The organism is Vibrio sp. 10N.222.52.B12, from assembly GCF_002875385.1.
GTDB lineage: Bacteria > Pseudomonadota > Gammaproteobacteria > Enterobacterales > Vibrionaceae > Vibrio > Vibrio jasicida.
Genome location: NZ_MDAW01000104.1, coordinates 1 through 56,312, shown reverse-complemented (window position 1 = coordinate 56,312; position 56,312 = coordinate 1). Strand labels below are relative to the sequence as shown.

At 45.8% G+C, this 56,312-nt stretch carries 45 protein-coding genes and 2 pseudogenes; 19 read left to right on the top strand and 28 right to left on the bottom strand.

Annotated elements, in window-relative coordinates:
• Positions 1 to 16 precede the first annotated feature (16 nt).
• Both BCT11_RS07835 and add read left to right on the top strand, forming a co-directional pair.
• Positions 17 to 943 (top strand): annotated as a pseudogene (locus BCT11_RS07835) (EAL domain-containing protein); the annotation flags it as partial.
• Positions 944 to 1,094: 151 nt separating this feature from the next.
• On the top strand, positions 1,095 to 2,099 hold the full coding sequence (gene add, locus BCT11_RS07830; RefSeq protein WP_102387837.1) for an adenosine deaminase: 1,005 nt from the start codon (positions 1,095 to 1,097) through the stop codon (positions 2,097 to 2,099).
• Positions 2,100 to 2,168: 69 nt separating this feature from the next.
• Here add and hemN read toward each other — a convergent pair whose 3' ends face one another.
• The 5 genes from hemN to BCT11_RS07800 all read right to left on the bottom strand — a co-directional run bounded on the left by hemN (position 2,169) and on the right by BCT11_RS07800 (position 6,796).
• On the bottom strand, positions 2,169 to 3,560 hold the full coding sequence (gene hemN, locus BCT11_RS07825) for an oxygen-independent coproporphyrinogen III oxidase (RefSeq protein WP_102387836.1): 1,392 nt from the start codon (positions 3,558 to 3,560) through the stop codon (positions 2,169 to 2,171).
• 185 nt (positions 3,561 to 3,745) lie between these two features.
• Positions 3,746 to 4,234, bottom strand: coding sequence for a DUF2489 domain-containing protein (locus tag BCT11_RS07820; RefSeq protein ID WP_038870019.1), 489 nt, complete (start codon positions 4,232 to 4,234; stop codon positions 3,746 to 3,748).
• Between the two features lie 7 nt (positions 4,235 to 4,241).
• A complete protein-coding gene (gene yihI, locus BCT11_RS07815) occupies positions 4,242 to 4,784 on the bottom strand; it encodes a Der GTPase-activating protein YihI (protein ID WP_038870017.1) in 543 nt (180 codons plus the stop codon).
• On the bottom strand, positions 4,784 to 5,422 hold the full coding sequence (locus BCT11_RS07810) for a class I SAM-dependent methyltransferase (protein ID WP_038870124.1): 639 nt from the start codon (positions 5,420 to 5,422) through the stop codon (positions 4,784 to 4,786). Before BCT11_RS07810 ends, yihI begins: the two co-directional genes overlap by 1 nt.
• Before the next feature lie 756 nt (positions 5,423 to 6,178).
• On the bottom strand, positions 6,179 to 6,796 hold the full coding sequence (locus tag BCT11_RS07800) for a c-type cytochrome (protein ID WP_038877007.1): 618 nt from the start codon (positions 6,794 to 6,796) through the stop codon (positions 6,179 to 6,181).
• Between the two features lie 159 nt (positions 6,797 to 6,955).
• Here BCT11_RS07800 and yihA point away from each other — a divergent pair, with 159 nt between their 5' ends.
• A complete protein-coding gene (yihA, locus tag BCT11_RS07795) occupies positions 6,956 to 7,618 on the top strand; it encodes a ribosome biogenesis GTP-binding protein YihA/YsxC (protein WP_038870014.1) in 663 nt (220 codons plus the stop codon).
• A gap of 757 nt (positions 7,619 to 8,375) precedes the next feature.
• Here yihA and polA read toward each other — a convergent pair.
• The 3 genes from polA to hemB all read right to left on the bottom strand — a co-directional run bounded on the left by polA (position 8,376) and on the right by hemB (position 13,396).
• Positions 8,376 to 11,168 carry a DNA polymerase I gene (gene polA / locus BCT11_RS07785; protein ID WP_102387835.1) on the bottom strand — a complete coding sequence of 931 codons (2,793 nt, stop codon included), beginning with the start codon at positions 11,166 to 11,168 and terminating at the stop codon, positions 8,376 to 8,378.
• A gap of 606 nt (positions 11,169 to 11,774) precedes the next feature.
• Positions 11,775 to 12,209: a GNAT family N-acetyltransferase gene (locus tag BCT11_RS07775; protein ID WP_038877011.1), complete on the bottom strand. Its 435-nt coding sequence runs from the start codon at positions 12,207 to 12,209 to the stop codon at positions 11,775 to 11,777.
• A 125-nt stretch (positions 12,210 to 12,334) separates the two neighbouring features.
• Positions 12,335 to 13,396 carry a porphobilinogen synthase gene (hemB, locus tag BCT11_RS07770; RefSeq protein ID WP_039975926.1) on the bottom strand — a complete coding sequence of 354 codons (1,062 nt, stop codon included), beginning with the start codon at positions 13,394 to 13,396 and terminating at the stop codon, positions 12,335 to 12,337.
• A gap of 186 nt (positions 13,397 to 13,582) precedes the next feature.
• On the opposite strand from hemB, the gene BCT11_RS07765 reads away from it, so the two are divergent.
• A complete protein-coding gene (locus BCT11_RS07765) occupies positions 13,583 to 14,347 on the top strand; it encodes a TatD family hydrolase (RefSeq protein WP_102387834.1) in 765 nt (254 codons plus the stop codon).
• A gap of 1,085 nt (positions 14,348 to 15,432) precedes the next feature.
• Here the strand turns inward: BCT11_RS07765 and tatC are convergent.
• The 7 genes from tatC to rmuC form a co-directional block, all read right to left on the bottom strand.
• A complete protein-coding gene (gene tatC, locus BCT11_RS07760; protein WP_038870004.1) occupies positions 15,433 to 16,185 on the bottom strand; it encodes a twin-arginine translocase subunit TatC in 753 nt (250 codons plus the stop codon).
• 68 nt (positions 16,186 to 16,253) lie between these two features.
• Entirely contained in the window at positions 16,254 to 16,652 is a 399-nt protein-coding gene (gene tatB / locus BCT11_RS07755) for a Sec-independent protein translocase protein TatB (RefSeq protein ID WP_038870003.1), read from the bottom strand.
• Positions 16,653 to 16,655: 3 nt separating this feature from the next.
• The gene (gene tatA / locus BCT11_RS07750; protein WP_038870001.1) at positions 16,656 to 16,904 is read right to left on the bottom strand and encodes a Sec-independent protein translocase subunit TatA; all 249 of its coding nucleotides are present in this window, start codon (positions 16,902 to 16,904) and stop codon (positions 16,656 to 16,658) included.
• A 48-nt stretch (positions 16,905 to 16,952) separates the two neighbouring features.
• Positions 16,953 to 18,587: a ubiquinone biosynthesis regulatory protein kinase UbiB gene (gene ubiB, locus BCT11_RS07745; protein WP_039975930.1), complete on the bottom strand. Its 1,635-nt coding sequence runs from the start codon at positions 18,585 to 18,587 to the stop codon at positions 16,953 to 16,955.
• Entirely contained in the window at positions 18,584 to 19,219 is a 636-nt protein-coding gene (locus tag BCT11_RS07740; RefSeq protein ID WP_102387833.1) for an SCP2 domain-containing protein, read from the bottom strand. The genes ubiB and BCT11_RS07740 overlap by 4 nt, the downstream gene beginning before the upstream one ends.
• A gap of 11 nt (positions 19,220 to 19,230) precedes the next feature.
• Positions 19,231 to 20,010, bottom strand: coding sequence for a bifunctional demethylmenaquinone methyltransferase/2-methoxy-6-polyprenyl-1,4-benzoquinol methylase UbiE (gene ubiE, locus BCT11_RS07735; protein ID WP_102387832.1), 780 nt, complete (start codon positions 20,008 to 20,010; stop codon positions 19,231 to 19,233).
• Between the two features lie 78 nt (positions 20,011 to 20,088).
• Complete coding sequence (gene rmuC / locus BCT11_RS07730; protein WP_042604063.1) at positions 20,089 to 21,621, bottom strand: DNA recombination protein RmuC; 1,533 nt, start codon at positions 21,619 to 21,621, stop codon at positions 20,089 to 20,091.
• Positions 21,622 to 21,790: 169 nt separating this feature from the next.
• Here rmuC and BCT11_RS07725 point away from each other — a divergent pair, with 169 nt between their 5' ends.
• The gene (locus BCT11_RS07725) at positions 21,791 to 22,699 is read left to right on the top strand and encodes a DMT family transporter (protein WP_102387831.1); all 909 of its coding nucleotides are present in this window, start codon (positions 21,791 to 21,793) and stop codon (positions 22,697 to 22,699) included.
• A gap of 195 nt (positions 22,700 to 22,894) precedes the next feature.
• Positions 22,895 to 25,342: a GGDEF and EAL domain-containing protein gene (locus tag BCT11_RS07720; RefSeq protein WP_038869985.1), complete on the top strand. Its 2,448-nt coding sequence runs from the start codon at positions 22,895 to 22,897 to the stop codon at positions 25,340 to 25,342.
• A gap of 48 nt (positions 25,343 to 25,390) precedes the next feature.
• Here the strand turns inward: BCT11_RS07720 and BCT11_RS07715 are convergent, their stop codons facing one another.
• The 3 genes from BCT11_RS07715 to ftnA form a co-directional block, all read right to left on the bottom strand.
• Positions 25,391 to 26,584, bottom strand: a complete 1,194-nt coding sequence (locus tag BCT11_RS07715; protein WP_063344459.1) for an NAD(P)/FAD-dependent oxidoreductase — start codon at positions 26,582 to 26,584, stop codon at positions 25,391 to 25,393.
• Between the two features lie 377 nt (positions 26,585 to 26,961).
• Complete coding sequence (gene uspB, locus BCT11_RS07710; RefSeq protein WP_038869975.1) at positions 26,962 to 27,285, bottom strand: universal stress protein UspB; 324 nt, start codon at positions 27,283 to 27,285, stop codon at positions 26,962 to 26,964.
• 90 nt (positions 27,286 to 27,375) lie between these two features.
• On the bottom strand, positions 27,376 to 27,903 hold the full coding sequence (ftnA, locus tag BCT11_RS07705) for a non-heme ferritin (protein ID WP_038869973.1): 528 nt from the start codon (positions 27,901 to 27,903) through the stop codon (positions 27,376 to 27,378).
• Positions 27,904 to 28,122: 219 nt separating this feature from the next.
• Between ftnA and uspA the strand changes: the two genes are divergently transcribed.
• Both uspA and BCT11_RS07695 read left to right on the top strand, forming a co-directional pair.
• Positions 28,123 to 28,548: a universal stress protein UspA gene (uspA, locus tag BCT11_RS07700; protein ID WP_038869971.1), complete on the top strand. Its 426-nt coding sequence runs from the start codon at positions 28,123 to 28,125 to the stop codon at positions 28,546 to 28,548.
• A gap of 73 nt (positions 28,549 to 28,621) precedes the next feature.
• Entirely contained in the window at positions 28,622 to 29,500 is an 879-nt protein-coding gene (locus BCT11_RS07695; protein ID WP_038869969.1) for a carboxylate/amino acid/amine transporter, read from the top strand.
• A gap of 87 nt (positions 29,501 to 29,587) precedes the next feature.
• On the opposite strand, the gene BCT11_RS07690 is transcribed toward BCT11_RS07695, so the two are convergent.
• The 3 genes from BCT11_RS07690 to BCT11_RS07680 form a co-directional block, all read right to left on the bottom strand.
• A complete protein-coding gene (locus BCT11_RS07690) occupies positions 29,588 to 30,181 on the bottom strand; it encodes a hypothetical protein (RefSeq protein WP_102387830.1) in 594 nt (197 codons plus the stop codon).
• A gap of 205 nt (positions 30,182 to 30,386) precedes the next feature.
• Positions 30,387 to 31,166, bottom strand: coding sequence for a class I SAM-dependent methyltransferase (locus BCT11_RS07685; RefSeq protein WP_038877041.1), 780 nt, complete (start codon positions 31,164 to 31,166; stop codon positions 30,387 to 30,389).
• 105 nt (positions 31,167 to 31,271) lie between these two features.
• Positions 31,272 to 34,397: an EAL domain-containing protein gene (locus BCT11_RS07680; protein ID WP_198593928.1), complete on the bottom strand. Its 3,126-nt coding sequence runs from the start codon at positions 34,395 to 34,397 to the stop codon at positions 31,272 to 31,274.
• Between the two features lie 115 nt (positions 34,398 to 34,512).
• Here BCT11_RS07680 and asnC point away from each other — a divergent pair, with 115 nt between their 5' ends.
• A complete protein-coding gene (gene asnC, locus BCT11_RS07675) occupies positions 34,513 to 34,977 on the top strand; it encodes a transcriptional regulator AsnC (protein ID WP_038869962.1) in 465 nt (154 codons plus the stop codon).
• A gap of 83 nt (positions 34,978 to 35,060) precedes the next feature.
• Here asnC and prlC read toward each other — a convergent pair whose 3' ends face one another.
• Positions 35,061 to 37,103, bottom strand: a complete 2,043-nt coding sequence (gene prlC, locus BCT11_RS07670) for an oligopeptidase A (RefSeq protein ID WP_042604068.1) — start codon at positions 37,101 to 37,103, stop codon at positions 35,061 to 35,063.
• Between the two features lie 403 nt (positions 37,104 to 37,506).
• Here prlC and BCT11_RS07660 point away from each other — a divergent pair, with 403 nt between their 5' ends.
• From BCT11_RS07660 to gorA, 3 genes and pseudogenes are all read left to right on the top strand, one after another.
• Complete coding sequence (locus BCT11_RS07660; RefSeq protein WP_102387828.1) at positions 37,507 to 38,346, top strand: 23S rRNA (adenine(2030)-N(6))-methyltransferase RlmJ; 840 nt, start codon at positions 37,507 to 37,509, stop codon at positions 38,344 to 38,346.
• A 147-nt stretch (positions 38,347 to 38,493) separates the two neighbouring features.
• A pseudogene (locus BCT11_RS07655) lies at positions 38,494 to 39,179 on the top strand (glutathione S-transferase family protein).
• 241 nt (positions 39,180 to 39,420) lie between these two features.
• On the top strand, positions 39,421 to 40,776 hold the full coding sequence (gorA, locus tag BCT11_RS07650) for a glutathione-disulfide reductase (RefSeq protein WP_038877049.1): 1,356 nt from the start codon (positions 39,421 to 39,423) through the stop codon (positions 40,774 to 40,776).
• A gap of 122 nt (positions 40,777 to 40,898) precedes the next feature.
• Here the strand turns inward: gorA and BCT11_RS07645 are convergent, their stop codons facing one another.
• Both BCT11_RS07645 and BCT11_RS07640 read right to left on the bottom strand, forming a co-directional pair.
• Positions 40,899 to 41,510, bottom strand: coding sequence for a bifunctional 4-hydroxy-2-oxoglutarate aldolase/2-dehydro-3-deoxy-phosphogluconate aldolase (locus BCT11_RS07645; protein WP_102387827.1), 612 nt, complete (start codon positions 41,508 to 41,510; stop codon positions 40,899 to 40,901).
• A 9-nt stretch (positions 41,511 to 41,519) separates the two neighbouring features.
• On the bottom strand, positions 41,520 to 42,896 hold the full coding sequence (locus BCT11_RS07640; protein ID WP_039975958.1) for a GntP family permease: 1,377 nt from the start codon (positions 42,894 to 42,896) through the stop codon (positions 41,520 to 41,522).
• A 152-nt stretch (positions 42,897 to 43,048) separates the two neighbouring features.
• Here BCT11_RS07640 and BCT11_RS07635 point away from each other — a divergent pair, with 152 nt between their 5' ends.
• Together BCT11_RS07635 and edd are read left to right on the top strand one after the other, a co-directional pair.
• Positions 43,049 to 43,570, top strand: a complete 522-nt coding sequence (locus tag BCT11_RS07635) for a gluconokinase (protein WP_038869953.1) — start codon at positions 43,049 to 43,051, stop codon at positions 43,568 to 43,570.
• Positions 43,567 to 45,363 carry a phosphogluconate dehydratase gene (gene edd, locus BCT11_RS07630; RefSeq protein WP_102387825.1) on the top strand — a complete coding sequence of 599 codons (1,797 nt, stop codon included), beginning with the start codon at positions 43,567 to 43,569 and terminating at the stop codon, positions 45,361 to 45,363. Before BCT11_RS07635 ends, edd begins: the two co-directional genes overlap by 4 nt.
• A gap of 77 nt (positions 45,364 to 45,440) precedes the next feature.
• Here the strand turns inward: edd and BCT11_RS07625 are convergent, their stop codons facing one another.
• The 4 genes from BCT11_RS07625 to BCT11_RS07610 all read right to left on the bottom strand — a co-directional run bounded on the left by BCT11_RS07625 (position 45,441) and on the right by BCT11_RS07610 (position 48,325).
• Positions 45,441 to 45,770 carry an SMR family transporter gene (locus BCT11_RS07625; RefSeq protein WP_005429986.1) on the bottom strand — a complete coding sequence of 110 codons (330 nt, stop codon included), beginning with the start codon at positions 45,768 to 45,770 and terminating at the stop codon, positions 45,441 to 45,443.
• A gap of 2 nt (positions 45,771 to 45,772) precedes the next feature.
• Positions 45,773 to 46,150 carry an SMR family transporter gene (locus BCT11_RS07620; RefSeq protein WP_102387809.1) on the bottom strand — a complete coding sequence of 126 codons (378 nt, stop codon included), beginning with the start codon at positions 46,148 to 46,150 and terminating at the stop codon, positions 45,773 to 45,775.
• 203 nt (positions 46,151 to 46,353) lie between these two features.
• Positions 46,354 to 47,280: a LysR family transcriptional regulator gene (locus BCT11_RS07615; protein WP_038869947.1), complete on the bottom strand. Its 927-nt coding sequence runs from the start codon at positions 47,278 to 47,280 to the stop codon at positions 46,354 to 46,356.
• 37 nt (positions 47,281 to 47,317) lie between these two features.
• Positions 47,318 to 48,325: a LacI family DNA-binding transcriptional regulator gene (locus BCT11_RS07610; protein ID WP_038869946.1), complete on the bottom strand. Its 1,008-nt coding sequence runs from the start codon at positions 48,323 to 48,325 to the stop codon at positions 47,318 to 47,320.
• 231 nt (positions 48,326 to 48,556) lie between these two features.
• Here BCT11_RS07610 and BCT11_RS07605 point away from each other — a divergent pair, with 231 nt between their 5' ends.
• From BCT11_RS07605 to BCT11_RS07585, 5 genes are all read left to right on the top strand, one after another.
• Positions 48,557 to 49,915 (top strand): serine/threonine-protein kinase, encoded by a 1,359-nt coding sequence (locus BCT11_RS07605; protein WP_042604074.1) that lies wholly within the window; start codon positions 48,557 to 48,559, stop codon positions 49,913 to 49,915.
• Between the two features lie 25 nt (positions 49,916 to 49,940).
• On the top strand, positions 49,941 to 51,416 hold the full coding sequence (locus tag BCT11_RS07600) for a hypothetical protein (RefSeq protein ID WP_038869943.1): 1,476 nt from the start codon (positions 49,941 to 49,943) through the stop codon (positions 51,414 to 51,416).
• A gap of 2 nt (positions 51,417 to 51,418) precedes the next feature.
• Positions 51,419 to 51,991, top strand: coding sequence for a sigma-70 family RNA polymerase sigma factor (locus BCT11_RS07595; protein WP_038877068.1), 573 nt, complete (start codon positions 51,419 to 51,421; stop codon positions 51,989 to 51,991).
• 4 nt (positions 51,992 to 51,995) lie between these two features.
• On the top strand, positions 51,996 to 53,558 hold the full coding sequence (locus BCT11_RS07590) for a hypothetical protein (RefSeq protein ID WP_102387808.1): 1,563 nt from the start codon (positions 51,996 to 51,998) through the stop codon (positions 53,556 to 53,558).
• A 229-nt stretch (positions 53,559 to 53,787) separates the two neighbouring features.
• On the top strand, positions 53,788 to 56,109 hold the full coding sequence (locus BCT11_RS07585) for an acid phosphatase (protein ID WP_102387807.1): 2,322 nt from the start codon (positions 53,788 to 53,790) through the stop codon (positions 56,107 to 56,109).
• The last annotated feature ends 203 nt before the right edge of the window (positions 56,110 to 56,312 follow it).

Genomic DNA, 56,312 nt, shown 5'->3' with positions numbered 1-56,312 from the left:
TTAAACCGATCTCAGGTTAATCAAGGTTTCGATAGGGGTAGTCAGAACAAAATCAGAGCAATCGATGTCACTGTGGCTACGCAACGCAAGCATCGCCTTAAGCTATGCGAAGCAAGATTCGCTAGCTAGCGTTTGTCACTACAGTCCAGAAATGGCCAGCGCCTCAAAGTTCCGCACTCAAATGCAGGCCAAGATTCAGACGGGCATCGATAATCGTGAATTCGTGCCCTACTATCAACCTATCGTCGATCTGGCAAGCGGCAACATTTGTGGCGCAGAAGCTTTAGCTCGTTGGCACAGTGAATCAGGAATGGTTTCTCCATTAGATTTCATCCCAATCGCAGAAGAAAGCAGCATGATCAAAGCAATAGGGCAACAAATACTCTTCCAAGCATGCCGTGACACACGTAAAGCCATCGACAAAAAACAGTGGCCTGAGAACTTCCAATTGCATGTGAATGTCTCAGTAAACCAACTCTCTTGTCCTGACTTTGTCGACACCGTCAGCAGCGTCCTGAAAACGACTCAATTGCCAGCCAATAATGTCACATTAGAAATTACTGAGTCTCGTATCATTGATAGTGCACCAACAACATTGGATAACCTGATCAAACTGCGTCAAATGGGATTAGGGATTGCCATTGATGATTTTGGTACTGGTTACTCATCTTTAGCGTACCTTCATGCGCTACCATTTACATGCTTGAAGATAGATCGCACCTTTATCAACCGACTCAGTGAAGAAGACCTCGACAGCTCTGTTGTTGCCGCGATAGTGAACATCACCAAAGGCATGAAAACCAATGTCGTCGCAGAAGGCGTAGAGACAGCCACGCAGGCAAAGCTGCTTAGCGCATTAGGTTGTAACCAAGTACAAGGTTTTTACTATAGCCGCCCATTACCGCTGGAAGACTGGCCAACACATTTAGTTAACATGAAGTAGAAAAGAGCTGAAATCGTTGATTTCCTAGTCATCATCTACTGACAATCTACCTAACTGTTATTTATACTTAACTGCAAATCTTCCCCATGTATTGTCATCGATAATGTTTGGGCTGAGTTCCTGTTCACAACATACAACCCGGATCGACATAATGATAACTAAGAATCTTCCCCTGACTGATTTGCACCGTCACCTTGACGGTAACATTCGCACTAAGACTATTCTTGAGCTTGGTCAGCAATTTGGTATTGCGCTACCAGCTTATGATATTGAGTCTCTTACTCCACACGTTCAAATTGTTGAAGCTGAGCCATCTCTTGTTGCTTTCCTTTCTAAGCTTGACTGGGGTGTGGCAGTACTGGGCGATCTAGACGCATGTCGTCGTGTCGCTTATGAAAACGTAGAAGACGCTCTAAACGCACAAATCGACTACACTGAACTTCGCTTCTCACCATACTACATGGCGATGAAACACAAACTGCCAGTGGCAGGCGTTGTGGAAGCCGTGGTTGATGGTGTGCAAGCGGGTATGCGTGATTTCGGTGTCAAGGCGAACCTGATTGGCATTATGAGCCGTACATTTGGTACTGATGCTTGTCAGCAAGAGCTGGATGGTATCCTGAGCCAAAAAGATCGCATCGTAGCCGTTGACCTAGCAGGTGATGAGCTTGGCCAACCAGGTGACCGTTTTGTCTCTCACTTCAAGCAAGTCCGTGATGCAGGCCTAAGTGTTACTGTTCACGCGGGTGAAGCGGCGGGCGCAGAAAGCATGTGGCAAGCAATTCAAGAGTTAGGTGCAACTCGTATCGGTCATGGTGTAAAAGCGATTCACGATCCTAAGCTAATGGATTACCTAGCAGAAAACCGCATTGGTATTGAATCTTGCCTGACGTCAAACTTCCAAACGAGTACGGTTGAATCGCTAGCTAACCACCCGCTTAAGCAATTCCTAGAGCACGGTGTGCTGGCGTGTCTGAACACGGACGACCCAGCAGTTGAAGGTATTGAACTGCCATACGAATACGAAGTGGCAGCACCAGCAGCAGGTCTGACTAAAGAGCAAATTCGCCAAGCGCAAATCAACGGTCTAGACATCGCTTTCCTATCAGATGCAGAAAAAACTGAACTGAAAGAGAAAGTGAAAGATCGCGTTTAATTGCCGCGAAAGACATAAAAAATGCCCGCATTTGCTGGCATTTTTTTATATCCGAAATCTATTGAGAGCTTAGATAACGCGAGAGAATTGCTGCTGACGCGCTTTCGCTCGTAGGTACTTGTCGAAGCACATACAGATATTACGAATCAATAAGCGACCACGAAGTGTCACCTGAATTTCACGCTCATCCACTTCTACCAACTTGTCATCAACGAAAGTTTGTAGAAGCTGTAGATCTTCTTTGAAGTACTGTTCGAACTTCACTGCAAACTCAGACTCAATCGCTTTCTTATCCAGTTTAAAGTTACAGATAAGCTGCTTAATCACCTCACGGCGTAGCAAATCATCTGAGTCTAAAGAAACCCCTTTCCAGAGTGCATGACGCAAGTCATTCACTTGAGCATAGTACTTCTTCAACTCTTTTTGGTTTTGCGCGTACGCATCACCAATCATGGAAATCGCAGAAACACCAAAGCCGACCAAATCACACTCACCTTGCGTGGTGTAGCCTTGGAAGTTGCGGTGCAAAATACCTTCACGCTGGGCGACGGCAAGTTCATCACCTGGCATCGCAAAGTGGTCCATACCGATAAATTGGTAACCAGCTCCCGTAAGTGTCGCGATCGTGTCTTGCAGAATCGCCATCTTCTCTTCAGCTTTCGGCAAATCCTCGTCTTTAATCTTACGCTGCGCAGCAAATAGCTGAGGCATATGCGCGTAGTTAAACACAGATAAACGACCCGGCTGCATTTCTAACACTTGTTCAAGTGTTTTAGCAAAGGACACCTTCGTTTGCTTCGGTAAGCCGTAAATTAGATCGAGGTTCGTTGAACGAAAGCCAAGCTCTTTGGCGCGTGCGACCATGGCAAAGATAAATTCTTCATCTTGCTCGCGATTCACGAGCTGCTGAACTTCTTTATTGAAGTCCTGAACACCAATGCTCAGACGATTGAAACCTTCACTGCGCAGATGATCCAGCATGGTTAGTTCGATTTCACGCGGGTCCACCTCAATACTGATTTCAGCGTCCGCATTAAAGATAAATTCTTGGCGCAATAAATCCATCACACGAGTGATTTGTTTTTCAGACAAGAAAGTTGGTGTACCACCACCAAAGTGCAGTTGAGTGACTGTACGCTCACCAAGCAACGATGCGCGTTGACGAATTTCATGCTCCAGTACGTCTAGGTATTCGTCTGCTTTGTGCGAATGACGAGTAATGACCTTGTTACAGCCGCAGTAGTAGCAAAGCTTGTGGCAAAACGGAATATGAACGTACAAAGATAACGGACGATCTGGGTATTGAGTGCATGCCATATCGTAGTCTGAAATGGTAAATGCTTCATGAAACTCCAGTGCCGTTGGGTACGACGTATAGCGAGGACCGGAATAGTTGTACTTATCCAATACCGCTTGATCCCAGACAATTTGCTGCTTCGATTCAGTATGTTGATTCGACATGGTGGTACTTTCCGTTAAATGCGAGGGCAACGAAAATCGTTACCCAATATTCAGAGGTCGTTATTTTGCCATATGACAAAGGCAACAACGGTAACCGCAGGTGGCTTTTTAAGTATAAAACCAAAGAAGTGCTAGCGTGATCACGATACCCCCAATAGCAATAAGGAAGCCATTGGGGATACAAACTAGATCATCTGAATATTGATTTGGTTATTCAGTGGCTGGACGTTTTTTTGCAACACTTTGAGTTCTTCTACGATCGTATCCGTCAAGCGCTGTTCTGCTTTATGGCGATCCAAGTTTTGTTGCATACGCTCTTTCTTCGCAAGTTGCTGTCGGTCTTCACCACGCGCCATATCTTTCACAATATGGTAAAGCTCAGAAATCGCTGGGTACGTTTTATCAAAATCCACACGGTCTTCACCCTGAACATAGTCCATGATGTTGTATACACGAATGCTGATTTCAGATAAATCACACTGGCCTTGAATGCCAGCCTGACACAAAGTATGCACGTTCTCAAAAATGTTGGCGTTACGTTTATCGATCGCCAATTTTTTATGCTTCAGCTGCAATTCCTTTTGCTTTTTCAATTGAAGCAGAAGGTAACCTGCATATGAAGCCAGCGCGATAATGATCACAGCACCCGCAATCGCTAATAAGGTTACGTTCATGAATTACTTATCCTTTGTAGTCGTCGAAGTTGATGTCATCGAAATCCGCTAGTAGGTCATCGTCGTTGCGAGTGCCTTTAGCAGCAGGAGCGGTGAAGTCTTCCTCTTCTTCCGGCTCAAGGAGACCAAGTTGGTCCATCAGTTTTTCGATGCGATCTAGCTTCTCATCTACGAACTTCTGTAGACCCGTGCCTAGGTTCTCACCCGCTTCAATGCGATCCAACAACACGTTCAATTGCGCATCGTTTTCTAGCATCTCTAGCTCTTGCTCAGCCGATAGGCGACGCTCTTGTTTTGTCATCTTCTTCGCTGGCTCAACGATCAGAGGAATTTTCTTCTTACTACCTAAACGTGGATCACGATTTTGGGCAGCCGATTGCTTCTTCTGTTCATTCACTTCTGAGTTACGGTTACCTGTCTTCAAGCCTTTACGCTTTTTAGCGCGCTTGCGTAGACGGCCTTCAACGTCAGATTCTGTGCGGTTACGAGTGACAACAAACTCAGGTGCGCCTGCTGCACCTGGCTTTCTAGATTTTTTACTACGGCTCATTACTGGGCTTTCCTCAGTAAAATTACATCATTACCAATAAATTCGAGTTCGAGCTTATCCCGCTCAGCTAGGAACTGGAACGTTTCACGGCTAAAGAACACCACGTGAGTAGGATCGTTCTTATAATGCCATGATTGAAAGGCTTCTACATCGATGACCATTTTCGTCATCAGGCCTATCCAGCCACCTGGCTTAACTAAATTCAACCATTGCTTCCACACCACATCGGGGTGGTAGAGGTGTTCGATCACCTCTGTTGCTGTCATGAAGTCATACTGCTTTTCTAACACCGATGTATTAGGGTGATAGTAAAGATCATACAACGCCATGTTGTGCCCCGCTTCTTCTAACATTAATGAAAGCGTAGGGCCTGGACCACAACCAAAGTCGATTCCGTTCGATTGTGGTAAAATTCGCTCTGCGATTGGGTCAGCAATTCGCGACAAAAAATGTCGATATCCCATATCTTCAGGATTGTTCTCATGCAGATCATAGTGAGCTTTTTCAGTTTTCGCATCCAAACGTTGGTCTGGATTGACGAATACCAAACTGCACTGTTCACACTGAAGATACTCGCGTCGCTTATCTTCAAAAAAGTGGTGAGTGCGCTGATTCTGGCATAAAGGACAGGTGTGCATGCTGACTTCCTCAAACAGGGATGCGAAACATACCAGAAAGTGGACACAGATTGGAGTGTTGCTGGATACTTTTTCAGCAGTTTTTGTTAAAAAACTTTGATTGGCAAAAATGAATATAAAAAAAGCGACAGTGAGACTGTCGCTTTCTGAATGCCACCAATAAGTGGCGAAACTGTGTTGCACACATCTGGTGCACCAAGAATCCTTTTGTTTTTCAAGCTTTCCCTGCCAAAAAGTGTTGTTCTTCATCTTCCTGATGAGTTTTGGCTATCCTTTCACTTCCTGTTTACTGAGCTACTTCCTGAAGCCTGATCCGTTTCGCTGTCTTAACCGTTAGACTAGATGACCATCCATATCTGATAGGCTCCTTGCCTATCTAAGTCCCTTTTCCGACTACCAAACGTCCTTCGCTTGCGTCCTTGGAGACCTTATATCCATGGTCTAAATTCCTGAGGTTCACTCCTTGTGAACACCGTCTACTTTACGGGTTTCGTAAAAACCAACAAGTCACCAAAAGCAATTAATGACACTAATTTTTTGCCATAAATAAATAACCCATTTTATCAATAACTTAAAAGTTATAGAGAGAAATCGCATCGATCACGTATGGCAAATGTCTCACAAGGCTTCAAGCTATCTATCACTTTTATGTTTAACATTGAATAAGATCGAGATCACACAAAGCCACAAACAAAAATGCCCCAACCAATAGTTGGGGCATTCCTGTATAACTTTGCTCGAACGCGGTGTAGGGGCTTAGTGCAGACCGCCAACGTATTTCGACAGAACTTCGATGTCTTCGTCTGTCATTTTCTTTGCGATGTCACGCATCATGGCATTCATATCATTACCACGAGCACCATCACGGAACTTCTCTAACTGAGCTTTGATGTAGTCAGCTTGCTGACCAGAAATTTTAGGGAAACCTGAAAGCTCAGTGCCGTTACCACGAGGACCGTGACACGCGATACATGCGGTTAGACCACGCTCTGCATCACCAGCGGTGTAAAGTACCTTACCTTGCTCGACCACATTTTCAGGGGTTGAGCTCTCTGCAATAGGTAAAGAGGCATAGTAAGCAGATAGATCCGCGATGTCTTCATCACTTAGTGGCATAGCCATACCACTCATTACAGGATCGTAACGACCTTGTTTACCACCACTAGTCATACCTAGTTTTAGATCTTTTAATTGCTTCTCAAGATACTTAGCGTGTTGGCCTGCAAGATTCGGGTACATTGCTAGTGCACTGTTACCATCTGCTCCGTGACAGGCGACACAGGTTTGTGATTTTGCTTTACCAGCTTCAATATTACCTTGGGCCCATACTGAGCAACTGGCTAAAAGACTCAAAATTAGCGCTAATTTCTTCATGACATTCCATTATAATTATCAAGCTTCCAGTACCACGGAATGTGAACATACCGCGTACACTCATGGTACAATAGGCGACCTTATGCCGAGCACGGTTATTTTACACAATTTCACAAAAAAGTAATCAATCGACTACACAAAGTCGAGATGGAGTTAACAGTGAGCGTAAAAATTCATTACCAAAACACGCATTTCATCACCAGCGCACCCGATATTCGTCACTTACCGGAGGACGAAGGTGTCGAAATTGCGTTTGCAGGACGCTCAAACGCTGGTAAATCGAGTGCACTGAATCGCCTGACTAACCAAAAAAGTCTAGCGAAGACATCAAAGACCCCAGGTCGTACTCAATTGATCAACCTTTTCAAAGTACAAGAAGGTTGTCATATCGTCGATTTGCCAGGATACGGCTTCGCTCAAGTACCGGTTGAGATGAAGAACAAATGGCAAAAGTCATTAGGTGAATACCTACAGAAACGTGAGTGTCTAAAAGGTCTCGTGGTTCTAATGGACATTCGTCACCCAATGAAAGATCTCGACCAGCAAATGATTTTCTGGGCAATCGACAGCCGCATCCCTGTGCAAGTACTGCTGACTAAAGCTGACAAGCTAAAAAGCGGCGCTCGTAAACAGGTACTACTGAAAATTCGCAAACAAGCAGAGACGTTTGGTGGCGATGTATCGGTTGATGTGTTCTCTTCATTGAAAGGTCTGGGAGTTGATCAGCTTCGTGCCAAACTGGACGTTTGGTTTGCACCGGCAATCGCACACCTTCTTGAAGAAGACGAACAAGATGACGCTCAAGAGAGCAACGAAGAATAATTAACAAAATTTGTTAAATTTTTTCGACACAGCCCTGCCTTTTGGTGGGGCTTTTGCTTATCTGGGAGTAAGAAAGATGAATTTCAGGCAATAAAAATCCCCACCTTCCTGGCAGGGATAACGGGAGAGAAAAATTGGTAATTATTGTTATGTGGCGAAGCATTACTGAACTGAGATTCGATTTCAATAGGTTAAAAAGCAATCTTATCTTCTACCTCAAACCAAACACCCTCACCCACACGACACAATAGCCCTATTATTCATATAGTTAAGTTAAGCAGAACATCAAAAAGACGTAACTTAGTTTCTTTCGAGAAAAAATAATAGTGTGACTGGCGTAAATTTACAGCATGAATAACGCAATAAATTGGAATGAAAAAGCTAGATTTGACAGTAACTTAGAGAGGTCTAAAGAAGTGCATTTTTGTGGACTATTTTAACTTATTGATCAAAAAGAAAAATTTTCTTTCGCCCAATAAAAAACGCCCCAGTCAAAAACTGACTGGGGCGGCTGAATCAGCCTAATCCAATAACGTGAAACAAAAGGTCTGAAAGATAGAACATCTTACCTCTGTACCCTACGAGAGATAATGTACAACAATTGGTCAGATTTGCAAAGAATTTTTGTAATTTTTTTTCATGAAAGTTTTATTAAGCAACAATAATTCTCACAATTGAATTGCTTTTTTATTAGCACAAAAAAGCCAGCGTTTGTGCGCTGGCTCATGTTTAATTAGTAAAATTGATTTAAAAGTGACTAGTGTGCTTGGTCCCAGTTATCACCGTGACCTGCTTCTGCCACTAGAGGCACTTTCAGTTCTGCTGCAGATTCCATCAAATTCTGTACTTTATTTTCAATTTCGGACAAAGAAGACTCTTCAACTTCAAAAACCAATTCATCGTGCACTTGCATGAGAAGTTTCACTCGACCATTACCTTCTTGCTGAATCCACTCATCCACTAATAACATCGCTTTCTTGATGATATCCGCAGCGGTACCCTGCATCGGCGCGTTAATCGCGGCACGCTCAGCAGCTTTACGACGCATACCGTTACGAGATTGAATTTCAGGAAGATGCAGACGGCGACCAAAAATCGTCTCTACGTAACCTTGTGCAGAAGCAGTACTACGCGTGTCTTCCATGTACTGCATTACACCAGGGTAACGTTCGAAGTACTTGTCCATGTAAGCCTGCGCTTCACCACGCGGAATACCGAGCTGTTTTGCTAAGCCAAATGCGCTCATTCCGTAAATCAAACCAAAGTTAACCGCTTTTGCACGACGACGCTGTTCACTTGAGACTTGGTCGATAGAAACACCCATGATTTCTGCCGCCGTTGCTGCATGGATATCTTTACCATCACGGAACGCATCAAGCAGCGCTTGGTCACCTGACAGGTGCGCCATAATACGCAATTCAATTTGAGAGTAGTCGACTGCCAAGATCTTATATCCCGTCGGTGCAATAAATGCCTGACGAATACGACGACCTTCTTCGTTACGAATTGGAATGTTCTGCAAATTAGGATCGGTTGAAGATAGACGTCCCGTTGCAGTAACCGCTTGGTGGTAAGAAGTATGCACACGGCCCGTTGATGGGTTAATCATCTTCGGTAATTTGTCGGTGTACGTTGATTTTAACTTCGCCAGACCACGGTATTCCAAAATCAGTTTTGGTAGTGGGTAATCCAGAGCCAGTTCTTGCAGCACCTCTTCATTAGTAGAAGGCGTCCCTGATGGTGTCTTCTTGATGACTGGCAGACCCATTTTCTCAAACAGAAGTGCTTGCAACTGCTTCGGTGAGTTCATGTTGAACTCTTGCTCTGCAATCTCATAGGCTTTCTGCTCAAGCTCATCCAGACGTGCGGCGATCTCTACCGACTGCGCACTAAGCTTCATGTCATCAATCAGTACACCTGTGCGTTCAATGCGAGACAGCACTGGTACAAGTGGCATTTCGATTTCTTCGTATACGGTTTTTAGCTTCTCATCTTGCTCGATGTTGGCAAACAAACGGTTATGTAGACGAAGTGTCACGTCCGCATCTTCCGCGGCGTATGGTGAAGCTTCATCCAGATCGATTTGGTTGAAGGTCAGTTGATTCTTACCTTTACCTGCGATTTGCTCGAATGAAATGCAGCTGTGTTGTAGAAAGCGCAGTGCCAAGCTGTCCATATCATGTTTGCCACCTACGCTGTTGTAAACGTAAGACGCTAACATAGTGTCTTGCTTGATACCTTTCATCTCAATGCCGTAGCGAGCTAGCACAGATGCGTCGTATTTTAAGTTTTGACCAACTTTCGATTGAGCTTCATCTTCAAGAATTGGCCTAAGCTGTTCGAGTACCCAATCACGATCAAGTTGCTGAGGCGCATCTAGATAGTCATGGGCCACTGGTACATAAGCCGCAATGCCTTCATCGGTCGCAAATGATAGACCTACTAGGTTTGCCACCATGTAATCTAGGCTGTCGGTTTCGGTATCAAACGCAAATAACTCAGACGCTTTTAGTTTGTCTAACCAAGCATTAAATGAAGCTTCATCCAGGATGGTTTCGTATTGGCTACGGTCGATTTTTACTGCTGAGGTGTCCATATCTGCTTTAGATGAAGCAGAACCACCACGCACTGCGCCGGTTGATTCATCCGCTTCTACGACACCTGTGCCGCCTTCTAATAACTCATTCAACCAAGACTTGAACGTCAACTGACCGTACAGTTTGATCAGCTCATCTGTGCTTGGCTCTGCTTTTAGCAATGATTCTGGCGTCTCTTCCAGCTCCACATCCAACTTGATGGTTGCCAACTCATAAGACATCATCGCATCGTCTTTGTTGTCCACAAGCTTCTTCGCCATGGTTTTGGAACCACGGAAACCAAGCGCAGCGATATCGTCGAGGTTTTCATACAGCTTAGTTAGACCGCCGATCCCCTGCAGAAGTGCAGTTGCAGTTTTATCACCAACACCCGGAACGCCGGGGATGTTGTCGACTTTATCGCCCATCAACGCTAGGTAATCGATGATCAGCTCTGGTGGAATACCAAACTTCTCAATCACCCCCTCACGATCCATCACGACGTTAGTCATGGTATTGATCAAGGTGACGTTATCATCGACAAGCTGAGCCATGTCTTTATCGCCTGTACTGATCAAAACCGGCATGCCCTGTTGTGATGCTTGATAAGCCAAAGTTCCGATAACATCATCAGCTTCTACGCCAGGAATACAGATCAGTGGCAGACCCATTGCACGAATGACGTTATGCAGTGGCTCAATTTGGCAACGAAGATCATCCGGCATTGGTGGACGGTTCGCTTTGTATTCTGGGTACATATCGTCTCGGAAGGTTTTACCCTTCGCATCGAAAACCACCGCAATGCGATCCGAAGCAAACTGACGCATCATACTGCGTAACATGTTCACCACACCGTAAACTGCGTTAGTTGGAATTTCACCGTTACTCATCGTGCCTGGGTAAGCGTGAAAAGCGCGATATAGATAAGAAGAACCGTCGATCAGAATCAACGGATTTTCAGGAATACTTGCCATAATTGTCTGTATCCAAATCAGTACTTAATAGATCTGCTTAGAATGCCATGACTGCTGATCCGAATCTATCTTGTTCGCTCGATCAAGTTCGCGGAAATTTTCCGATGTTATTCACGAAAAACACCTCTCACTGTGGATAACTCTGTTTATAGAAATTATCCACTGGTTATCCCATGGAAATAAAGACAGAAAAAAACAAATATAAACCATTGTTTTAATGGAAATTATTTTAAAACAAAAGACAAGATCAACGATCCTGAAATGATCATGACATGTGGAAAAGTTGCCGATAGAGGCGTCAATTAGAAATCACAGAAAAGAAAAAAGCGACCCAATTGGGTCGCCTAGCAGAAGTGGTAAAGCTATTTCCATTTGTATGGCAGCTTAACCAAGAAGCTATAAATTACACTGGAAGCAATGTGAGCAATGTCGTGTCAAAAAGAATTAGTGCAAGTTCTGGGGAAAATGTTTCATTACCTTCTCAACACTCGGTTAATTAGCAATTCAACGTCCTTGTGAACTTTCCTCATTCCCTAAGACAGGTTTAATAATAATGATTCTCATTTAACAGTCAATACCTAAATGAGAAAAAATCTCATTTATTTTTTATAGCGCCTTAATGAAGCGTACTCTAGACTCACGTAAGTTCGGTTTTTCTTCAAACTTTTCAATAATGTATTCATTTCTTAGCAACAAGCGAAGCATGGCAGGAAATTGGTTACGAGATTTCACTTTTAAAGTTTTGTAGCCCTGCTCTACTACCCATTCCTCTTGCGCTTCTAATAACATTTGCGCCACGCCTTCATTGCGCGCTTCTGGTGCTACGCCACCAAACCAACTGTAGAAGGTATATTCATCTAACTCGTAGCCGATTTTGAAACCTAGGATCGTCCCTGCTTTCTCAGCCACTAGGATTAAACTTTTTTTATCTCCTAGGCGCTCAGCCATGGATTCAACCGTCTCACCATGTGCAAACTCAGTAACACGAGCTACCACTTGGATCGCCTCTTCCAGCGTGCCTTCACGAATCAGCATTGTCATTGTCTTACTCTCCAGAAATAAATATACCCAAGTAACTTCAAGCCGTGTGTATTCCGTCTTGAGGTTACTTGGGTATATTCAGACCGACAACAATTGTCGGTCTGGCTTTTCTCATTGAGCGATAATTACTCGTCTGTCGCTTCTTGCGCTTTGACTAGATGCTCTGCAGCTTGTGCATTTTCTTCCGCTAGCCACTCTGCTACATCTTTCGCGAAGTAAGTCAGGATGCCATCTGCGCCTGCACGTTTGAAGCAAAGTAGCGATTCCATCACTGTCTCGCGTTCTTTCAGCCAACCATTCATGATGGCTGCTTTATGCATCGCGTACTCACCCGAAACTTGGTAAGCGAACGTTGGAACTTGAAGCTCAGCCTTAACACGGCGAACCACATCAAGGTAAGGCATGCCTGGCTTAACCATCACCATGTCAGCGCCTTCATTGATATCAAGAGCCACTTCATGTAGCGCTTCATCTGTATTCGCAGGGTCCATTTGGTAGTTTTTCTTGTTGCCACCTTTTAGGTTCGCTGATGAACCAACTGCATCACGGAATGGACCGTAGTAGTTTGATGCGTATTTCGCAGAGTAAGCCATGATTTGAGTATGGATGTGACCCGCTTCTTCTAGTGCTTCACGGATTTTGCCGATACGACCATCCATCATGTCTGATGGTGCAACCACGTCAGCGCCTGCTTCTGCGTGAGACAGCGCTTGTTTTACGAGAACTTCGGTTGTCTCATCATTCATCACGTAGCCATCTTCATCGATGATGCCGTCTTGGCCGTGAGTAGTGAACGGGTCGAGTGCCACATCTGTGATCACACCGATTTGAGGCACGTGCTCTTTTAATGCACGTACTGCGCGCTGAACCAAACCTTCAGGGTTGTAAGCTTCAGCAGCACATAAGCTTTTAGCGTCTTGGTTTACGACAGGGAAAAGCGCGATTGCTGGTACGCCTAGGTTTGCTAGGTATTGTGCTTCTTCTAGCATTAAATCAATCGACAAACGTTCTACACCCGGCATCGATTCAACACTTTCACGACGATCTTTGCCCATCAAAATGAACATTGGGTAAATCAGATCGTTTACTGAAACTTGGTTTTCAGCCATCAGACGACGACTAAAATCGTGCTTACGCATACGACGCATACGGCGTGCAGGGAATGGACCTTGAATTGATACAGACACCACTTTCTCCTTGTCTGGAAGGTTACGATGATCAAATCATCTGGTGGCAAAATCATATCACTCTTGATGCACCTTGCGAGCAGCAATATGGAAAAACGGCATGAAAAAAACCGAAAATGACCCAGCACTCACACTCAAGTATACTTCTCACTAATTCCATACACCGATGAACCATAGAGACCAACCATGATCGATACTCACGCTCATATTTACGCTAGCGAATTTGATAACGACCGCAACGAGGTGGTGAAACGTGCTTTAGAACAAGGCATTGATAGAATTCTGCTACCAAACATCGATCTTGAATCTATTGAGCCGATGCTAAAAACCGAGGCGGCTTATCCTGAGGTTTGTCGCTCAATGATGGGTCTGCATCCATGTTATGTAGATGGCAATGTTGAGCAAACACTAGAAATCATTCGTGGTCGGTTTGAAAAGCACAACTTCATTGCAGTGGGTGAAATCGGTATCGACCTGTACTGGGATAAAACCTTCCGCGCGGAACAAGAAATGGCGTTTGTGACTCAGTTAAACTGGGCAAAAGAGATGGATTTGCCTGTCGTTATCCACACACGTGACTCGATTGAAGAAACGCTGACCTTACTGCGTCAAGAACAAGACGGTCGCTTGCGTGGCGTATTCCACTGTTTTGGTGGCAGCGTAGAAGAAGCGCAAGCGATCAATGAGCTAGGGTTCCACTTAGGTCTAGGTGGTGTTTCTACGTTTAAAAACGGCGGCATGGATAAAGTTATCCCGCACCTGGACATGAATTGGGTGATTCTAGAGACAGACTGTCCTTACCTTGCACCTGTACCACATCGTGGTAAACGCAACGAGCCAGCTTATACTTCTCTAGTGGCGGCGCGCGTGGCCGAACTTCGTGGGGAAAGCCTTGAAGCTATCGACACCCGAACGACTAAAAACGCAGAAGCGCTGTTTAACCTCAAATAGCCTCAGGGTTATAGACCTCACATTCAGTCACCTTACTCTATTTCTATAGCACCGGCTGATAAATTCAAAAATCCGTGCTATTGAGACAGAGCCATTAAGATTCCTAATATTGCTCATACACTTATTGAGTTGGGCAATTTATGGAACAGTGCAAACACAATATTTACCTACAGCGCCACAGACGAACTTTTTGGCAAAAACTGATCGGAATTAAAGAAGTCTACGTCTGTTCACGATGTGGATATATGCTCAGAGTTAAATAATTTCTTCTCTACTTGTCACACTTTTTATCCCGACTTCAAAGCGAACAACTTGGACGAAAACGTTATGAACCTCCGTCTGACTTTGAGCTCGTATGGGATCTTTACGTATAGTATAAAAAAATCATATATTTGAGATGGATAACTATATTATTCACATCATTGCATGTATGGAAATAATTTCACATAAAATGCCCGTCGGCTTATAAAATCAAAATAGATGGGACTCATAATGTGTAATCATGGAGTTTATTTGCAACGTCAGCAGCGCAGTTGGATTCAAAAACTAATCGGCATTAAAGAAGTTTATGTCTGTTCTAAATGCGGTTATGTCCTTAAGCTGAGATAATTGGCTCAGTCCAATCCAACCGCAATAAGGTGGCTCTTCATGGGTCGCCTTTCCCGCTTTCAACCATTACAAGTCGTTACACAGTCAAACTCACTTCACCTAATAACCTTTAAACTCGTTTCAAACGTGCACCATACTTCCATCTCAGATAATTAGAACTTTATTCCGTTAAATGTGACTGTATTGATTTGGTAGATAACCTACTGAATCACATACAGAAGCTTTATTTAACAATGGAACTAACATCACATAAAGTCCCCCAAATAAACAACCAATAAAAATAGGGATATGTATGTGCAAACATGGGGGTTACTTACAGCGTCGTCAGCGCAGGCTTTGGGAGAAATTAATGGGGATTAAAGAGGTGTATGTTTGCTCACGATGTGGATACATCAAGCGTGTGAGATAATTTGGCTAGGTTTAGAAAACGAAAAAGCGGCTCGAAAAAGCCGCTTTTCTCTATTGAGAAGGAGAGATTACTCTTCTGCTTCCGCCTCTTCCGTTTCATCTTTGCGAGTGTAGAAACGTGCGAAGAACAAGCCTACCTCAAACAGCAAACACATTGGGATTGCTAAAAGGGTTTGCGAGATCATATCCGGCGGCGTCAATAGCATGCCGACAATAAACGCACACACAATAATGTATGGACGCTTCTCTTTCAGATCTTGTGGTGTCGTTGCGCCTGTCCAGCATAACAAGATAATCGCGACTGGTACTTCAAACGCAATACCAAACGCCATAAACAGCGCTAGTACAAAATCGAGGTAGCTCGAAATGTCGGTTGCAAACTCTACCCCACCAAGAGAGATAGCGGTAAAGAAGCCAAACACCAGTGGGAACACCACGAAGTAAGCGAACGCCACACCGCAGTAAAACAGCAACGAACTTGAGAATAACAATGGCATGATCAAACGACGTTCATGCTTGTACAACCCGGGCGCCACAAATGCCCAAACTTGGTACAAAATAAACGGCACCGCGACAAACACCGATGCGATAAGCGTTAGCTTCAGCGGTGTAAAGAAGGGTGAAGCCACATCGGTTGCGATCATCGTCGCGCCTTCAGGTAAACGCTCTACCAAAGGTGCAGAAACAAATTCATAAATGTGGTTGGAGAAATAAATTAGCCCTACAAACACGACCAATACTGCGGCAATTGCTTTTAGCAGTCGATTGCGAAGTTCTAATAGATGACTAATTAAAGGTTGTGTCTGCTCGACGGTAGACATGGCAAACCTCTTTTTAAAAACCAGATCAAAAAGGAGCTACCAATGTCTAGTAGCTCCTCCTAATGAGACTATTCGGCTTTCTTATCTGCCGCTGTAACCTTAATCTCTTCCGCTTTCTCAACGGTTTCAGTCGCTTTTGCAGCTTCTTGCGGCTCTGCGTCTGATTTGGTTGGTTCCGCGTAAGGGCGGTTTACAGATTGCGCGGCTTTCTTCAGTTCTTCAACAGAAGACTTTAGCTCAGGAGACAGATCATCCATCCCCATTTGCTCAGCTTTACGCAAGTTTTCTTGCAGTTCTTGGACTTTTAGCTCGTGTGACAATTCGTCTTTGACGCTATTTGCCATACTCTTCGCTGCTCCGACAAAACGAGAGACACTGCGGATGGCATGTGGCAAACGCTCGGGACCAAGAACAACCAGACCAACAACAGATATTAATACCAGTTCCCAAAAACCGATATCAAACACGTTTTACGCCTGCTCTTTGTCTTTTTTCGTTTCAGGAGCAGCTTCTTTCTTTTGCTGCTCTTCTAAACTTTTTGGCTCGAAGTCTGCGTCTTTGTCTTCTTTCTTCGCAGAATCATCTTCGCTCATCGCTTTCTTGAAGCCCTTAACGGCACCACCCAGATCGCCACCGATACCGCGTAGTTTCTTAGTTCCGAATAGCAATACAACAATTACAGCAATGATTAAAAGTTGCCAAACACTGATACCACCCATTCTTTTTACCTCGGGTCTTTAAACAAAATTATTTCAAGAGTTTAACGTCTATCGACGATAAGCTCGCCAACTAAGCAGCCAAAATGTGACACCTGCGATACCGCTGGCCATCGATAGCTGCTCATAAGCGTTATCCACCAATATTGCCGAGCATACGACTAAAGTGGCTCCAACACCAAATAAAAACTTTCCTGTCGCCTGCTGACGCTTGCTGTGACGGTAACCTTGATAAAGCTGATCCATGCGTTGATTCATGGCTTTACCTTGTTTAAGGCTATCGTAAAGCAGCTCCGGCAGTTCCGGTAACTTCTCTGCCCAAAACGGCGCACGGTCTTTAATGGCATTCACTAAAGCTTGCGGACCGACTTGGTTCATCATCCATTCTTCAAGGAAAGGTTTCGCGGTCTCCCACAAATCTAGTTGCGGGTACAACTGGCGACCCAGTCCTTCGACGTACAACAGCGTTTTTTGTAGCAATACAAGCTGCGGTTGCACTTCCATATTGAATCGACGCGCAGTGTTGAACAGATTCAACAGTACGTGACCGAAAGAGATTTCACACAGTGGTTTAGCAAAGATTGGTTCACACACGATGCGAATCGCAAATTCAAATTCATCGACATTGGTATCGGCAGGTACCCACCCCGAATCAACGTGCAATTCCGCTACGCGGCGGTAATCACGATTGAAGAAAGCGAGGAAGTTTTCCGCCAGATAGCGTTTGTCTTCAGTGTTAAGTGTACCAACGATCCCGCAATCCAGCCCAATCCACATCGGATTATCTGGATGCTCCGGTTTAACGAACACGTTGCCCGGGTGCATGTCGGCATGGAAAAAGCTGTCTCGGAACACCTGAGTGAAGAAGACACTCACGCCGCGTTCCGCGAGCAATTTCATATTGGTGCCATTCGCTTCCAAGCCTTCAATATCAGAGACTTGGATGCCATATATTCGCTCAGAAACCATGACAGTTTCATTACTAAAGTCAGGAAAAACTTCTGGTACGTAAAGCTCTTCACTGCCTTCGAAGTTGCGACGCAGTTGAATCGCGTTCGCCGCTTCGCGACGCAAATCGAGTTCATCAAGTAAGGTTTTTTCGTACTCGCGAACCACTTCAACTGGTTTCAAACGACGTGCTTCAGGCATCGCTCCGGCGACTATACGCGCCATTCGGTGCATCAGTTTTAGATCTGAATCAATGACCGGACGAATATCTGGACGGATGACCTTTAATACCACTTCTTGGTTAGTGTCTTTTAATCGCGCGGTATGCACCTGAGCAATCGACGCAGACGCTAACGGTTTGATATCAAATTCAGTAAACCAGTTTTCTAATGGACCGCCCAGAGCGAGTTCCATTTGTTCTTTCGCTAACTGCCCATCAAATGGCGCAACTTGGTCTTGCAAAAGCGCAAGAGGATCAGCGATATGTGGAGGGAAAAGGTCACGGCGGGTCGACATCATCTGACCAAACTTAATCCAAACCGGACCTAGTTCTTGCAGAGCGAGACGAAGACGCTCACCTAACGGTTTCTCTGGGTGCTTGTTCTTAATCCAGAATAAGCTTTTGCGCATCAAAAGCGGCGCTTTGGTCAGTTGATGATCAGGCAACAACTCATCCAAGCCGTATTCCAGCTGAACTTTAATGATTTGATATAAGCGCTTTATTTCTGCTGGCGTCATGAGTTCTCCAGCGTAGGCTTATCCGAGTCGAACTTATTTAGTAGTACGTTTAGGCGCGCTTCGACACGAGAAGCTTGACTGCGAACGTCATCTACTTGGTCACAGAAGTGGGCGATTTCCAGCGGTGCTGGCGCCAATTTCCATTCTTCTGTTACCACTTGAGCAAGGTGGCGTTGGTGTTTTTCCGCTTGAGAAGCAAAGAAACCGCCGACGTTTTTGGTGCCTTGCACAAAGGTATGTGCCACGACATCCCCCGTCACTCGAGACAGCCACTCTTCAATATCTGGCTTGCAATCAACCATCAATTGAGAGAATTTCTGTGCAAGTTGGATGTCACCTTCAAGCTCAAGCTTATCTTGCTTAATAAGGCGAGTGATGTTGGCTTGATCGCGCAGCTCAGGAAGTACGCTTAGATTCAGCGACAGATAACAATCTGGCTGACCTTCGTAATTGCCCAAAACATCGATTTGCTGGCTGAAGATGAACGTCAGCGTCTTATTGATTTCTTTGAGGTGAATTTGAATCGCCTGACCTTTAAGACGTGACAAACGACGATCCAATTCAGGATCGTCTTTAATCAGCGTATTTAGTGTCGTTTCAATAACGGCAGTGATAAGAGGTTCAAATGGCATACCGCTTATCCTTAGAACTTGTAGCCGCGGTGCAGCGCCACAATACCACCCGTTAGGTTGTAGTATTTGGTGTTTTCGAAGCCCGCTTCTTTCATCATGCCTTCCAGTGTTTCTTGGTCTGGGTGCATACGGATAGATTCTGCTAGGTAACGGTAGCTGTCTGCGTCATTTGCCACTAGCTCACCCATTTTCGGCAATAGGTGGAACGAGTACGCGTCGTACACTTTTGATAGTGGGTCTAGGATTGGTTTTGAGAACTCAAGTACCAACAAACGACCACCTGGTTTCAATACGCGGAACATAGAGCGCAGCGCTTGGTCTTTATCGGTGACGTTACGTAGACAAAAACTGATAGTGATCACGTCAAAGTAATCATCTGGGAACGGCAGTTCTTCTGCGTTCGCTTGAACGTAATGCACGTTACCCACAATGCCGTTATCACGCAGTTTGTCACGACCGACATTCAACATTGAGTTGTTGATGTCCGCTAGGATCACGTGACCTTGGTCGCCAACAATGCGTGAGAATTTCGCTGTTAAATCACCTGTACCACCACCTAGATCGAGAACGCGTTGTCCCGGACGAGCGCCACTGCAATCAATAGTAAAACGCTTCCAAAGGCGGTGAACACCACCTGACATCAAGTCATTCATGATGTCGTATTTTGCTGCCACTGAGTGGAAAACTTCGGCAACTTTGGTCACTTTTTCGTCTTTTGCCACTGTGGTAAAACCAAAGTGGGTAGTGTCGTTATCTAACGCTGTATTTGATTGCACACTTGTGTCCGTCATTCTGATTCCTCTTGGGCAGCACTTTTTCACTTCGGGGCGGTTGATAACAAATAGGGTCGCCCACTGTACTGCGGGCGATTAGTTTACTTTATCCTCAGCCGGATGTCTTTCTACTAAAGAAGCATTTTCCGAAAATGACTCTGTCTGCGCCAACTGAGCAAGATCTGGCGAGATTGGACGTTTTACTTCTACTCCTAGTTGCTTAAAGCTTTCCGCTTGACGGATCACGTTGCCTCGCCCTGTTGCTAGCTTATTCATTGCGCCTTGGTACGTTTGGTTGGCTTTGTCTAGTGCACCGCCCAGCCCTTCCATATCATCAACAAACAAACGCAGTTTGTCGTACAATTTTGCCGCTCGTTCAGCGATCAACTGAGCGTTTTCATTTTGGCGTTCGTTACGCCACAAGTTATCTATCGTACGTAGCGCCACCAGCAAAGTGGTAGGGCTGACCAAAATAATGTTTTGCTCCATCGCGTCTTTGACCAAGCTCGGGTCAGCTTGTATCGCCACTTGAAATGCAGGTTCCACCGGAATAAACATCAGTACGTAGTCTAGGCTCTGAATGCCTTTTAGCTGATGGTAATCTTTAAGGCTCAAGCCTTTGATGTGCGCGCGCAGCGCGGCTAGGTGATCGCTCAGCGCCTGATCTCGTTGAATGTCGCTCTCTGCGTTGAAGTAGCGCTCGTACGCCACCAGCGCCATTTTCGAATCGACCACCACTTGTTTGTTTTGCGGTAAGTGAACTATCACATCCGGCTGATAGCGCTTGCCTGCTTCGTTTTGCAAGCTCACCTGAGTTTGGTACTCGTGCCCTTCACGCAAACCAGATTCTGCCAATACACGAGCCAGAACCACTTCACCCCAGTTGCCTTGCTGCTTGTTGTCACCTTTCAGAGCTTGAGTCAGATTGACCGCTTCCCGGGTCATATGCTCATTCAAACGTTGCAGGTTCTTCAACTCATGCACCAAGGTGTGACGCTCTTTGGCTTCTTGGCTAAAGCTGTCGTTGACTTGTTTCTTGAACCCTTCCAGTTGCTCTTTGAGTGGAGACAGCAAACCTTCCAAACTCTGACGGTTTTGCATGTCGACTTTGGCGGTTTTCTCTTCAAACAACTGATTCGCTAGGTGTTCAAATTGCTGCTTCAAACGCACTTCTGCTTGCTCAAGAATTTGCAGTTTTTCAGCATTGGCTTGGTTGATTTGTTCGTGTCGCGCTTGCTGCTCACCAAGCTGGGTTTCAAGACGCGATTTGTGTTCACGCATCTGTCCTAGCTCATCAAAATACTGCTGACGCTCTTGCTTCACCGCTTCGAAATAGCGCAGCTTTTCCATCGCGGCCATCAATTTACCGTGAGTTTGGCGCACTTCGAATGCTGCTTTGTCGCGCTCGTCATCAAGTTCATCGAGTTCTTGCTGCGCATCGGCGAGACTTTGCTTCACTTGTTCAAGTTGTTGTTGATGAAGTTGTTTTTCAGAAGAGAGTTGTTGTTCAAGCAGCTGGGTTTGAGTGGAAAAGCGCTGTTTGACCCACCAACCTACTGTCACGCCGCTGGCTGTAGCGGCCAAAAGAGAGGAGAGAATGAGAGATTGATACTCAAGAATCCATTGCATAATAGCGAGTTAGCCTGTGTTTTTTATCTTTAATAATGGTATTTACATACTGGATAAATGTCCAGTTTGTTGGATGAAAAATCCTCGCATACACTAGGCGCTCCGTACAACATACTCACCCAAGCTCAAATCAGCATCAATGAGCAGCACTTCATCACACAGAGGTATCATGAACGAGCGTCGCGCCCTAGGATTTGGGCTATCAGCGGTATTACTTTGGTCAACAGTAGCGACCGCATTTAAATTGACTTTGGCGGAATTTACACCGATTCAGATGCTTACCATAGCGAGTATTGTTTCGGCTATCGCACTTATCACTGTGTGTGGTGCACAGGGCAAGCTCAACCAACTGGGTAACACATTTTTATCTAACCCTTGGTATTACCTATTGCTTGGTTTGATTAACCCACTGGCTTATTACCTGATCTTATTCAAAGCTTATGACTTGCTACCTGCGTCTCAAGCACAAGCAATTAACTACAGTTGGGCAATCACCCTTACCTTAATGGCGGCGGTTTTCTTGGGTCAGAAAATCCGAGGTAAAGACTGGATCGCTTGTGGTTTTAGTTACCTCGGCGTGATTGTGATTGCGACTAAAGGTAATGTGTTAGGAATGGAATTCGAAAGTCCGCTTGGTGTGGGATTAGCGCTACTTTCAACATTGCTTTGGGCAAGCTACTGGATTCTTAATACCAAAAACAAAGCCGACCCTGTGGTAGGTGTCTTACTTGGCTTCTTGGTTGCGATTCCATTTGCGATTGGTTTAAGTATTTATGAAGGCGCGAATTGGGGCCAAATCACAGCCAAAGGCTGGGCAGCAGTGACTTATGTCGGCTTGTTTGAAATGGGCATCACCTTTGTATTGTGGTTATCCGCACTCAAACTGACCGAAAATACCGCGCGTATCAGCAACCTAATTTTCGCTTCACCATTTATCTCTTTAATGCTGCTTGCCACCATCATTGGCGAAGACATTCATCCATCCACTTTGATTGGCTTGGTATTGATCATCAGCGGCTTAGTCATTCAGCAAGTGAAGTTTGGCAGAAAGCAAAAAAAAGCGAATACTGCCCAGTAGCCACATCCGAAACCATTGCAAAAATGAGACGGGATTTATAAAAAAGAGAGCTAGCTAACAGTTTACTCGATTAATGAAGTGTTCCTTGCTTGGATTTGTTCGGGCTTTGTATACGATATAGCCAAAGCCCGATATGAACGTCTAATCAGATGTTAACAACACAAATCCAAGGGCGCTCAGGATGCTTTATTAACTATGTTTCGCTTCGCTATCTCTCCTGCATTGATGACAGACTGGAAACTCGCTCTGCAACAGTGCTGTGATGCCACTAAGGCGCACGGTCAGCTCTATAAATTTAGCTACACTCATCAATGGCGATTGAGTGAAGTCGCCACATCACCGCAGCACCACCGCGAAATTGTAGCGATTTTAGATATCGCGACCGACCGATTCCAACCTGCTCACTTCGATGCTGAGCAAGTTTCCTTTGAGTCACAAACATTAAGCTACTGCCCTGTTTGGTTGCCCAACGGAAAATTGTTTGCAGCTCTGGCTTTGGTTCATCCAAACCAACAGAAGCAAACGGTAGCGGCTTGGTTAAGCGCCATCGCTGGACGAATTAGCTTTGACATAAGCCAAACCTACCTTAAAGAACAACAGCGCCATCAAGTTCAATTGCCAGAATCGCTGCCGACCCTGCAAGAGTTCATCGATTGTTTAGAAGATCATACGTGGATAAAGAGTACCGACGGTCGCTATGCCATGACCAATCGCAGTGTGGAAAACTCATGGCAAATGACCGGCAGCGACATTGTTGGTAAGAATGACTTTGAATTGTTCAGCAGCAAACGAGCTAAGAAGTTCATCGACACCGACCAATTAGTGATCGCGACTGGCAGCCAAAACACCGTTGAAGAATGCACCCTGATAGATGACAACAACAACCCTACTTGGCTTGAAACCATCAAATCGCCGATCCGAGATCACAGTGGTGAATTAATTGGTATTTTGGGGATGACAAGAAACGTCACACGCCGAAAAATGGTAGAAACTCAGCTCTCACTCGCATCGAAAATCTTCGACAACTCCCATGAAGGAATGGTGATTACTGACCGCAAAGCGAACATCCTCGATGTAAACAGTGCCTTTACTCATATTACAGGCTATGCAGCCGAAGAAGTGATTGGTAAGAACCCTAATATTCTGCGCTCAGGGCATCATGATGGAGCCTTTTACAAGACACTTTGGCACCAGTTGGAAACCAAAGGCCAATGGAAAGGCGAATTCATCAACCGCAAAAAAGATGGCAGCATTTACCCGCAATTAGCCACTATCAGTGCGGTGATGGACGATAAAAATCATCTGATAAACTACATCTGCGTGTTCGAAGACATCTCAGTACGTAAAGCGCACGAAGAAAAGCTGCAACGCATGGCATTTTATGACCCACTAACAAACCTTCCCAACCGAACACATCTGATTAGCCTTCTCGAGCAACACATTGAAAGTGGACAAAAGCACGACCACGCCTTTGCAACGTTATTCCTCGACATTGACCATTTCAAACACATCAACGACAGCATGGGGCACTTCTGTGGTGATCAATTACTAACAAAACTCGCAGAACGCTTTCAAGAAGTCCTACATTTACGCGCGCACATTGCACGAATAGGCGGTGATGAGTTTGTCATCATATTGCCGAATATCGACTCTGAATCACAACTTATCGACACCATTGAAGACATTCTTAGCTTATTCAATCGACCTTTTGAAGTCAGTAAAAACGAAGCGTTACGCATCTCCACCAGCGTTGGCGTAGCACGTTACCCGCAAGATGGCCAAGACAGCGAAACCTTGTTGAAGAATGCAGACACCGCTATGTATTTGGCGAAGAAAAACGGTCGAAATGGCTACGCATTTTACTCTCCAGACTTAACAGATAAGTCGGTCACTCATGTCAGAATGCAATCGGCCTTGCATGAAGCCATCGAGAAAAACCAACTGCATTTGGCATACCAACCGCAGTACAACCTTAGTGAGAACGAGTTGGTTGGCGTCGAAGCATTACTGCGCTGGCAGCACCCAGAGCTTGGGGTTATTTCTCCGGCAGACTTCATTCCAATTGCAGAAAAAACAGGCCTTATTCAAAGCATTGGGAAATGGGTACTTGAACAAGCATGTTTACAAGGGCGAGCTTGGCTAGATAGCGGCATTGATTTTGGTAAGCTCGCGGTTAACGTATCGGCACTCCAACTTCAGCAATCCGATTTTATTACTAAGCTGGGCGTCATTCTTAAAGAGACAAAATTCCCAGCTCATCGTTTAGAGTTAGAAATCACCGAAAGCTTCTTATTAATAGATCCACAACAAGCGATCGCATCACTTAACTTACTACGCGAGCTAGGTATTGAGATTTCTTTGGATGACTTTGGTACTGGTTATTCGTCATTGTCGTACTTGAAAGGCTTACCAATCAATAAGCTGAAAATCGACCGTTCTTTTGTTAGCGATCTACCAAGCAACACCGACAGCAACGCGATTGTGAATGCCATCATCGCCATGGGCCAAACCCTATCACTTAAGGTAGTCGCGGAAGGCATCGAAACCGACGAACAAGCACAATACCTATATGAGCACGGCTGTATCTACGGACAGGGCTTCCGTTTTAGCGCCCCAGTTCGCGCCGAGAAGTTGTTCAAATAAAAAGACCGAGCATTTGCTCGGCCTTTTTCAATTCTTTTACTTAGCTAGTTACACCCACTGCCCTGCGACAAAGCCGCTCGACCAACACCATTGGAAGTTATAACCACCTAACCAGCCGGTTACGTCCATCACTTCACCGATGAAGTACAAGCCTTTGATGTTCTTACATTCCATGGTTTTTGAAGACAGGTGATCAGTATCTACACCGCCTAGGGTCACTTCTGCAGTGCGGTAACCTTCCGTACCGTTTGGTGCTACTGCCCAGCTCTCTAAACGCTCAACGATGGTCGTCATCTCTTTCTGGTTGAACTGCTTAAGTGGTTTGTCTGCTAATTCTTTACGTTCAATCAACACTTCAACCAAACGCTTTGGTAGCACTTTTGCTAGCGTGTTCTTTAGGGATTGGTTCGGATGCTTCTCGCGACTGCGTTCTAGTAGTTCAGCGATATCGTCGTTTGGAACGAGGTTAATCGTCACCTTTTGACCCGCTCTCCAGAATGAAGAAATTTGTAGTACCGAAGGGCCCGACAAGCCGCGGTGGGTAAACAGCAACGCTTCTTTGAACATGGTGCCGTCTTGCGCGGTGATTTCTGCTGGAATCGCAATGCCCGATAGCTCAGCAAAATCTTCTTTGTCTTCTTTATGCAGCGTAAACGGTACTAGACCTGCCGTAGTAGTAATCACCGGAAGCTCAAACTGCTCAGCAATCTTGTAGCCAAATGGCGTCGCGCCAAGCTTAGGCATCGACAGGCCGCCTGTTGCCACCACTAAAGATTCACACTCGATGTTTTCAGTACCGGCATGTAGACGAAAGCCCGCGTCGGTTTTCTCAATTGAATGTACATCACATTGGTAACGCTGCTGAATATTTGGCATGTCGCATTCTGCCAGTAGCATCTTAACGATGTCTTTTGCGGTAAATGCATCAACACAGAACAGCTGTCCGTGATCGCGCTCTTCAAACTCGATGCCATGCTTGCTGACCATCGAGATAAAGTCCCAGTTGGTGTACTGCGATAGCGCCGATTTCACGAAATGTGGGTTTTGACATAAGTAGTTGCTCGCTGAGACGTCGTAGTTAGTGAAGTTACAACGACCACCACCTGAGATAAGGATTTTACGTCCTGGCTTTTTTGCATGATCCAGCACGAGCACATTGCGTCCACGTTTGCCGGCTTCTGCCGCACACATCAAACCTGCCGCACCTGCGCCAATTACAACAACATCAAATTTCTTACTCATTGGTAACGCTCAATTACTTATTTAAATTGGTTTATACCCAAGTAACCTCGAGATGCTTGGTTCAGCGAGGATGACTTGGTTTGTAGACGCGGCGGCGATTTAAAGGTTTAGTGGGTCTAAATCAAAAATCGACAACAAAGTATACAAACCAAGGCAACTCGCCCTTCGGGAGCGTGTCATTGACCCGATTTCTACGTCAAACAACTTGGAAAGAGCTGGCTATTACGCTGCGTTGTTTTCCTTGAAGTCACTTGGGTATATAAGTCCACAAATAAAAAAGGATGTGCTCATTGCACATCCTTGCTTTCTGCGGGCGCTATTCTAACGACAAATGTCGAATGGGAAAAGCGCTTAAATTCCAAGCACTGCTTGATGACCTAGAGAATAAAGGCCCCCAGTAGGGTCACACCGAGTAAAGCGGTCGATAAAATGAATAATCCGCGAACCCTTTCACACTTGCCAGTAAAGACTTCGTCATGATGATGGTCGTACTCTTTACTTTTGATGTAATGGAACAACCTCACTTGTTTAGTGACATTGCCATGGGTGGTGAAAAATCCATTGCCATCCACCTGCTGATAAAGCAAAGGATGCGCTTCACGCATGATGTAAATAAGAGAACGAAGAGCGGTGAGATAACGGACCATATTAACTCCCGTCACCACCATTAGCGCAAATAAGATTGTGTCTCCACTGATCATCTTTTCCTCCCTACATCTTCAATGATGCTCAAGAGAAAAAGACGATCAATGCTTCGTCCTTTACCCGCTACTTAGCGCGTTGAGAACGCGTTATGCAGCTGGAGCATCCATAATTGAAGATGAACCTTCTTTTGCCATTTGTGCCAGATCTTTGTCAATGAAGAACAATGCTTTGCCGTCTTCACCTACCAATTCGATCTTATCTAAAATCCCTTTAAACAACTTCTCTTCTTCGTGCTGTTCAGCCACGTACCACTGCAGGAAGTTAAACGTTGAGTAGTCTTGGCTTGTAAATGCAACATGCGCCAATTTGTTGATTCTTTCCGTGATCATTTGCTCATGTTCGTAGGTTTCACGGAAAACATCGCCTAGGCTTGCGAAATCATGCTTAGGAGCTTCAATTGCACCTAGGATTGGCATTGAGCCGGTTTCGCTTACATAAGTGAAAAGACGTTGCATGTGCTCCATTTCTTCTACGGCGTGTGCACGTAAAAATTCAGCCGCACCTTCAAAACCTTTGTCTTCACACCAAGCACTCATTTGTAAGTATAGATTGGATGAGAAAAATTCTAGGTTAATTTGCTCATTCAATTGTTCAACCATAGTTTGAGACAGCATGTTAACTCCTATTAATGTGCATGCAATATACCCAAGTAACCTCGAGCTGAGCAGGCTCAGCGAGGATGATTGGTCTAAAGTCACTTGGGTATAACCCACTATAACATGATTACTGAGGCAAGAGTTTGTACCCACGATATTGATATGAGATCACTTCAGCAAAATTATCTGACACTTAGTGCTAATCTGACACTATGACCTTATCAAGGAGATATCAATATGAGTTATAAACACATACTTGTGGCAGTCGACCTTTCAGACGACAGTAAAGTATTGATTAAGAAAGCCGTATCACTGGCTAAGCCTCTTGATGCGAAAGTCTCTTTCATTCATATCGATGTGAATTACGCCGAGCTTTACACGGGTCTTATCGATATCAATATGGCCGAGGCACAACATCAAGCGATGGAAGCATCCCGTACACAGCTGGCCAATTTTGAAGAGTTCGCAGAATATCCAATTACACATACTTTAGTGGGTAGTGGGGATCTGAATAATGAGCTGTGCGATACCATTCAAGACTACAACATCGATTTGGTCGTTTGTGGGCACCACCAAGATTTCTGGAGCAAGATTCTGTCCTCGACGCGTCAACTTATTAACTGCTCGCCTGTCGATATGCTGGTCGTACCGCTAAAAGACTAATTTGGATTGGCGCAACGATAAAACTTGGTTAGACTGCGGACACCTTTGTTGTTGATAAAGATTCTCATCTATTATGGCTTATCTATCCGCAGTTACCCTACTTTGGGCATTCTCATTTAGCCTGATCGGCGTTTACCTTGCCGGTCAGGTCGATTCTTGGTTTTCTGTCTTCATGCGTGTCGCACTGGCGAGCGTCGTGTTCATACCTTTCTTAAAATTCCGTGGCGTAAGCAAATCTCTGATCGCGAAATTGATGATCGTTGGTGGCTTCCAACTCGGGTTAATGTATTGCTTCTACTACCAATCTTTCTTACTCCTTTCTGTACCAGAAGTGCTGTTGTTCACCGTATTTACCCCTATTTACGTCACCTTGATTTATGACTTTTTGAAAGGCCGTTTCTCGCCTTGGTATTTGGTCACAGCAGCAATTGCAGTACTGGGCGCTGCGTGGATTAAATTTGCAGGCATCAATGAGAACTTCTTGATCGGCTTCTTGGTCGTACAAGGCGCCAATTTGTGCTTTGCTATTGGCCAGGTAGGTTATAAATACATTATGGAAACCGAACCTGTGGAATTGCCACAGCACACAGTATTTGGTTACTTCTATTTAGGGGCATTGTGCGTAGCGACCGTCGCCTTTGCTTTGATGGGTAACTTAGACAAGATGCCGACAACAGCAACGCAATGGGGCATTTTGACTTACCTTGGTTTGATTGCATCAGGCTTTGGTTACTTTGCGTGGAACAAAGGGGCAACCATGGTCAACGCAGGTGCACTTGCGGTAATGAACAATGCGTTAGTTCCAGCAGGTTTGATAGTGAACATTGTCATTTGGAACCGTGATGTTGATGTAATGCGACTCGCCATTGGCGGCGCGATCATCATGCTGTCGCTGTGGATTAACGAGACTTGGGTGAAGAAGCGCGTAGAGATGAGTTACGCCAATAAGTAACACACCAATAAGTAACACATCGAACCCAACAAACATTCCAACAATAAAAAACGCTCTCCAACTGGAGAGCGTTTTTTGTTGATTCGGTTAATGCATTTTGGCTTGCGAGCTTGCACTCATCAACGCAGTGGATGGCGTTGGTAACAATACTTCTAGTTTGGCATTACGCGCTTCAAGCTTGCGCTGACGTTTGAGCAATTTTTGCTGCTTTTTGGCTAACTTAAGCAACTTCTTTTGCTGCTTATAGTGTTTCTTAACCGCTTTCTTCGCCTTTTTCAGCGCTTTTTTATCTGACAAATCAAACATAGCTGGCGTCTCTAGCTGGGTAGTTGCGGCTGCTACTTTCGCTGCCAATTTTTTCTCTTTAACTCGTTCCACTACGCGCTTAACGATCGCCGCTTTTTCAAGATTTTGCTCAGCCGTCATCATAATAGGTGCCTCTTGAGCAAGAGAATGACTTGGCAACGCTTCTGCCAATAACCCACAAGCTTGTTGTTCGGCAATTGGTTTATCTTGGCAACTCTGAGGAGGAATCGCAGCAGGCTTACACAAAGAATCTTTTGATGCAGAAGAGCGGGCACAAGAACGACAAACGAATTTAGGCGCAACCACCAAGCGGTGAATATCACCCAAACTCTCAGCGATTTGCTTTCGGCTCATCTTACATAAACGTTTCGCCATGCTACTACTCCAGCTATCTAGTTTCTGACTATCAGCGACTGCATCAAACAAAGTGTAATAATAATAATTCTTAGTTAGATATACAGTCAGAGTGCCGAATTAGCAAGAGAAAAGTATCAATAAACTGAACAAACGTCAGATACAAATACAGCGCCAAATCGGGCGCTGTAATAAGAAGTTTTTTATTGTCAGTCGTTTAGTTGAATTACGCCATAGACGCCTTCACATAGACATCGAAACGATTCTTTTTGGTCTCAATCGCCATGCTTGGTTTTTGTTCAGCTAGCCAGTTGGCGTAATCAGGGCGCTTCACCACTACACGTTTGCTCGCCAATGCCATTGCTGGTGCCAGCAAGCCATCTGCATCAAGGTCGGCACCCACCAACGATTGAAACACACGCATCTCTTTCTTCACGAGTGCCGATTTCTTTTTGTTCTCAGGATGAGGGTACATTGGATCAAGGTAGACTACATCTGGCTGCACGAAGTCTTTATCTTGCGCTAATTGGTCGAGGGCGTCATGACTAGAAGCGTGGATCAGCGACATACGCTCTGACACCCAAGCACCAATTTCTGGATCGTGCTTCGCGCGAGCCAAGCCATCATCCAGCAACGCTGCTACCACAGGGTGACGTTCCACCATTTGGACTTTGCAACCTAATGACGCCAAAACGAATGCATCACGACCCAAACCGGCCGTGCCATCTAGAATGGTTGGTGTTGCTCCTTTATTTAGACCCGCCGCTTTTGCGATCGCTTGCCCTTTACCGCCACCGAACTTACGACGATGCCCCACTGCACCGCCAATCAAATCAACAAAGATCGCACCCAGCTTTGGCTCGTCCACTTTACGTAGCTCTAAACGATCTGTCGTTAGAACTAAAGCAAAGTCACTGTCGTCTGTGTGAGAAAGCTGCCAACGCGCAGCGAGTTCATCAAGGTGAGACTGTTGAGATGGGTCTTCACAAATCAATTGCAGTTGCAAAAGGAGGCTCCAGTAAAAATCGGTTTAACTGGCGCTGAGTGTATACCCAACCCGCCTCCAATTGCTAGGTTGAGGACAATCTAGGTAGAGAATAGTGTCGTCCGTTTAAAGTGGTTGAAGTGCTTCGACCAATTCAGCCAATGGCTGAGGGTGACCAATCGCATAGCCTTGTCCGTAATCCACACCCAGTGCTTTTAAGTGTTCGGTAATTTGGTCGTTTTCCACAAACTCAGCAACTGTGACCTTACCTAATTGCTTCGCAAGGTCGTTAATCGAGCGCACCATGACACGATCCATTTCGTTCGTGTTGATATCTCGCACGAAAAGGCCATCAATTTTCACGATATCGACAGGAAGTTGCTTCAAGTAGCCAAAAGAAGATAGACCAGAACCAAAATCGTCCAATGCAATCAAGCATCCCAACGCTTTAACCCGAGTGAAGAAGCCAAGCGCTTGATCAATATTGCTCATCGCAGCGGTCTCGGTGATCTCTAAACAAATCTTCTCACAAGGAATAGAAGACAGCTGCAAACGCTCCAATAAGAAGTCGATAAACTCTTGATTACCCATCGATTGGCCGGACAAGTTAATCGCGCAGCGACCGAGCTTTTCCACCACCTCGGGACGCACTTCAAACCACTCAAGTGTTTGGGTGATAACTTGCTTATCAATCCAGTGCGCGATGTTGTAGCGCTCTGAAGCTGGCATAAAAATACCTGGAGACAAGTAGTTGCCTTGAGCATCACGGATACGTACTAGAATCTCAAAGCACAGCGGCGAACCTTCACCACGCAAATTCAGTATTTGCTGAGCAAACAGTTCCAAACGCTTATTCGACAATGCCTCATGCACTAAGTTAACGCTCTGCATTTCGAGCTGGCGACGCTGCAGCTCTTCATTGTCTAAACTGAACAGGTTATAGCGATTACGACCCTGCTCTTTGGCGACGTGACACGCAGAGTCTGCCTGAGCGTGAACCATTTGTGGTGTCTCGGCGGTGTGGTCAATAATACGAATGCCCACCGAGCAACTCATGAACAAACGCGTGTCTTCCCAACGAAATAGCTGCTCGCTTAATGTTGAGATAATGTGTTTAGCAACGCTGATCGCGCCATATTCATCGCAATCCTTGAGCAATACGGCAAATTCATCACCGCCCATGCGCGCAAGCACCGCGTTATGAGGCAGCACTTCTTCAAGCATGCTAGCGCAAAACTGAATGGCCGCATCGCCTGCGTCATGTCCCACCGTATCGTTCAAGACTTTTAACTGATCGAGGTCGAGATAAAGCATGGCATGCACACGACGATGGCTTTCCACTTCTCGTAACGCCGTTTGCAGTTCGAGTTCAAAATAGTTGCGGTTGTAGGTATCGGTCAGCAGATCGTAACTTGCTTGATATTCCAGTTGTTTAGCAAGCTTTTTGGTTTCCGTGATGTCTTCACCGACGATCAGCAATTGGTCAGAATCCCTCAATGGACGGATATTTTCACGAACCCAAACAGAATGACCATCGGCATGACGATACTCAATTTCACGACGCCAAACCCCATGCATCACTTGCTGTGGTTGAAGTAGCACTTGGCGGGGGTACAGTGCTTTTTCGTCAGAGTAGAATGCACACAAGTGATGACCCAGCATATCCAACGGTTGATAACCTAAAAGCTGCTGAGCAAAGCGGTTCACCTCTTGAATCCGATTATTATTATCTAATGTCACCATCATCACAGGTTGCTGTTCGTAGTAACTACGCAAGCTCGACTCACGCTGATAAAGCTTGTCTTCCATTGCTTTTCGGCTAGTGATATCACGCGCTTCAAACAAGTATTGTTCTTGGTCACCCACTTGTTGAGAAAACGGCTTTAACGACACTTCCAGTACCATCGCGCCATGTTCTGTACTCCAAATTTCAGCTTCAAAGGTCGCCACATTACGATTCTGAGACTGAAAATAGTTGGCGAGCAATTGACGTGCGTCTTCACTCCAGTGTTTATGATGCCAAAGTGGACGATCGAGACGTATATCCTGATGATAAAGCAAAGACTGCAGACGATCGTTGCCCGAGTTGAGCAAACCATGGTGGTCGAGAATCCCCATATACTGCATGCTCTGGTCGAATACCGACTCCAAAATCGCTTGGCTTTCACGGGCAATGCTCTCGCTACGGCGAATACGCTGCAAGTAGTAACTCAGCAGCACAATCACCATCACCATGACGATAAATAGGCTACCAAACAATTTGATCTCTTTTGCATAGCGCTCGGTAAATTCTGCGGGCTTATTGAAGAACACCGACGATGCCTCTTGTTCAGCCCCCAATCCCCAGCGAACGACCGATTGGTAATCGAGTTTAATGTCCGATTCCGCGCGCACTACCGCTGGCAACGGCTGCGTTGGGTTACCCAGCACATAGGCCAATAACTTTGCCGCCTCAAAACCTTGACGATAACCACTTTGAATCACACCACCCACAGCACCATGACCCAACCCAATATCGTGCACCATAAATAAAGGCGCGTTCGATGCTTGATTGATGTCTCGCCAATCCTTGTCCGTGGCAACATTGCCATTAATATCGCGGTAGTAAGTCCAAAATAGAACCACATTCTCAATGTTCAGTCGCGAAACTTCCTGTTTCAACATATCGACATTGTCAGGAACAAGATGACGAACTTTGTCGCGATATTGCGGGTTTTTATCAAGAAATTCTTCTATTTGAGCTCGAAGCGCTAATCCAGTGACCGAATGATCACTAACGACAAGAATCTGCTTATGCTTTGGGTGTAATCGCTCGATAAGCGTAAGGTTGGCAAGCAAATCAATATCTTCGATCACGCCTGTGGCTTTTAGTCCCTGATGCAAAGTAGGAATGTAATTGTTGATGCCACTAAAAATGACTGGCGTATTTTGCAATACATCTGACAAACGCTGCATCAGAGCAAGTGCATTGTTATCACTGACGACAATCGCATCGAAATGCTCTTCGCTCAGCTTGGTGCGATAAAGTGATTCGAGTTGATTGAAGAACTGCTGGCTTTGGCTGCGCTTAGAGTCAAGGTACAAAACTCGAATATCGAGTGGGTGATCTTCAAGTTGCTGGGCAAAACCGCGCTGAACAGAGTCGGTCCAAAAGAAACCTTGGTGGTAGGAATGTACAACAAGTACTTTTTGCTCTTGCGCCGATACGATCGCACTGCACAACATCGCGATAAAAAACAGAAAAAGTGGCACATCAACTCCATGACATCAGAGCTACCTCGCGGTTATCCCTGCTAAAACCTTGTGAATCCGGCCCGCTGTGCGTATAAAATGAATTTTACACCTCATACCCAACGGAAAACATTGTATGAATGCGACGCTGCCGAAACTCGACGATCTTGATCGTGCCATTCTAAAAACGCTGATGGCCGATGCTCGAACGCCTTATGCAGAAATGGCAAAACAATTTGATGTTAGCCCTGCAACGATCCACGTTCGTATCGAGAAAATGAAAGCGGCGGACATCATCGAAGGTACTGAGGTGATCGTCAACACCAAAAAGCTAGGATATGACGTATGTTGCTTTATTGGCATTAATCTCAATGCCGCACGTGACTATCACTCTGCGTTGGAAAAACTCAACGCCCTCGATGAAGTGGTGGAAGCTTACTACACCACGGGCGCGTATAACATATTCGTCAAATTGATGTGCAAATCGATTGAAGAACTGCAGTTTGTATTGATTGATAAGCTGCAGGCTATTGATGAAGTCCAATCTACAGAGACCCTGATTTCGCTGCAAAACCCAATTAATCGCAACGTAAATCCATAAGACGCTGAGTCCATAAAATAAAAGCCGAATCAAAAAATAAAAAGGGCAGCCACTTGGCTGCCCTTTTTCATTCTCAATCGAGATTATGCTGCGATACCGGAATGACGCAGTAGTGCATCGATTTCTGGCTCACGACCTCGGAAGCGTTTAAATAGCTCCATTGGCTCTTCACTGCCACCCATTTCTAAGATGTTGTTCAGGAAGCTCATACCCGTTTCTTTGTTGAAGATACCTTCTTCTTCGAAACGAGAGAACGCGTCTGAAGACAATACTTCTGCCCATAGGTAGCTGTAGTAACCCGCGCTATAACCACCAGCAAAAATATGACCAAAGCTGTGTGAGAATCGAGCCCACTCAACCGCAGGCAGTACCGCAACTTTCTGCTTCACATCTGCCAAGGTTTCAAGAACGCGAGCACCCACTTCTGGGTCGTACTCTGTGTGCAGAGTGAAATCGAATAAGCCGAATTCAAGTTGACGTAGGATGCCCATCGCCGACTGGAAGTTCTTCGCCGCAAGCATCTTATCTAACATCGCTTTTGGTAGAGGCTCGCCAGTCTCGTAGTGGCCAGAAATGAACGCCAGCGCATCTTCTTCCCAACACCAGTTTTCTAAGAACTGACTTGGTAGCTCAACCGCATCCCAAGGCACACCATTGATACCCGATACCGCGCCTGTTTCTACTTGCGTCAGCATGTGATGGATGCCGTGACCGAACTCGTGGAACAGAGTCACCACTTCATCGTGCGTAAACAGCGCTGGCTTATCACCTACAGGGCGGTTGAAGTTACACGTTAGGTAAGCAACCGGCGTTTGTAGCTCGCCAGATAGCGTCACTCGACGACCACGACAGTCATCCATCCATGCACCACCACGCTTGTGCTCACGTGCGTAAAGGTCTAGGTAGAAACTGCCTCGTAATGTGCCTTCACTATCAAAGATATCGAAAAAGCGCACTGACTCGTGCCAAGTGTCCACACCTTCGCGCTCAGTCACAGTCATACCGAATACGCGGTTTAGCACTTCAAACAAACCACTTACTGCCTTTGATTCAGGGAAGTAAGGGCGCAGTTCTTCATCCGAGATTTGGAACAAGTGCTGCTTTTGCTTCTCGCTGTAATAGGCAATGTCCCATACGTTTAGCTCAGTCACACCGAATTCACTCTCAGCAAACTGACGCAATTCTTCCACTTCACGTTCGCCTTGTGGCTTCGCTTTGGTCGCTAAATCGTTTAGGAAGCCAAGTACCTGCGAAGGATTCTCGGCCATTTTGGTTGCCAGTGACTTTTCGCTGTAAGTGTTGAAACCCAACATGCGAGAGATTTCATGACGCAGTTTTAGCTGCTCTGTGATGATTTCTGAGTTGTCCCATTTGCCTGCGTTAGGGCCACGATCAGAAGCGCGCGTTACGTACGCTTCGTACAACTCTCGACGTAGTTCTTGGTTGTCACAGTACGTCATGACTGGCAGGTAAGAAGGGATATCTAAAGTAATTAGGTAGCCGTCGAGCTCTTTCGCTTCTGCTGCGGCTTTCGCTGCAGCAAGCGCTGACTCTGGCATACCCGCAAGATCTTTTTCGTCGGCAACGTGCTTAGTCCATCCCATGGTGGCATCCAGCACATTGTTAGAGAATTTTGAGCTCAACTCAGACATACGCTTGCTAATTTCACCGTAGCGATGTTGCTCGTCTGATGGTAAACCGATGCCTGAAAGCTCGAAGTCACGCAGTGAATCAGAAATAGTCTTCTGCTGTGCACGCGTCAGCGTCGTGTACTCTTCACTTGCTTTGATCGCTTTATACGCTTCGTACAGACCTTTGTGCTGACCAACCCAAGTGCCGTATTCAGACAAAATTGGGAGACAACTTTCATACGCTTCACGTAACGCTTCACTGTTTACGACCGAGTTCATATGGCCGACTGGGGACCAAACACGACTCAAACGATCATCAGCTTCTTCAATAGGAGCAATAACACTTACCCAGCTTGGGTTGGCGTTGTCTTTCAGTACCTCGTCAATCTTGGCACGACAATCCGCAATCACCTGCTCGACTGCAGGTTTAATATGTTCTGGTTTGATTTGCGAAAACGGAGGAAGATCCGTAAACGTAAGAAGTGGATTAGACATGAATAATTCCTTTTGTGTTTTGGCTCTGTAATTGCCTATTCGTATTTGCATAAAAATAAGCGAACTCAATGCACAGGCAAGCCGACAACATGGATGGGGGGATTTCCGTTCCCTTTCTCTATGTTGCGATGACCGAAGGGGCCAAAGAGAGCTTACTCTGTCCTTGAGTGTTGTTATGCCTAAGTCAAGCTAAGCACTCTGTTGGAGCATGGCAATTCGACTTAGGTTCAATTTGTTTACTCATACTAAGTATGGGTGACTTAAAGAAATTTCAATACCATCCTTCTATCAGTTCAACTGATTTGAATCGAAGTTCTACATCTTCAAGTTACTTGAGTATAATACCGCCATCGCGCAAAAATCACAGACCACACTCAGCCAAAGAGTGTTTCGAGAGTTTAATTTGTTAAGTTACCGCCACAGCTTCCACGCTGGCAACCATGCTGACGTGGTAAAACACATCGTTCAAAGCCTCATTCTTGATGCACTAAAGCAGAAAGATAAGCCGTTTGTTTATCACGATACCCACTCGGGTGTGGGACGTTACGATCTGACTCACGAATGGTCTGAGAAAACGGGCGAATACAAACAAGGCATCGCACGCATTTGGGACAACCCAAACATCCCTGAAGAAATTGTAAGCTACATCGATTCAATCAAAACATTGAACAACGGTGAGACCCTGCGTTACTACCCAGGTTCACCACGCGTTGCACGTGCGCAAATCCGCCCGCAAGACCGCATGGTTCTAACTGAATTGCACCCAGCCGATCACCCATTGCTTGAGCAAGAGTTCCACCGCGATCGCCAAGTGAGCATCTACAAAGAAGATGGCTTTAAGCGTCTGAAAGGCAGTTTGCCACCGCAAGAACGCCGTGGTTTGGTGCTGATTGATCCTCCATACGAGCTCGCAAAAGAGTACCGTGACGTAGTACAAGCGATTTTCCAAAGCCATAAACGTTGGGCGACGGGTATCTACGCAATTTGGTACCCAGTGGTAAACCGCTGCGATATCGAAGATATGATTGAAGGCCTAGAAGGCTTGGGGATCACTAAAATCCTGCAAATCGAGCTTGGTGTCTCTCCCGACACCAACGAACGCGGCATGACCGCATCGGGTATGATCGTGATAAACCCGCCGTGGAAACTGGAAAGCCAGATGAAAGAGATTCTGCCATTCCTACAAGAAGCGATCGCGCCAGCAACCGGCCACTGGAAAGTTGACTGGATCGTTCCAGAATAAAAAAACACTGAGTTCAAGAATCTTAAAGCGCAACGATGACCTCGTTGCGCTTTTTTATTTTCTAAAAATTTTCGTCTGCGCTTCGTCTTTTCTTTTTTGCCTGCGTCTTAGGGATGTAAACAAGCTAAAACATAGAGAGAAATGACCATGCTTAAAGTTATCAGTTTTAAAATTTGCCCATTTGTTCAGCGCGTAACCGCGGCACTAGAAGCAAAACAGATCCCTTACGAGATTGAATACATCAGTTTAAAAGACAAGCCACAATGGTTCCTAGACATCTCACCAAACGGTCAAGTACCCGTGATGGTGACAGAATCTGGCACGGCACTGTTTGAGTCGGATGCGATCATCGAATACATCGAAGACGAATACGGTCCGTTAGAGCAAGGCGTGACAAACGAACAACGCGCACTAGACCGAGCATGGAGCTACCTAGGTTCTAAACACTACTTACCTCAGTGCGGCACCATGAGCAGCAAAGAGAAGAACGTGCAGAGAAGCTGATCAAAGCGTTCCAAAAAGCAGAAAACCAACTGTCTAGTGAAACCAAGTTCTTCAAATCCGATGAACTAAGCAATGTAGACATGGCGTGGCTGCCACTTCTGCACCGCGCAGCAATCGTCAAAGCGCACTCTGGTTACGACTTCTTCTGTGGTCTGCCAAAAATGCAGGCATGGCAAAAGCACATCCTAGAATCAGGATTGGTAGAGAAGACTGTATCGGAAGATTTCGTGCAGCTGTTTAGCAACTTCTACCTCACCAACACTTATCTAGCAGATGGTAAGGACGTGCAAACCCAGTCAGGCTGTGGCACATCAAGCTGCTGCGGTTAATGCTTTTCCTCTCCCCTGAGCATGAAAAACACCAAGCGGAATAGCGCCTTATTCCGCTTTGCTATCCTTTCATCGCTATTTGTCATAAGCAATGTCACTTTTTCCCATTTAGGAAATTGCTAGACTCGATTTATGATAGGGACATGGAATTAACAACAATTCCGTTGGGCTGTTGAGTTCATCACCCAGCACCCCAATGTAATTATTGTCAGACAAAATTAATAAGCTCTTGGAGAAAGTAATGGCGACTCATTTTGATTATATCTGTATCGGCGGCGGCAGCGGCGGTATCGCATCAGCAAACCGTGCGGCAATGTACGGTGCTAAAGTAGCGCTTATCGAAGCTCAAGACCTTGGCGGCACCTGTGTAAACGTTGGTTGTGTGCCTAAGAAAGTCATGTGGCACGGCGCGCAAGTTGCAGAAGCAATGAACCTGTACGCAGAAGACTACGGCTTCGATGTAGATGTAAAAGGTTTCGACTGGAGCAAACTGGTTGAGAGTCGTCAGGCTTACATTGGTCGTATCCATCAATCTTACGACCGTGTTCTTGGCAACAACAAAGTAAACGTTATCAAAGGCTTTGCTAAGTTCGTTGACGAGAAAACAGTTGAAGTAAACGGCGAACACTACACAGCGGATCATATCCTGATCGCAGTGGGTGGTCGTCCAACAATTCCAAACATTCCAGGTGCAGAATACGGCATCGATTCAAACGGCTTCTTCGAGCTTGCTGAGCAACCAAAACGCGTTGCAGTGATTGGTGCGGGTTACATCGCGGTTGAAATCGCCGGCGTTCTGCATGCACTAGGCACAGAAACACATCTATTCTGCCGTAAAGAATCACCACTGCGTAGCTTCGACCCAATGATCATCGAAACGCTAGTAGAAGTAATGGAAGCGGAAGGCCCAACGCTGCACACCCACTCTGTACCAAAAGAAGTGGTGAAAGAAGCAGACGGCAGCCTAACTCTGCACCTAGAAAATGGTGAAAGCCAAAACGTAGATACCCTAATCTGGGCAATCGGTCGCCACCCAGCTACAGATGCGATCAACCTAGCATCAACTGGCGTTGCAACGAACGACCGTGGCTACATTAAGGTAGACGAATACCAAACAACTAACGTTCCTGGCATCTACTGTGTGGGTGACATCATGGAAGGTGGTATTGAGCTAACGCCAGTGGCTGTTAAAGCGGGTCGTCAACTTTCTGAACGCCTATTTAATGGCAAAACTAACGCGAAGATGGATTACGAATTGGTACCAACCGTGGTATTCAGCCACCCACCAATCGGCACAATCGGTCTAACGACTCAAGAAGCAGAAGAGAAATACGGCAAAGACAACATCAAAGTCTACACGTCTGGCTTTACTGCGATGTACACAGCGGTTACTAAGCACCGTCAACCATGTAAGATGAAGCTAGTATGTGCTGGCGAAGAAGAAACGGTTGTTGGTCTACACGGCATCGGCTTTACCGTTGATGAAATGATTCAAGGCTTCGGTGTAGCAATGAAGATGGGTGCAACCAAGGCAGACTTCGACTCTGTTGTGGCTATCCACCCAACAGGCTCTGAAGAGTTCGTGACAATGCGTTAATTACGCGCGAATCGCTTTGCTGATTTAAGCAGATAAACAAAAAGGGTCATCAATTACTTGATGACCCTTTTTCTATTCACGTTTTAAAACGTTCGGGGGCATTTCGGAGCCGTTTGCGCGTTTTACTTAACTGCGCGAACCAATTCTGCAATACCTTCCCAATCGCCGTTGTCCATCATAGCGGTTGGAACCATCCAAGTACCGCCACAAGCGACAACCGATTTCAGCGCTAGGTAATCTTCCACGTTAGATGGGCTTACACCACCTGTAGGCATGAACTCCACTGGGTAAACCGCGGTTAGTGCTTTAAGCATGTTTACGCCGCCTGATGGCTCAGCAGGGAAGAACTTCAGAGTACGTAGACCCATTTCCATCGCTTGTTCAACCAAGCTTGGGTTGTTCACGCCCGGTACGATTGTCACGTTATGTTGCTGACAGTATTTCACTGTGGTTGGGTTGAAACCTGGGCTCACGATAAAGTCCACGCCCGCTTCAATCGCGATGTCCACTTGCTCTGTTGTCAGTACGGTACCAGCACCAATCAGCAGCTCTGGGTACGCTTCACGCATAATGCGGATCGACTCAGCCGCCGCTTCAGTGCGGAATGTCACTTCCGCACATGGTAAACCGTTTTCTACCAACACTTTTGCCAGTGGCAGAGCGTGTGCTACATCGTTGATTGCGATAACTGGGACGATTTTGATTTCTCTTAATCGTTGTTCAAGTGTTGTCATGGGTAACCTCTAAAGAATAAAGCTTAATGTTGCTACGATAATAAACGCGATACTACCAAGTAACGTTTCCATTACCGTCCAAGTTTTTAGCGTTGTTTTCTCATCCATCTCTAGTAGACGAGAAACTAGCCAGAAACCAGAGTCGTTGAAGTGAGAAAGCACTGTTGCACCGCCTGCAATCGCGATAACGATAAAGCATAGGTCTAGCTCGCTCAAACCTGTTGATGCTGCTACGACCGGCGCGATAAGTGCTGCGGTTGTCGTTAGTGCTACGGTTGCTGAGCCTTGAGCAACGCGTAGACAGGTAGAGATAACAAACGCTGCTACGATTACTGGCATACCTGTATCAGTCAGAACGTCTGCTAGCGCATCACCGATGCCACTTGCACGCAATACTCCACCGAACATACCACCCGCACCTGTCACTAGGATAACGCCACAGATTGGAGCTAATGAGTCACCACACAGCTTCTCAAGTTTTGCCATGCCGTAGTCTTTTGCGAATATCGCAAGAGATACAAGTAGCGTAATAAGAAGTGCTACTGGTGTTTTACCTAGCATACGTAGGAACTCAACCAGAGCTGTTTTGCCATCAATCACACCCGCAACCGCTAGCGTGTTCAGTACTGTGTCTAGACAGATTAGCAGTACAGGCAGTACTAGGATGGTCATTACTGTGCCAAATTTTGGCAGCTTAGATTCATCAACTTGTGTCTCACCGTTGAAGAACGCTTTTGATAGTGGAATATCGAATTTCTTACCTGCGTACAAACCAAATAGGTAAGCGCCTAAGTACCAAGTTGGGATAGCGACTAGAATACCAACAACAAGCAGTAGGCCAATGTTTGCGCCTAGGAATTCAGCGGCTGCAACAGGACCTGGGTGCGGAGGAACAAAACCGTGCATTACAGCAAATGCACCCGCCGCTGGTAGCGCGTATTTGATTGGCGAACCACCAAAGCGTGCAGCCACACTTAGGATGATTGGCATCATAACCACTAGGCCAGCATCAAAGAAGATTGGGAAACCAAACAGTAATGATGCCACACCTAATGCTAACGGTGCGCGCTCTTTACCGAAGCGTCCAATCAAAGTGTCTGCCAGTACTTTTGCACCGCCAGTCACTTCCAAAATCTTACCGATCATTGCGCCAAGACCAACCAGCAATGCAACTGATGCCAGTGTGCCACCAAAACCACTCATCATGGTTGGGACAACTTGATCAGAAGAAACGCCAGTAGCAATCGCAGTACCTAAACTCACCATAGTTAGGGAAGCGAAAGCATGCACTTTTAGCTTAATAATCAATACAAGTAACGCTGCAATCGCGAGGACGGCAATCGTTAGTAGGAACGTAGGGTCTGGAGCTTGGGTTAGCTGTTCCATGGGTTCACCTTTAAGAATTATTGTTTGTGTCGTGGTTCACATTTATTTGAGTTACCGGTAACATGTTACCGATAACATGAATAAGATAAACCCATATTTTAAAGTGAATTCAAAAATTGAGATCACGCGCAAATTTGTTATGAGGATAAGTTATGGCTGGTAGTAGTGTCGTCGTTATGGGCGTTTGTGCGAGTGGCAAAACCACAATTGGTGAGCACTTAGCAGAAAAGCTAGGACGTAAATTCATTGATGGAGACAACCTTCACCCACGAGCAAACATTCAGAAAATGGCATCAGGTCAGCCTCTGAATGACGACGACCGCAAACCATGGCTAGAACGTATCCGCGACGCTGCTTATAGCTTAGAAAGCAAAAACGAGCACGGCATTATTGTCTGCTCGGCACTAAAAAAGATTTACCGTGACCAAATCCGCGACGGTAACGAAAACGTTAGTTTCCTATTCCTAGACGGCAGCAAAGAATTGATCCTTGAACGCATGCGTGCTCGCCAAGGTCACTTCATGAAAGAGAACATGGTCAACAGCCAGTTTGAAACGCTTGAGCGCCCAGAGAACGAACCTCGTACCATTTTTGTTGATATTGATGCCACGATCGAAGAAGTGGTAACTAACGCAGCTGAACTCATTCGAGCTCAAGATGAGGTGACCGCATGACTCATCAAGTCATTTTAGACGTTACTCAACGCTTAGTAGAGCGCAGCCAAGAGGCGCGTGCGGCGTTTCTTGCTCGCACTGAAGTCCAAGCAGAAGCAGGTAAAGGTCGTGTCGGTCTGTCTTGCGGTAACTTGGCGCACGCTGTTGCAGCATCTTGTTCTTCAGAAAAGAAAAGCATTCTGGATTTCACTCACTCGAATGTGGCGCTGATCAGCGCTTACAACGATATGCTGAGTGCCCACCAGCCTTACCAACACTACCCAGATCAAATCAAACAAGTGCTGTCTGGTTACGGTCACACTGCGCAAGTTGCTGGCTGTGTTCCGGCAATGTGTGATGGCGTGACTCAAGGTCAAGCAGGCATGGACATGTCACTGTTTTCTCGTGACTTAATTGCTCAATCAACGGCACTTTCACTGAGCCACAATGTATTCGACGCGACCTTGCTTCTGGGAATCTGCGACAAAATCGCACCGGGACAATTAATGGGCGCGCTGTCTTACGCACATCTACCAACGGCGTTTGTGCCAGCAGGTTTGATGGCAACGGGCATCAGCAATGAAGAGAAAGTCGACGTTCGCCAAAAATACGCGGCGGGCGAAGTAGGTAAAGACGCGCTACTTGATATGGAGTGTCGCGCTTACCACTCGGCGGGCACGTGTACTTTTTACGGCACCGCAAACACCAACCAACTAGTGTTTGAAGCAATGGGGTTGATGCTGCCAGGTTCGGCATTCATCCACCCACATACTGAGCTACGTAAGGCGCTGACCGATCATGCAGCTCTGAAAATCGCGGCAATGAATGCAGGCTCAGCCAACTTCCGCCCATTGTCTGAAGTTGTCACAGAAAAGAGCCTGATCAACGGTATTATTGCGCTGTTGGCATCGGGCGGCAGCACCAACCACACTATCCACATGTTGGCAGTGGCGCGTGCAGCAGGTTTGATTCTGACATGGCAAGACATCAGTGACCTATCTGAAGTCGTGCCACTATTGGCGCGCGTTTACCCGAATGGTCCAGCTGACATGAACGCGTTCCAAGAAGCGGGCGGCGTACCTGCGCTATTGCATCGTTTGGACGAGTCGGGCTTGCTTCATCGTGACGTGAAACCGGTATTCGGCGAATTCGAAGACCAAATGACGCTACCTACGCTAGTTGACGGCAAACTGACTTGGACACCATGTGGTGGCAGCCAAGACGGCGAAGTGATTGCTGCGCCAACGCAAGCTTTCCAAAACACTGGTGGTACTCGCGTACTTAACGGTAACTTGGGTAAAGCCGTGGTAAAAGTGTCTGCGGTGAAAGAAGAGCAGCGCATCATCGAAGCGCCTGCGATCGTATTCCAGTGCCAACACGAAGTGGAAGCAGCGTACAAACGCGGTGAGCTAAACCAAGATTGCATCGTGGTTGTGACGCACAACGGTCCTGCAGCGAACGGCATGCCAGAGCTGCATAAACTGATGCCAATTCTTGGCAACGTACAGAAAGTGGGCTTTAAAGTCGCGCTAGTGACGGACGGTCGACTATCGGGTGCATCCGGTAAGATTCCATCAGCAATCCACGTTTCTCCAGAAGCGATTCGTGGCGGCGCGATTGGTTTGGTGCGCAATGGCGACATCATCCGCGTTGATTGCCAAACTGGCGAGTTGAATAACCTAAGCGACGTTGCGGGTCGTGAACTGTTAGAGATGGACACTGAAGCGAAACAACAGACTTGGGGTCGTGGTTTCTTTAGCGTGATTCGTCAGAGCGTTTCGAGCGCAGAAGAAGGCGCAAGCTTTATTGTGTAGGGCGGGAATCCCCTCAAAAACAGAAAAAGCGGAGTGTTGTGCACTCCGCTTTTTGCTTCGTAGATAACTTTCAATCATCAAGCCGTCTTCATCACCACAACTGCTGCAATCACCACAAAGATACCAAACCAGCCAATTGGCTTAAGCTTTTGTTTGAACAGCAAAGCGCCACCAATCGCGGTACCTAAGATACCTATCGCGCCCCAAGAGGCGTATGCGATCGCAAGGTCAATCTCTTTTACCGCTTGAGCAAGCAACGTAAACGCCGCCATCACCAATACAATTGCAGTGATGCCCCACCCTTTGTGCTTAAAGCCTTTAGAGCGAGTCAGCGCCATGTTCGCCATGATGTCGACCAACGCCGCCATAACAACAAATCCAAATGAAACAGTAAAAAATTGGCTCATGATTAACCCCTCGCATTCGATGAGCTTGGCAACTCATCTTTTTGTTGAGGCTGACCGTGTGATTCGCCGAGCGTCACACACACGATACCGACCACTGCCAACGCCAAACCAAGCAACTGCTGCGCGCTTAAGTTGGCATCAAACAAAACGATAGAAACTAGGGTAATCAAGGCGATACCCAAGCCTTCCCACGTTGCGTACGCGACACCGATTGAGATTTTCTTTGCTGCTTTTGACAGGAAGTAATAGGAAATGGCGATCAGAACGTACATCACCAGATAGCCTTCCCACGCATTACTTTCGCCGATATACGACATGGTGCTGGTGCCAGCAACTTCGGCAACGATGGCAAGCAATAAAAATAGACGTGCAATGAGCATGATTCATCCTCCCCAGAAATTAAAAAACTGCATAACGGAGAATGGTGAATGTCCTTTAAGAATCAGACATTCAAAGAATTGATAAGATAAAAAGAGCCGCTTCTCCTGACTATTTGCAGTCAGATTAGCCCTTCTTCAGTAAAACAGACAGGTAATTGAGATATTCATTTTTGAATATCTCAAAGGACAGTTTGCTTATCCGATCACGTTAATGGCGTATTGAGGGTTTGCTGCACCACTTGGTGCAAATGGCGGTGCAATGGGTGGTTACGGTAGGTCTGTAAATACCCCCCCGAAACAACAAACTGGCTGAACTCTCGGTTGACCATCGGCATTGGATAAGAGGCAAGTTCGTGCATCAAGTGCGCGGTACTTTGGCTAGCATACATGATGGCATCGGTCTCAAGCAGCATTTGGCAAGCGACGCGCAAGTTGTAGGATTTAAGTAGTACGACAGGCTCGTAACCCATACGGCGATACTCAGATTCAACTGTACAAAGTGGATTGTAAGACGCAGGAGCAGGCAGAGAGACCAGTGGCAATTCCGACACCGTATCCCAGTCATTGCTGATTTGAGATAAGGTTGGATGGTCTTTACGAGCCAAAATCACCCGTTTTTCGACAAACAATGGACGCATGTAGATGTCTTTCGACAACTCAGTTTCTTGGTCGAGAATACAGTAGTCATGCTCACCCTCTAACATCTCGTCTTGGGAATATATATTCCAACTAGAGAAGACAAACGAAGCTTGAGGAAAGGCTTGATGGCAACCGCGCAATAAACGCTGACCTTGTTCATCCATCAAATAGGGGTCGGTCACAATCGCAATCTGACCTTGGTATTCGAGCGGGTCAAAGTCCGAAAACTCCTGGACCACTTTTTCTAGCGGCGACAGCATGTTATCAAACTCCGCAGCTAAGCGAATTGCCATTGGGGATGGCTCCACCCCGTGCGCTTTACGCACAAACAATGGATCATCAAACACGTCTTTTAGCTTCATCACACCACGGCTGGCACTGGGTTGCGAAATACCAAGCTGCATCGCCGCCAACTTGATGCTGCGGTTATCCACCACGGCTTTGAGTAAGCGCATTAAATTGAGGTCTAGCGCATCAAGTTGATGTGGCATAACGGCACCCTAGTGATGAAACTGAAATAATGGCGGACTAAACGCTCTCGCCTGCGGTAATTCGGTAACCCATATCGACCATTTTGTCTTCTTGAGCTTCCCCTTTTAGACGCGCAATCAACAACTCTGCACTCTTTTCACCAATTTCAAAACGCGGCGTATCCACGCTGGTCAGTTTTGGACTGATGCTTTGGCCAATGTCTAAAGCGTTGTAGCCAACGACCGCAAGTTGTTCTGGTACTTTGATGCCACGTTGTTGAGCACTCAACAAGGTACCAATAGCAATATCATCGTTGGTACAGAAAACGCCATCAAGATCAGGGTAAGTTGCAAGTGCACGCTCTAATAAATCATGCGCTAGCGAAAAGCTTGAGTGATCACCCGTTAGGACGTGTTTTGGCTCCAAACCCGCTTCAGTCATTGCGCGGTCATAGCCCTGCATACGCAATTTTGTTCGCGTATCCAAGCGAGCGCCGAAGTAAACGATGGTGCGCTTGCCAGATTCCAACATACGCTTTACGACGCTGTAAGAGGCATCTTCGTGATCCATGCCGACCGCCATATCAATCGGCTGCTCTGGCAGCTCCATGGTTTCGACCACGGGCACACCGGCGTTCTTGATCATCTGTAAAGTGCGCTGGGTATGGTGGCTTTCGGTTAGGATTAAGCCATCAACTTGGTAAGAAAGCAGCGACGCGATTTTGCGTTCTTCTTCCAATTCGTCATAACTAAAGTGTGCGAGCAGTGTTTCGTAACCATTAGCTTTAGTGACCGTTTCAATGCCCTGAACAAAAGAAGCAAAAATTTGGTTGGACAGTGAAGGCAGTAAGATACCAATCGCTTTACTGGAAGACTTAGATAACATCGCCGGCGCGCGGTTTTCGATATAGCCCATCTCTTCAATCGCTGCGGCGATCTTTACTCGAGTCTTTTCTGCCACAGATTCCGGATTACGCATATAACGCGATACCGTCATCTTAGTTACGCCAACTTTGTCTGCGACATCCTGCAATGTCGTTCGTGATTTTTTATTATGTTGAGCCATAAATATCTAATTTATCAGTAATGTTACTAGTAACATTATGACCAATACGCCCGCTCGCGACAAGCCAAGTAGAGATTATTCACCATATAATCAACAAAATCATAAGCTTAATAAAAACACAGTAACCAAATTGCGCTCTCATAATTGTGATTCAAAGCCGAATAAATAAATGACATTAATATTAAGTTTCTTATAAACTGCCGTACCTAAAAAAATAAGATAAAAAGTATAGTGCAGTTAGGCTCCAGCAAAACCCAGATTTACTATCACCTGCTTGATCTGGACGACTCTCAACAACAGCAATACCTAGCAACATTGCAGAAGAGTCAACCTGAGCTTTACCTCCAAATTGCCCCTCTTTTGGCTATCGACCAACAACAGGAACAACTCACTCAGTTGCTCGGTTTTTGCGCGCATCAAGCCACGAGCCATGAAGTCGATCTAAGTGGAGAAGTGATCAGTAAATATCGCCTTACCCATGAATTAGGTCGTGGTGGCATGGGGGTAGTCTATGCGGCACAGCGCGCTGATGAGACGTTTGAGCAAGACCTTGCAATCAAGTTTATCCAAAGCAATTTGAGTCAGGTTTTAGGACAGCGAGCATTATTTGATGAAGCGCAGTTGCTGGCTCGCTTGAATCACCCATACATTGCCAAAGTGTTCGATGGCGGTCTACACGATGATTCGGTTTACATCGTGATGGAACGAGTTTTTGGCCAAACCCTGGACGCTTACCTTTCGTTACTGCCAATGGAAGACGACGATAAGTTACTGCTGTTCAAGCAGATCTGTGAGGCCATGGAACACGCCCACCAGCATCAGGTCTTGCATGCGGATCTCAAACCGGAAAACATTCTGATTGATCGCAACAAGCGGCCAAAACTGCTCGACTTTAACCTAACACAAAAAGCGCAGTCGAATTCTGAAGAATCGCATTCAGGCTTAATCGCCTTTAGTGAACATTACGCCAGCCCCGAACAACAAAAGGGCCAGTTCTTAACGGAGCAAAGTGATGTGTATTCTCTGGGTAAGATTCTGGCGCTGATGTTTCCAAACCCACCAGTTTGGTCTGATGTGTATTGGGTGATCCGTCGAGCAACTCGCTCTATAGCAAAGCAACGCTACCGCAATGTGCGCACCTTACGGTTAGATATTGAGAACATTCTTGAGCACCGTCCAATCGAACAAAAGAAGCACTGGCCTCTGTACAGCATACTTCGTCTAGTACAGCGCCGACCGCTGCCATCGGTATTGTCCGCAATCTTAGTGTTGTCTGGTTTGCTTTTTAGTAACACTTTGATTCAAAAGAACATCCAACTGCAACAAGAGAAGAAGATTGCAGAAGACATCATGTACGAAGTAACACGCCTTGTCTTCCATGCCAAAGGACAAAACGTCGAGCACATGTCCGTCAGTGCCATGATGGAGCTGACACGTAGGCGGATTCTGTCTAATCCAGATATCCCCAAACACATAAAACAAAAAATGTTATTGGCGATGATGACACCGGTGCCAGAGAAGCACCTAACAAACGCAATAAGTTGTCAGCCAAATTGTGCACCTGATATTCGCACTAAACAGAAAGGCTAAAACACAAAAAGGCTTAAACACAAAGATGTACACACGTTCCATGGCGATTTGGCTATCCGCTTTAGCGATGGCCCCAGCTTGGGCGAACATGACTTCTGCACCCGAGGTGTCAGAAGCAGTCACGCCTACCATCAAGCAAGGTTTTTTCATCGACTCTCCGGTGACGGGACTGTATTACAAAACGACCTCCAACCTTTCTGGTTTTACGCAGAAAGGTGCATTTGATTATCATCCAGGCGATGTCATCAGCTTTTTCCTCGGTAATGACGACAAAGGCTATCTACTGACGACTATGTCCAGCCAAGAAGTCTTGACTCCAACCATGGCAACCACCAAGCCAAGTCGCAGTATCAATATGACCCGCTTGTTGCTTTCTCTCGATAGCACACCAGAAAATCGTCAAGAGATTGTGTTAGCCAACAAGGTTCTCTCTGACCCAGCCTTCCAAGCGCAACTCAAACGCCTCGATCTCAATGTCATTGATAATGCCAAACATCAGCTCAACTTAGATTGGGTTTCGGTAGAAGAAGCGGTGGAGCATCTCAATGAAAGCCAAACCTATATTGAGAAAAACTTTGCTTCGAATGAAATCATCTTTGAGCCCAAAAACGTGCGCTTTAAGAACATCATCATCAAGAAAAAGGACTGGCAAGGCCGCGCTTGTGCATTTGATATTCGTTACCAACATCATCCACGTTATCGCCCACCGATTGGCGAGGTTAACTTCACCATTACCGAAACGTCTCTTATTCAGCATCCAAGCATTGGTGATTACTTCCAAGGTTGTTTCTTAGCACGTAACCACAGCATAACCGAAGACATTGTCGAGCCTATCGAAAAGTTTTCTGAATGGGAGAGCTTGGTTGGCTGTTCCGATACCGGCTGCACACGTAACGATCTCAACGGTTTCTCACTGGAAGACTACGACGATGAAGGCGATTGGAAATATCGTTCTGTTGCCCTCAATTTTGACCCAAGCACCCGACTTTTGATGGAAAAAGTGCAAGGGTTAGGTCAAAACGAGCACATCCAGCACCAAAACCGTACTGAAATGCTATGGTTCACCTACCCCGATTCCATCGATAGCCAAATTGCCTACCAAGGTGTGTGGCAACAAACCCAGTACCTACGTGATTCAATGAAACAATCTTGTTTGTTGATGCGTTACAACCAAGTATTGCGTCTACCTGTTGATGCCATCACCTGCCCTACCGACACCCGCTTATATACCCAAGATGTCACCAACGACTATTTGGATATGTGGTGGGTCAACAACGATGAGCCGAGCGCAGAACTAGCGCAGATGAATGTGATGGTACGTTGGTCACCAACCCCTTCTGAAATCAACTACACCACGTGGGAATACCTGCCAGCAGGCAAAACGTGGGAACAAGGTATTTTGTATCGCTACCAGCAAGACATCAGTCGTAACCGTGATGGCTCTGACCGTATTGAAACCCACACCATCTCTGAGTTTGTAAAAGTAAGTGAGGACGTATAACCATGGCTTCCAATTCCACCCTGACGCAAATCATTCAGCAATGGCAAGCTGGTAACAAACAAGCGGAAAGTGAGTTATACCAATTCGCTTATCTTCAATTGCGTAAAATTGCTCAGCAAGAGCGCGAACGCAATGCCGAAAAATACGGCACCGACAATAAGGTACTGGCAGACAGCGTGAACAGCACCACGGCGCTAATCCATGACGCCTACTTAAAGATGTCTAGTTGCGACATGAGTGAGATTGAAACCAAGCGCGATTTCTTCTTGATGGCCGCCAAGGTAATGCGCCAGATTTTGATCGACAATGCACGTGCTCATCAAGCGCAGAAGCGCCAACACATCACCTTGATGAAAGAGGAAGAAGATCGCTTCGAGCAACTCATCATCATGGACAAAGCGCTCGACAACTTTAGTGTACGCTATCCGCGCCAATCTAACGCATTAAAGCTCAAGTATCTGATGGGCATGAAAAACCAAGAGATCTGTGAACTGCTCGAATGCAGCGCCAGTTTGATTGAAAAAGACCTTAAGTTCTCGCGCAGCTGGCTGCAATCTAGAATGGCGCACGCGTAATATCATGACGAAAAAATACTGGATTGCAGGCGCACTGGGTGTTTGCTTAATGGCAAGCTACTGGCTTTCAGATGAACAAGCAGCCGCTGCGGCTGCCAATATAGAGCCAGCACAAAATGGCCTAGATAAGAGAAAAACGTCCCAAGGTGAGCGCACTTCGTTGATTGAAGTAAAGCAAGCCTTAACCTCATCAGTCTTGGAACGAAACAACGAACTTGCCTTTGAAAAAGCACTCGAATCTGCGTTATCAGAGCAACCTGAACAGGTTCAAGATGCTTTTGGATCATCGGTGGTCAATTACTCCGGAGACCTGACTCAAACTTACATCAGTAGCAACCAAAATAACGATGCGACAAACAACGGCAAGCCGATCATTAACCTTGCCGTGGAACAACAACTACAAACGATCATCTTTGGTTGGGAGCTTACACAAAACAACCCCATCAACTACTCGCTAGGGTTAGATCAGCTATTTGAAGATCCGGAAGGTGACCTGCTCACAACTCGTATTTGGCTAGAAAATGCCAACGGGTTAAGTGTGCTCAATCAAGGGCAAATCATGCTTCAAGGTGCGCCAAAAGCCTTCGACCAAACCACCTTCTTGGCTGTATCTGCACGAGATGACCACCATGGCTCGGAAGATCATGCTTGGGTTACCACACGTTTTGAACTGCCAGCGGTGATTGAAGAACAAAATAACACTGAGCACCCTCTCATTGATGGCATTGTCTATCGTCTTGAATCCACAACTTTGCTTGGTGGGAAAAAATTCGAGTATGAAGTCGTGTATTGCGAGGCATTTCAGTTTATCGATGACGACGTTTTTTATGCCGCAGCCAACAACAAAACTCGTTGCCCAGAAGAGAATGAACTAAAGAAAGTGGGCAGCTATCAGATCAGCGATGATTCACTGATTGTGCAAACCAACAGAACGCAACAAATATGGACCACCAAAAAGGTCTATACCTCGCGTGTGCATAAAGAAACCGAAAACTACTTTATTACTGTCTTCGACAATAATCGTTTCGAAAGCTACACCATGCAGAAAAACAAACGCTCGATGGAAGAACGTTTGAACGTCAATACTGGAAAGGATCTTGAGCACTTCACACTGTTTGATTTGCTCATCCCGACTGAAGGGGGTTATCGCCATACACTCGCCAACAACTACATTTTTGATAGACGGTTTGCTCAAGGTGATGAGTATTACGATGGTTTCGACTCCGACCTCAACATAAGTGCACCCAATAGCGACTTCTTCAGTCATGAAATGTGCCAATTTTGGGACGCTTCAATTGTCGCGGGCGAAGGCATGTTCAATGATATCGTGTCTTATTCCAACAACACCCATTGTGCCACTGCACCAATACCGTCCGCGTATGCCTTTGTTTACTTCAACAATGATTACCATGCCAATGACGTCTTTCTTCATGGGGAAGCTTACAGCTACATTTTACGTCCCTTACCTAAGTACGCCAGTGAAGTTGAAGAACTTAAGCTCAATATGATTTATCACGATCCTCTTGGTACGAAAACCAATCAAAAATTAACTAAAAACTCAAAATAAGTCGTTGTATTCCATAACCAGCACCACTATTGATAATTTAAACAACTAATCTACTCAACAAAAAAATATTCAAAGTTTTTTTACGGTTTTTTTGCGGTTTTTCGTATCTTGAAGCTGCTTCCAAAATCGATCCAAAATGCGCAGCTTTTCCAATCTCACTAGTGAGATTTGGAGATAAAACAATAAAAAGCGACTTTCTCATTCGGAAACGAAACAAGGATTAAAAACAATGAATAAGGTGAGTTTACTAGCAGCGTCAGTGGCTATCGCGCTAACAGGTTGTGGTGGTTCAGATAGTAGTTCAAACGGCGGTAATGCTGGTGTAGTGATCACAGGCTTTGATGGCTACTTCAAAAATGCAGTTGTGTTTGAAGATCTGAACAACAATGGCCAATGGGACACCAATGATACATTCCTTGGTCTAACCGATGAGAAAGGTCAGCTTAAAATCAAAGCAAAACCAGAAACAACTCTGGCTCTACAAACCATCACACCGAACGGTGCGAAACAGAAACAGCTAATCGCTTTAGATCCGACTTACGCAGGTACCTACACTGTAGATATGGATCACCCAAGCCAAGCGATGGCTCACGAACTGGTTTTCCGCGCACCAAACTCGTCTAACGTTATCTCACCAATCACAGACCTTGTCGCGATTGAGATGGCAAACAACAGCTCGCTAACAGAAGAAGAAGCGGCAGCAAAAGTAAACCAAGCACTTGGTGGTACAGAAGAAGCACCTATCGATCTGTACAGTGACTTCGTTTCGGGCGTAGATAAAAGTGCCGAACTACATAAAACCGCTCAGATTCTGACTGAATCTAAAGCGCAAAACCCTGCGAACTACGAGAAAAAAGCGACTGAATTCGCGCAAGCAGCTGATCAAGAAGTAGACCGTCTGGTGGAGTCTGGTGCAGATATCAATGATCCAAACCTACGCCCAGTGATCACTGACAGCACACCAGAAAGCGAAAACCTAGCGCCAGAAACCGTAGTCAACAACAAGCTTGTTGTCAGCGAAAACGTTGAAGAAGCAGCCGAAGATAAGCTAGATAACTTACCAGAAATCGTAAAAGGCGCAGGCTTCGATGGTGTTGAACTAAACATTGAAGGTCTATTCAAAGACAAAGACCAAAACTTAGTAACACCGAAACTGACTCACAACCTTACTGGCACAGGTATCGAAGTTAGCATTGTAGGTGAACAACTGATTCTTTCACCAACAACTGAAGTCACCAAAGCGGGCGAGTTTGAAATCATCCTTACAGCAGAAGATAAAGACTCTTCTGGAAAAACACTAGCTACTGTAAGCACAGTATTCGAATTGGATATCGAAACCGCTAACCAAGCGCCAATCGTCATTGAAGCAGAGCAAAAACGCCTTCAAAGCATCGTTGATGACTGGCAACTGCAGCAAGGTGAAGCTTTTGAGCAAACTCTAGACATTTCTGGTCTGTTCAAAGACGAAGATGGCCAACTAGAAGAGTATTCAGCGGAGTCGATCTCTATCGAAGGCTTGTCTATCAATGAAAACGACAACGCAATCATCACTGTCGAAGGTACACCAGAAAAAGCTTACGCTGCAGGTCAAACATTTACCGTTAGTGTAGAAGACAACGAAGATGGTGAAGCTCGTGTAACCTTTAAACTACCAGAAGTAAAAGAAGGCACTACACCACCACCAGTCGTACCAACACTAGGCTTCACTATCGACCATTTTAACGGTAAAGCGGCAAAAATGGGCAGCTTTGCACGCAACGATGGCGAAATTGGCCATGCGATTCTTATGAAAGATGCCGAAGGCCTACTATGGTGTTGGGGTTCAAACGATGATGATCAAGGCGAAGAGTATTCGGCAAACATCAGTGATAACCTAAGCAACTCTTGGGAATCAGAGTACGACCCATACGCGATTTTGGCAAAACTGGACAAGCTACCAAGCTACGCGGCTTACCAAAACAAAGATTGTTGGGATGTAGAGATCAAAGATGGCAAATTATACGACGACGAAGGTTCTGAGTATGAAATGCTTTACCAAAACAAAACCGCGCGTGGCGACCAAATCCTAGTGAAAATCGATGGTGACGAGTTATTCTGGTTGGATTCGACGGATGCACCTTTCGCACAAGCACTACCAGTGAGCGAAAAGGTCGCAAACGGTAAGGTTGAATTTGATATGACGGTAGAGAGCGAGACCGTTGCAGAAGAGGAAACAGAGCTATTCTACGCAGCGGGTAAGTTTGAATACGCAAGCGATGTTTACGAGTATGAGTCTATCAAACCAGAAGGCTTCTACACACCAGGTAACTGGACAGTCTCTCTAGATAGCGCAGCAAACCGCGAAACTCTGATTCTAGAAGAAACTGGCGCAGATTCTGATTACAAGACTCGCCACCGTAACGTAAACCGAGAGTTTGGCGACTTCTACATCGGCATCAACTCAAGCGTTGAACAAAACGGTTGGGTATCTGCTCCAGAGTTCGGTCTGTACTCACACTCTCAAGAAGCAATAGAAAAAGTGATGGAATCACTGCCTTTAATTGAAGACTAATGAGTAAAGATAAACAAATACTATCGAAACCTTGTTGTAGCCAGATCCACCTGCATCGTCGACGCAGAACTTTCTGGGAAAAGTGCAAAGGTATCAAAGAAGTATACTGTTGCGCGAATTGCCACAGGGAAACCAGTCTCAAATAGCTCCTCTGTTTGAGGCCGCAAAAAAAGCCCCGCTCAATGAAGTGACCCCGTAAAGTT

Excerpts from the sequence above, each read along its gene's own strand:
- BCT11_RS07645 (WP_102387827.1), bottom strand. The coding sequence starts at position 41,510 with ATGACAACACTTGAACAACGATTAAGAGAAATCAAAATCGTCCCAGTT.
- BCT11_RS07600 (WP_038869943.1), top strand. The coding sequence starts at position 49,941 with ATGTACACACGTTCCATGGCGATTTGGCTATCCGCTTTAGCGATGGCC.
- BCT11_RS07720 (WP_038869985.1), top strand. The coding sequence starts at position 22,895 with ATGTTTCGCTTCGCTATCTCTCCTGCATTGATGACAGACTGGAAACTC.
- prlC (WP_042604068.1), bottom strand. The coding sequence starts at position 37,103 with ATGTCTAATCCACTTCTTACGTTTACGGATCTTCCTCCGTTTTCGCAA.
- BCT11_RS07800 (WP_038877007.1), bottom strand. The coding sequence starts at position 6,796 with ATGAAGAAATTAGCGCTAATTTTGAGTCTTTTAGCCAGTTGCTCAGTA.
- BCT11_RS07585 (WP_102387807.1), top strand. The coding sequence starts at position 53,788 with ATGAATAAGGTGAGTTTACTAGCAGCGTCAGTGGCTATCGCGCTAACA.
- BCT11_RS07775 (WP_038877011.1), bottom strand. The coding sequence starts at position 12,209 with ATGACAATGCTGATTCGTGAAGGCACGCTGGAAGAGGCGATCCAAGTG.
- BCT11_RS07635 (WP_038869953.1), top strand. The coding sequence starts at position 43,049 with ATGGCTGGTAGTAGTGTCGTCGTTATGGGCGTTTGTGCGAGTGGCAAA.
- BCT11_RS07595 (WP_038877068.1), top strand. The coding sequence starts at position 51,419 with ATGGCTTCCAATTCCACCCTGACGCAAATCATTCAGCAATGGCAAGCT.
- BCT11_RS07715 (WP_063344459.1), bottom strand. The coding sequence starts at position 26,584 with ATGAGTAAGAAATTTGATGTTGTTGTAATTGGCGCAGGTGCGGCAGGT.
- asnC (WP_038869962.1), top strand. The coding sequence starts at position 34,513 with ATGAATGCGACGCTGCCGAAACTCGACGATCTTGATCGTGCCATTCTA.
- BCT11_RS07810 (WP_038870124.1), bottom strand. The coding sequence starts at position 5,422 with ATGCACACCTGTCCTTTATGCCAGAATCAGCGCACTCACCACTTTTTT.
- tatA (WP_038870001.1), bottom strand. The coding sequence starts at position 16,904 with ATGGGTGGTATCAGTGTTTGGCAACTTTTAATCATTGCTGTAATTGTT.
- polA (WP_102387835.1), bottom strand. The coding sequence starts at position 11,168 with ATGGCAAGTATTCCTGAAAATCCGTTGATTCTGATCGACGGTTCTTCT.
- edd (WP_102387825.1), top strand. The coding sequence starts at position 43,567 with ATGACTCATCAAGTCATTTTAGACGTTACTCAACGCTTAGTAGAGCGC.
- BCT11_RS07740 (WP_102387833.1), bottom strand. The coding sequence starts at position 19,219 with ATGCCATTTGAACCTCTTATCACTGCCGTTATTGAAACGACACTAAAT.
- tatC (WP_038870004.1), bottom strand. The coding sequence starts at position 16,185 with ATGTCTACCGTCGAGCAGACACAACCTTTAATTAGTCATCTATTAGAA.
- BCT11_RS07690 (WP_102387830.1), bottom strand. The coding sequence starts at position 30,181 with ATGGCGAAACGTTTATGTAAGATGAGCCGAAAGCAAATCGCTGAGAGT.
- gorA (WP_038877049.1), top strand. The coding sequence starts at position 39,421 with ATGGCGACTCATTTTGATTATATCTGTATCGGCGGCGGCAGCGGCGGT.
- BCT11_RS07615 (WP_038869947.1), bottom strand. The coding sequence starts at position 47,280 with ATGCCACATCAACTTGATGCGCTAGACCTCAATTTAATGCGCTTACTC.
- add (WP_102387837.1), top strand. The coding sequence starts at position 1,095 with ATGATAACTAAGAATCTTCCCCTGACTGATTTGCACCGTCACCTTGAC.
- BCT11_RS07625 (WP_005429986.1), bottom strand. The coding sequence starts at position 45,770 with ATGAGCCAATTTTTTACTGTTTCATTTGGATTTGTTGTTATGGCGGCG.
- ubiB (WP_039975930.1), bottom strand. The coding sequence starts at position 18,587 with ATGACGCCAGCAGAAATAAAGCGCTTATATCAAATCATTAAAGTTCAG.
- BCT11_RS07610 (WP_038869946.1), bottom strand. The coding sequence starts at position 48,325 with ATGGCTCAACATAATAAAAAATCACGAACGACATTGCAGGATGTCGCA.
- rmuC (WP_042604063.1), bottom strand. The coding sequence starts at position 21,621 with ATGCAATGGATTCTTGAGTATCAATCTCTCATTCTCTCCTCTCTTTTG.
- BCT11_RS07820 (WP_038870019.1), bottom strand. The coding sequence starts at position 4,234 with ATGAACGTAACCTTATTAGCGATTGCGGGTGCTGTGATCATTATCGCG.
- ftnA (WP_038869973.1), bottom strand. The coding sequence starts at position 27,903 with ATGCTGTCTCAAACTATGGTTGAACAATTGAATGAGCAAATTAACCTA.
- BCT11_RS07725 (WP_102387831.1), top strand. The coding sequence starts at position 21,791 with ATGAACGAGCGTCGCGCCCTAGGATTTGGGCTATCAGCGGTATTACTT.
- ubiE (WP_102387832.1), bottom strand. The coding sequence starts at position 20,010 with ATGACGGACACAAGTGTGCAATCAAATACAGCGTTAGATAACGACACT.
- yihI (WP_038870017.1), bottom strand. The coding sequence starts at position 4,784 with ATGAGCCGTAGTAAAAAATCTAGAAAGCCAGGTGCAGCAGGCGCACCT.
- BCT11_RS07765 (WP_102387834.1), top strand. The coding sequence starts at position 13,583 with ATGATCGATACTCACGCTCATATTTACGCTAGCGAATTTGATAACGAC.
- BCT11_RS07620 (WP_102387809.1), bottom strand. The coding sequence starts at position 46,150 with ATGCTCATTGCACGTCTATTTTTATTGCTTGCCATCGTTGCCGAAGTT.
- uspA (WP_038869971.1), top strand. The coding sequence starts at position 28,123 with ATGAGTTATAAACACATACTTGTGGCAGTCGACCTTTCAGACGACAGT.
- hemN (WP_102387836.1), bottom strand. The coding sequence starts at position 3,560 with ATGTCGAATCAACATACTGAATCGAAGCAGCAAATTGTCTGGGATCAA.
- BCT11_RS07590 (WP_102387808.1), top strand. The coding sequence starts at position 51,996 with ATGACGAAAAAATACTGGATTGCAGGCGCACTGGGTGTTTGCTTAATG.
- BCT11_RS07640 (WP_039975958.1), bottom strand. The coding sequence starts at position 42,896 with ATGGAACAGCTAACCCAAGCTCCAGACCCTACGTTCCTACTAACGATT.
- uspB (WP_038869975.1), bottom strand. The coding sequence starts at position 27,285 with ATGATCAGTGGAGACACAATCTTATTTGCGCTAATGGTGGTGACGGGA.
- BCT11_RS07695 (WP_038869969.1), top strand. The coding sequence starts at position 28,622 with ATGGCTTATCTATCCGCAGTTACCCTACTTTGGGCATTCTCATTTAGC.